Source organism: Actinomycetes bacterium (genome assembly GCA_036510875.1).
In the GTDB taxonomy this organism is placed as follows: Bacteria; Actinomycetota; Actinomycetes; order Prado026; family Prado026; genus DATCDE01.
In genome coordinates this window covers 1-44,364 of record DATCDE010000106.1, presented here as the reverse complement: position 1 = coordinate 44,364, position 44,364 = coordinate 1, and the positions used below count along the sequence as shown (strand labels likewise).

Sequence of the window (44,364 nt, the reverse complement as noted above, 5' to 3'; positions counted from 1 at the left end):
CTCGCGGCTGTTCGTGGCAGTGTCCGCGATGGCCTTCGGCGGTGGGGTGTTCGCCTACTTCTACCTGCGCTCACTGAACGGCAACGGGCTGTGGCGCGCGGCCGGGCAGACGCCGTCGGGCTTCATCTCGGTTCCGGTGCTCGTGCTGACCCTGGTCGGGGCCGTCCTGTATCTGCTGAGCACGCGGCGGCTGCTGCGCGAGCCGAGCACCGGGACCGACTGGCGGGTGGCTGCGGGGGTCGCGGCCGGCACCCTGGTGCTGGCGGCCGGCATCCAGCTGTGGGGGATGCGCCGGCTGCCGTTCTTTCCCGGTGCCTCCGGGTTCGCTTCGGTCTACGTCGCCGTGATGCCGCTGTTCGCCGTCTGGCTGCTCATCGGTGCGTACTGGGTGGAGACCCTGCTGGCCCGCTCGCTGCGGGTGCGCTGGGTGACCGCCCCGGTCGGGGAGAACGCGGACAGTGTCGAGGGGGTGGCGTTCAACGGCTCACTCGAGGGCTCCCGCCTGTTCGTCGGGTTCCTCGCCCTGCTGTCCATCGTCCTCTACGTGCTGTTCTCGGTGCTGAGCTGACCGCTCGCGATGATCTCGGAGGCTGTCCATGAACGTAATCGCAGCGGCCAATCCCACTGGGGACGTGCTGACCTGGGTGTTCCCGGTGGTGCTGTTCGTCGGGGTGCTGATCTGGGGGTTCTTTCAGCGGTCCCGCCGCTGACCGGCCGGCGTCAGCCGACCAGGACCCCCGGGCGTACCGCGTCCAGGCTGAGCGACTCCGACGGCGCACCCAGCGCGGTGGCCGCCTTGTCGAAGATGCCCTGGGCGGAGGCCGCCCGCTGCTGCATGTCCCCGAGCCGCTGCTTGAGGTCGGCCAGCCGGGCGGGATCCCCGGGGGAAAGGAGCAGCTGGTGAACGTCCTGCATCGCGTCGACCGCGTCGGAGGAGGCCCAGCCGTACAGCTGCGCGGCCCCGAGCTCGAGGTGGTAGCGCGCCACCGAGCGCGGCGGCTGGGCGGCGGCCAGGTCCAGGATCTTGGCGTTGCCGGCCGGCGTGCAGTCCAGAGCGGCCCGGTCCCCGATGCCGATCGCGGTGTTCCGGTCGGTGGAGACCCCGGCCATGATCTGGTTGTAGGCGCTCAGCGTCTCCTCGACCTCGACGCCGCAGGACAGGACGTCGCCGCGCAGCTGTGTCACATAGGACTGCAGGTCGCCCTGCAGCTGGCCCTGGGTGGCCTGGTGCGGCCAGTCGGCGACCGCGGCGGCGCCCAGCGCGACCACGGTCACCCCGGCGATGGCCCATCGGGGATGCGCCTTGGCCCAGGCGCTCAGCCGGGCCGTGCGCCCCGGTTCGGAGGGTGCGGGGGCAGCGGACTCAACGTCAGTGGTCGAACTCACGCAGCGGAGGGTACCCCCCGGCCGCGTGGTTGCGGCACTGTTCGCGGGGGTGGTCGCTGATGCCGACCGGTGGACAGCCGGGCGCGCTCGGCGGGGCGCTAGTGACGGCGCTGGCCGGCCAGGCTGCCGTGGTCCTCGCCTTTGCGGTGCTCGGCGCGCTCGCGTACGCCGTCGTCCAGCGGCGAAGGGCAGCGGATCCCTCCGGCCCGGCTCTGCCGACGGAGTCCGGGGCGCGCCGCTTCCTGCGCGTCGCCCTGGGGTCGCTGTGGGTGCTGGACGGGCTGCTGCAGGCCCAACCGGCGATGCCGTCCGGGTTCCTGCCCACGATGGTCGACCCGGCGATGGCCGGGCAGCCGTCCTGGCTCACCCAGCTGGTCGCCCCCCTGGTGCGCGCCTGGTCCCACCACCCGGTCGGCGCGGACGCCGTCACGGTCTGGGTGCAGGTCGGGCTGGGGGTGCTGGTCCTGGCCGGCGGCTCGGGGCGTTTCGCCAGGACGGCGCTGTGGGCTTCCTTGGGCTGGAGCGTGGTCGTCTGGGTGGCCGGCGAGGGGCTCGGTGGGCTCTTGGTCCCCGGGGCCAGCTGGCTGACCGGTGTGCCCGGCGCTGCGGTCTTCTATGCCGTCGCCTCGGGGCTGCTGCTGGCACCGTGGTCGTGGTGGTCGGGCCGCCGTCCGGCGGCGTCCCTGGCCCGCTGGGCCGTCGGCGTCACCATGCTGCTGGGGGCGGTGCTGCAGGCGCTGCCGTGGGAGGGAGCCTGGTCGGCCTCCGACGGCCTGTCCGCCATCTTCCGGGACGCCTCCACCACGCCGCAGCCGGCGCTGCTGCGGCGACCGCTGAGCGCCCTCGCCCTCGTCTCCGCCGCCCACCCGGTCGCGGTCGGTTCGGTGCTGCTCGTCGTTTTGGCGGTGGTCGGTGCCGGGCTGGTCTCGGGCCGGGCGGCCTGGCTGTTCGTCCCGTCCGGGCTGGCAGTCCTGCTGGCGACTTGGTGGTTCGGCCAGGACTTCGGCGTCCTCGGCGGGACCGGGACCGACCCCAACAGCGCCGTGCCGCTCGCGGCGATGCTGGTGGCCGCGTGGCCCGGCTGGGCGGAGGCCACGCACACCGAGCCGGAGCGCGCCCCGGTTGCCCCCCGTCGCCGGGTGCTGGGCGGGGCCGCCTGGGGCGCCGGGGTCGCGGCCGTGCTCGTCGTGCCCGCCGTGCTGGCCCTGGGCCTGTTCGGCCCGGCCGACGCGCAGGCGGCGGTGGCGGACGACGGCGGCGTCCGGCAGCTGGACGGTCGGGCCGCCCCCGACTTCACGCTCACCGACCAGAACGGGGCCCGGCTCACCCTGTCGAAGCTGCGCGGGAACCTGGTGCTGCTCACGTTCCTCGACCCGGTCTGCTCGGACAACTGCCCGCTCATCGCCAACCAGCTGGCGGCCGCGGTCCGGGCCGCGGGAGCTCGTGCCGAGCACGTCCAGGTCGTGGCGGTGGACGCCAACCCGGTCTTCCACGGCGTGCCCGACGTGCAGACCTTCACCCGCGAGCACGGGCTGTCGGCGATGCCGTCCTGGCACTTCGTCACCGGCTCGCTGGCCCAGCTGACGCCAGTGCTGCGCTCGTACGGCATCACCGTCAGCCTGCAGTCAGTCGGCATGGAGGCCCACTCGCAGGTGGTCTACTTCGTCGACGCGGCGGGCCGCGAGGTCAGCTCGATGGACGACAGCGCCCAGCCGGACCTGACGACGGGGTACGTCGACCTGATGACCCGAGCGATCGAGACGAGGGCCCCGTGACCAGCGGCCTGGTCCGGGCGGCGGGGGCGCTGACGGTGGCGACGGCGCTGGCCGGCTGCGGCGCCGGCACCGCGGCCAGCAGCACCTCGGTCGCCGCCTCGAGCCCGCCCCGCCTGCAGCCCCAGCTGGTCATGGCCGGTCCGGACAGCGGGCTGCTGGTGTGGCGCAGCGGCTCGGTGTCGGTGCTGCTGGCGACCACCGACGGCTTCCGCACGGTCACCAACGCCACCCCGCCGGCGGTGCCGACGGACGGCGGGCTGCTGCTGGCCCGGTCCGGGTCCCACCACGTGCTGGTCGGCGTCCTGCCCACCGGTGCGCTCAGTGTGTCCCCCGTCCTGCTCGGGGACGGGACCCCCACCGGGTGGTCCGGCGGCCAGCTGCCGGGCGTGCTCACCGACCGTCCGGAGGCGGTTGCATTCCAGGGGAAGGCCCTGTGGGCGCTGCTTGGCTCCGGTTCCTCGACCGAGCTGGTGACCGCCATGGCTGCCGAGGGCCCGTGGCAGGTCGCCGCGTCGGCGTCGAGCCTGGACCCCTCGCAGCGGCTGCGGCTCACCGGCGTGCGCTGGACGGACGCGACGCAAGGCTGGCTGTCCGGAACCGCTCCGGCGGGCCAGACCGTGCTGTTCCGGCAGGGGGCCGGCGGCTGGCGGCCGGTCCCGCTGGCGGCACCGCAGGGGACGGCGGCTGCGCTGCAGGAGGCGGCGTCCGCGCCCTGCGGGACGGGTGGTGACCTGGTCGACCTGGTCACGACCAGGCCGTCGTCCGGCGGCCCCGGCACGGCGGTCGTCGAGCGGACGGTGGACGGCGGCACCAGCTGGCGGACCGGCGCCCCCGTCGCGCTGCCCGCGGGCGACCCGGTCTGGGCCTGCTCCGCCGGCCGGGTCTGGCTGGCCGTGCCGGACGGGTCGGCGGCGCGGCTGCTCGCCTCCACCAACGGCGGGCAGGCCTGGCGGGACGAAGGAACGGCACCGGGTCCGGTGACGGACCTGGCGATCACCGGAGCGGACACCGGCTACGCCGTCACCGGGGAGGGGACGGCGGCCCGGCTGTGGTCGGTGTCCGCGTCCGGTCAGTCGTTCGCCCCGGTCACGTTGCCGGAGTGGGTTGCCCAGCTGGGCGTGGGAGGCGAGTCGTGAGCGTGCTGTTCGAGCACTGGTCTTTCGACCCGGTGGTCGTCGTCATGGCGGTCGTCGTCGGTATCCACCAGCGCGGGCTGCGGCTGAGGCTGCACGCCGTCCGGCGCGCCGGACGACCCACCAGGCCGTGGGTCGGGCAGGCCGCGCTGTTCTACCTGGGGCTGGCCGCGCTGCTGCTCGCCATCGTCTCGCCGATCGACTACTGGGCGGACGACTACCTGACCGCACACGTCGTCCAGCACATCCTGCTGTCGTTCGTCGCCGCCCCGCTCATCGTCCTCGGCGCCCCCTGGCTGCCGCTGCTGCGCGGGCTGCCCCGCCCGGTCCGCGGCGGGTTCGGCCGACTCGCCCAGCGGACGCGTCCGGGCCGCCCGGTCGGCCCGGTCGGCCGGGCGCTCGCGTGGGTCCGCCAGGTCCTGGCTCGCCCCTGGACCTCGATCGTGCTGTTCAACGCGGCGATGCTGTTCTGGCACTTCCCCGGGCCGTTCGACCTGGCGGCCCGGGTCAGCAGCGTGCACATCTGGCTCGAGCACGGCAGCTTCTTCGGCCTGGCGGTCGCGCTGTGGTTGCAGATCTTCGGTTCGTACCCGATGCGCCCGGTCCTGGACGGTCCGCGCCGGCTGGCCGCGCTGATCTCCACCAACGGCGTCATGGTCGTCGTTGCGATGACCCTGGTCATGTTCACCAAGGACCTCTACCCCTGGTACGCCGAGGGGCACACGCTGGCCCAGCAGGCGGCCGACCAGCAGATCGCGGGGGCGATCTTGTGGGTCTGCGGGGAGATCGCCTTCTTCCCGGCGATGCACCACACGGTCACCAGCTGGCTGCGCGAGCGCGAGCCAGACCCGATCCCGCTGCTGGCCCCCGTCGCCGGCTGACCGACGCCGATGTGCAGAGGTCCCGGGCCGTCGTCACCGACGGTCCCGGGACCTCGTCATGCCAGTCGGGGTGACAGGATTTGAACCTGCGACCTCTTCGTCCCGAACGAAGCGCGCTACCAAGCTGCGCCACACCCCGAAGTGCCCGAGCAGGATAGCCGAGCCGCGGCGGCACCCCAAACGGGCTACCCCTGCTCGCCCCGGGCGACCAGGGTGAGCAGCGCCGCCTCGGGCGGGCAGGCGAACCGGATCGGGGCCGTGGGGGAGGTGCCGAGCCCGGCGCAGACGTGCAGCAGGGTGCCCTCGGTGTGCTTCGAGAGCCCCTTGGCCCGCCGCGGCGACAGGTCGCAGTTGGAGACCAGAGCCCCGTAGAACGGCACGCACAGCTGCCCGCCGTGGGTGTGCCCGGCGATCACGAGCGGCAGCCCGTCGGCGGCCATGGCGTCGACCACGCGGTGGTAGGGCGCGTGGACGACGCCCAGGCTGAGGTCGGCGTCCGGCGCCGCCGGCCCGGCGACCTCGTCGTAGCGGTCCCGGTCGATGTGCGGGTCGTCCACGCCGACCAGCTCGATCTCGCGGCCGTCGTCCAGCTTGACCCGGGCCCTGGCGTTGGACAGGTCGGCCCACCCGGCCGAGCGGAGCGAGTCGGTCAGGTCGCGCCACGGCAGGTCCGGCCCGTGCCGGCGGGTGGCGTCGCTGGCCAGCAGGTACCGTGCCGGGTTCTTCAGGGTCGGTCCGTAGTAGTCGTTCGAGCCGAGCACGAACGCCCCCGGGCGCTCCAGCAGCGGGCCGAGCGCGTCGACCAGGGGTGCTACGGCGTCCGGATGGGCCAGGTTGTCCCCCGTGTCGATGACCAAGTCCGGCTCGAGTGCGGCGAGCGCGCGGACCCAGCGCTGCTTCTTGTGCTGGCCGGGGGTCAGGTGCAGGTCGGTGAGCTGCAGCACCCGGATGGGGGCCTGGCCCGGGGGCAGCACCGGGACGGCCTCCCGGCGCAGCCGGAAGGCACGGACCTCGTACCCGGCACCGTAGGCGATGCAGGCCAGCCCTGCGGCGGTCGCACCGGCGGCGACACGGGTGATCGGATGCATCGGGCCATGGTGGCATGGCACGGGCGGATCGGCCGCGACGGTCGACCTGTCATGCTCGGAGGGTGAGCGAGCTGAAGAACCGCCTGCACGCCGACCTGACCGACGCTATGCGGGCCCGGGACGAGCTGACCACCGCCACCCTGCGGATGGCGCTGACCGCCGTGACCAACGCCGAGGTCGCGGGCAACACCGCCAAAGAGCTGAGCGACGCCGAGGTGGTCGGCGCCCTGCAACGCGAGGCGAAGAAGCGCCGGGAGGCCGCCGAGGCCTACGACGGGGCCGGCCGGCCGGAGCTGGCGCAACGGGAGCGGGCCGAACTCGCGGTGGTCGAGGGGTACCTGCCCGCGGCGATGTCCGACGCCGAGCTGGAGGCGCTGGTGGCCGCCGCCGTCGCGGCGGTGGCCACAGCCGGTGCCACCGGGCCCAAGGCCATGGGCCAGGTCATGAAGGCGCTCCAGCCCCAGGTGGCCGGGCGCGCCGACGGCGCCGCGGTGGCCGCCCGGGTCCGGGCGGCGCTCGCCGCCGACTAGTGCTTCGTCGGCTTCGGGCTGGGCGTGGGGACGACGGGCGGTCCGGTGGACGGCGCCGGGCCTGCCGTGCCGCCGGATGGGCCCGCGGAAGCGGTCGGTGCGGTGGTTGGTGGTGGCGGCGACCCGTTGCTCAGGTAGAGCGAGATCGGGGTCCCCGGGGACACCGACCGGCCGGCTGCGGGGTCGGTGTGGTCGATCGTGCCGACCGGGTACGTCGAGTTGACCTGGGTGGGCACGACGACCGAGCTCAGCCCCCGTGCGCTGAGCTTGGCGGCCGCCTGGGTGGGGGTCAGCCCGGCCAGCGACGGAACGGTGACGGTGATCCCCCGGATGACCGTCGGGTCGAGCGCCGGGAACCGGATCACCGGCACGTCCTTGAGGGCGGCCTGCATCGTCTCGCGCCAGATCGGCCCGGGGATGGACTTGCCGTAGACCTGCGGGTAGAAGTGGCCGTTGATCGTGACGTTCTGCATCGGGTGGCCGAAGCCGCCGCGCGGGTCGCCGGCCCAGACCGCGGTGGACAGCTGCGGCACGAACCCGACGAACCACACGGCGGAGTTGCTGTCCGTCGTCCCGGTCTTGCCGGCGGCCGGCCGGCCCAGGCTCATCGGCTGGCCGGTCCGACCGCCGATCGGGCCGTCGATGACGCCCGCGAGGATCGAGGTGACGCCGTCGGCGATGGCCGGGTCGAGCACCTGGCTGCAGCGCACCGACGGGACCGCCAGCTGCTTGCCGTTGCGGTCGGTCACCGAGACGATCGCTCGGGACTCGCAGTGCTTGCCGTGGGCCGCGAAGGTGGCGTAGGCCTCGGCCATCGTCAGCGGCGTGACGTTGTCGACGCCGAGGGTGAACGAGGGCACCCGCTGCAGCGGCTTGCCGGCGCCCGAATGGACCCCGAGCGCCTCGGCGATCTCGACCGGCCGGCAGATGCCGGTGCGGCGCTCCACCTCGACGAAGAAGGTGTTGATGGACAGCGCCGTGCCGGTGCGCAGGTTGAACGTGCCGGCCCCGGTCGAGTTGCTCAGCGTGTAGGGGGCGAACTTGTTGCCGTTGCAGTCGGTGAACCCGGTGAACGTCTTGGTCTGGGGGGCAGCGATCGGCTCGTTGAGCGGGATGCCCTGCTCGAGGGCCGCCGCCAGCGTGAACGCCTTGAACGTCGACCCGGCCTGCATCCCCACGGTGCCGCCCTCGGCGCTGTCGACCGCGTAGTTGTACGTCGTGTAGCCGACCCCGCTGACCCCCCAGCGCCGGTTCTCGGCCATCGCCTTGATGTTGCCCGTGCCTGGCTCCACCATGGCCAGGGACGCGGCCTTGCCGCTCGGGTCGTTGTACGGGATGTACCTCTCGACCGAGGCCTGGGCAGCCGACTGGGCCTTGACGTCCAAGGCGGTCCGAATGGTCAGCCCGCCCTGCTCGATCAGCGCCTTGCGGTCGTCAGCCGTCTTGCCGAACGCCGGGTCGTTGAGCAGGACGTGCATGACGTAGTCGCAGAAGAACGGCGCCCCCGACGTGGAGCAGCCGTTGGCGACCTGCCGAGGCTTGAGCATCTTGGCCATCGGAATCGCGGCGGCGGCGTCGCGCTCCGCCTGGGTGATGTCGCCCAGCTGCAGCATGCGGTCCAGGACGACGTCACGGCGCTGCTGCGCGGCGGCCGGGTCCAGCAGTGGGTCGAAGGCGACCGGCTGCTGCACGATGCCGGCCAGCGTGGCCGCCTCCGACAGGGTGAGCTTGTCCGCGGACGTGGAGAAGTAGCGGCGGGCGGCCGCCTCCGTGCCGTAGGCGCCGGCGCCGAAGTAGGCGATGTTGAGGTAGCCCTCGAGGATCTGCGCCTTGCTCCACTTCTTCTCCAGGCCGATCGCCAGCCGCATCTCACGCAGCTTGCGGCCGGTGTTCACGGCCCTGGCGGCGGCCCGCTCGGCGTCGGTCTGGGCCGAGACCACGAGCACGTTGCGGACGTACTGCATGGTCAGCGTGGAGGCGCCCTCCTGGACCGAGCCGGACTGCAGGTTCGCGGCCAGCGCGCGCAGCGCCCCGTGAATGTCCACGCCGCCGTGCTCGTAGAACCGGGAGTCCTCGATGGCCACGATGGCCTTCTGCATGACCGGGGCGATCGACGAGAGCGGGACGACGATCCGGTTCTCGCTGTAGATGCGCGCGATCACCGAGCCGTCGGCGGCCAGGATCGTCGAGGTCTGCGGCAGCGGCGGGGTCTGCAGGTCGCTGGGCAAGGTGTCGAACGACTGTGCGGAGTTGCGGGCGATCGCTCCGGCGGCCCCCACGACTGGCAGCGCCAGTCCGGCCGCGAGCACGCCAGCAACGAGGCTGACGACCAGGAGCATCGCCAACGGGGTGACCACGCCGCTGTCGTCGGCCGGCCGCGGACGGACCATGCCCACCAGAGTACGTGCTGACGTCGGTTGCGCCGGCCGTCGGCGTGTGACGGGAGATAACAGATGGGGCACGAGCGGCGATGTCCATAGTCCTGACGGACCACCTCAGATTGGGCCATTCGGACCTGTCGCCCCATCCGTCCGATTCCGTACCTTCCGACTCATGGCCTGGACCACTGACTGGACGTCCCGCGCGGCATGCCGCGGCACCGATCCCGACACCCTGTTCGTCCAAGGGGCCGCGCAGAACCGGGCCAAAGCGGTCTGCCTGGGCTGCCCGGTGCGCACCGAGTGCCTCGCCGACTCCCTGGACAACCGGATCGAGTTCGGCGTCTGGGGCGGCATGACCGAGCGGGAGCGCCGGGCGCTGCTGCGACGGCGTCCGAACGTGACGTCGTGGCGGGAGCTGCTGGAGACCGCGCGGAACTCCTACGAGGGCCAGCCGGGGCTGCTGTCGGACGGGGCTCGCGCCGCCGGCTGACCGCTCAGCGCGCGCCGGCGAGGTCGGCGCCGACCAGGCGCAGCCCGTCCAGGTCATGGACGTCGGCGGCCTGTGCTCGCGCCGTGGCCACCGGCACCTTGGGGAACGCCGCGGTGAACCGCTCGACCAGACGCCGCTCGCGCGCGATGCGCTGCATGCGGTCCGCGTGCACCCGCAGCAGGCCCGCGGTGAGCGTGTGCGTCTTGTCCCCGGCCAGCTCCTCGGCCGCGGCCAGGGCGTGCTCGGCGGACAGCCCGGGCGCCGGGGTCTCGTGCACCCGGTTGAGCACCAGCCCGGACAGCGGCATGGCGTCCTGCTCGAGCCGCTCGACGAAGAACGCGGCCTCCCGCAGGGCGTCCGGCTCGGGTGCCGCGACCACCAGGAACGCCGTCCCCGGCTGCTGCAGCAGCGCGTAGGTGCGCTCAGCCCGCTCCCGGAAGCCGCCGAACACGGTGTCCATGGCGTTGACGAACGTCGACGCGTCGGCCAGCAGCTGGGTGCCGAGCACCTTGGTGAGCGCCCCGGCCAGCGCGGTGACGCCCGCGCTGAGCATCTTCAGGTAGGCGCGGCCGCCGGCCCGGGCCGGCGCCATGAAGACCTTGATGAACCGGCCGTCGAGGAAGGACGCCATCCGCTTGGGGGCGTCCAGGAAGTCCAGCGCCGAGCGGGACGGCGGTGTGTCGACGACGATGAGGTCCCAGGGCGCGTCCCCCTCCTCGGCCTGCGCCCGCAGCTGGCCCAGCTTCTCCATGGCCATGTACTCCTGTGTGCCGGCGAAGGAGGAGGAGACGGTCTGGTAGAAGGGGTTGTCCAGGATCACCCGCGCGCGCTCGGGGTCGGTGTGCAGCTCGATGATCTCGTCGAACGTGCGCTTCATGTCCAGCATCATCGCGAACAGCGCACCGCCGTTCCCGGTGTCGATGTTGCGGACCGGGCGGGGGACGTTGTCCAGCTCGGTGAGCCCCATGGCCTGCGCCAGCCGGCGGGCCGGGTCGATGGTGAGCACGCACACGGTGCGGCCCGCCTCGGCCCCCCGCAGCGCCAGCGCGGCCGCCGTGGTGGTCTTGCCGACGCCGCCGGAGCCGCAACACACGACGATCTTGGTGCTGCTGTCGCCCAGCAGCGCGTCGACGTCCAGGGGCGCGGTCATTCGACTCCCTGCCGGTGCAGCTCCTCGGCGAGCTCGTAGAGGCCGCCAAGGTCGATCCCGTCGGTGAGCCAGGGCAGCTCCAGCACCGGCCGACCCAGCGCGGTGATCGTCTTGCGCTCCTGGACCTCGAGGGCCACCCGTTCGGCCAGGTCCGCGGCCTCCCGGCTCAGCGGGCCGATCAGGTCGGCCGCGCTGCCGGCCAGGCCGGCGACGGCCAGGCCGGCCTCGATCTGCGCGGCGTCCAGCCTGCCCTTGCCGGCGGCGGCCAGGTCGGCGACCCGCAGGATCGGCCGACGGACCATGTTGACGATCACGGCGCCGACCGGGAGCCCCTGGGCCGCCAGGTCGTGCACGCCGTCGGCGGTCTCCTGGGTGGGCATCTCCTCGAGCAGGGTGACGAAGTGGACGGCGGTCCGCGGTGACTTGAGCAGGCCCATGATCGAGTCGGCCTGGTGCCGGATCGGGCCGACCCGGGCCAGCCCGGCCATCTCGGAGTTCACGTTGAGGAACCGGGTGATCCGCCCGGTGGGCGGTGCATCCATCACCACGGCGTCGTACTCGGTGCGTCCGGCGCGCCGGCGTCCGACCGCCTCGTAGGCCTTGCCGGTGAGCAGCACGTCGCGCAGCCCCGGGGCGATGGTCGTGACGAAGTCGATCGCCCCGAGCTTCTTCAGCACCCGCCCGGCCCGGCCCAACTTGTAGAACAGGTCCAGGTACTCCAGCAGGGCCTCCTCGGCGTCCACCGCGAGGGCGTAGACGTCCCCCCCGCGGGGGGCGACCGCGATGCGCCGCTCCTCGTAGGGCAGCGGCGGGCTGTCGAACAGCTGGGCGATGCCCTGCCGGCCCTCCAGCTCCATCAGCAGCACCCGGTGGCCCTCGGCGGCCAGCGCGAGGGCCAGCGCAGCGGACACCGTGGTCTTGCCGGTGCCCCCCTTGCCGGTGACCACGTGCAGCCGGACGCCTTCCCACATGGGTATGACCCTAGAACGCCGCTAGGGTGCCGACATGACGAAGTGGGAGTACGCCACCGTGCCGCTGCTCGTGCACGCGACCAAGCAGATCCTCGACACCTGGGGCCAGGACGGCTGGGAGCTGGTCCAGGTCGTGCCCGGGCCGAACAGTGACCAGCTGGTGGCCTACTTGAAGCGGAGCACGTCGTGAGCGGATCGACCCCTGAGGAGCGGCTGGCCGAGCTCGGGCTGAGCATCCCGGCGGTGGCCACGCCGGTGGCCGCATACGTGCCAGCGGTGCGCACCGGCTCCTACGTGTACACCTCCGGGCAGCTGCCCATGGTGGCCGGCCAGCTGGCCGGGACCGGCAAGGTCGGCGCCGAGGTGACCCCGGAGCGGGCCAAGGAGCTGGCCCAGATCTGCGCGCTCAACGCGCTGGCCGCGGTCAAGGCCGAGGTCGGCGACCTGTCGATGGTCACCCGGGTGGTCAAGGTCGTCGGGTTCGTCGCCTCGGCACCGGACTTCACCGGCCAGCCGGGCGTGGTCAACGGGGCCAGCGAGCTGCTCGGCACCGTCTTCGGCGACGCCGGCGTGCACGCCCGGTCGGCGGTCGGGGTGGCCGTGCTGCCGCTGGACGCTCCCGTCGAGGTGGAGATCGTCGTCGAGGTGGCCTGACCCGCGCTGCCGGTCAGGGCCGCTGTGGTGCCTACCATCGGTGCGTGACCGACATCGAGCCGCCTGTCGCCGTGCGGGACGCCGCCACCGTGGTCCTGTTGCGTGACACCGGGTCCGGTCCCGAGGTGTTCCTGCAGCGGCGCGTGGCCACCATGGTGTTCGCCGCCGGGATGATGGTCTTCCCCGGCGGGGCGCACGACCCCGAGGACCCCGACCTGCTGGCCACGGCGGTGCGCGAGGTCGAGGAGGAGACCGGCGTCCTGTTGGACCGGGCCGCGCTGGTGCCCTGGGCCCGGTGGATCACCCCGGTCGGGGAGGTCCGGCGCTACGACACCTGGTTCTTCGTCGCCCCATGCCCGGCCGACCAGGAGCCGCGTCCCCGCGGCGGCGAGATGGACCAGGTCGTCTGGCTGCGGCCGGCGGAGGCGCTGGAGCGGTTCGGGCGCAGGGAGCTGCAGCTGCTGCCGCCCACGTCGGTGACACTGCGCGAGATCGCCGCGCTGGCGTCGGTCGCGGACGTGCTGCGGGCCGCCGAGTCGCGGCAGATCACCCCGATCCAGCCGACGATCGTCAGGGACGCGGCCGGCATCGGGGTCGTGCTGCCGAACGGCGAGGTGTTCCGGCCGTGACCCAGCCGGCACCGCCCAGCCGGCCCTGGACCGGGGGACCGGTGGGCGAGCGGGCCCGCTGCGTGCTGGCGCCCAACCCGGGGCCGATGACGCTGGACGGCACCAACACCTGGCTGCTGGCCGAGCCGGGGGCCGACCGGGCCGTCGTGGTCGACCCCGGGCCGGACGACGAGGGTCACCTGCGCGCCGTGCTCGCCGCTGCGGAGCAGGCCGGCCGCACCGTCGCGCTGGTGCTGCTCACCCACGGGCACCCCGACCACTCGGCCGGTGCCCGGCGGCTCGCCGAGCTGGCCAGGGTCGGCGTGCGGGCCCTCGACCCGGCGCACCGGCTGGGCGAGGAGGGGCTGCGCGACGGGGAGGTCGTGCAGCTGGGCGGGCTGGAGCTGCGGGTGGTGGCGACGCCGGGCCACACCGGCGACTCGCTGTCCTTCCTGCTGACCGCCGAGGGGGGCCTGCTGACGGGCGACACCGTGCTGGGCCGGGGGACGTCCGTGGTGGCCCACCCGGACGGCCGGCTCGACGCCTACCTCGACTCGCTGGACCGGCTGGGCCGGCTGGCGGCCGACGGCGTCGTCCGCACCCTGCTCCCGGGGCACGGTCCGGTGCTGCCGAACGCCGCCGAGGTGATCAACTACTACGCCGAGCACCGCCGGGAGCGGCTGGCCCAGGTCGCCACGGCGGTCGCGTCCGGTGCGGCCAGCGCCGCCGAGGTGGTGGCCGCCGTGTACGCCGACGTCGACCGGGCGCTGTGGCCGGCCGCCGAGCTGTCCGTGCGGGCCCAGCTGGACTACCTGCGCGGCCCCGACGGGCCCGAGGTCACTGCGCCCGGCGGCTGAGCCGCTCCTCGTCCAGCAGGTAGACCCCGCGCGGCTCGAGCCGGATCCAGCCACGGTTCTGGAAGTCGGCCAGCGCCTTGTTCACAGTCTCCCGGGACGCCCCGACGAGCTGCGCGAGCTCCTCCTGGGTGAGGTCGTGGACGACGTAGACGGACCCGTCGTCGCCGGCCACCCCGAACCTGTTGGCCAGGTCCAGCAGTGCCTTGGCCACCCGCCCGGGGACGTCACTGAACACCAGGTCGGCCATCGCCTCGTTGGTGCGCCGTAGCCGCCGGGCCAGCGCTCGCAGCAGGGCCGGCCCGACGCCGGGCCGGCCGGTGAGCCACTGCTGCAGGTCGTCGTGGCCCAGCCCCAGCACGGTCGCGTCGGTCAGTGCGGTGGCCGTGGCGGTCCGCGGGCCTGGGTCGAACAGGGACAGCTCGCCGAACATGTCGCCGGGGCCAAGGATGGCCAGCAGGGTCTCCCGGCCGTCCGCGGAGGTCGCCCCCAGCTTGATCTTGCCGTCGACGATCACGTAGAGCCGGTCACCCGGCTCGCCCTCGGTGAACAGCACCTCGCCCTTCGGGAGGTCGACCTCGGTCATCGAGTGGCGCAGCGCGGCTGCCGCCTCTGCGTCCAGCGCGGCGAACAGCGGTGCGCTGGACAGCACGTCGTCGCTCAACAGTCCCTCCCGTGCCAGTCGGGACGTGGTCCCGGTCACACCGTCAGGGCACAGTGTGCCGTGCCCGGGCGGCCCGTGGGGCCCAACGGGGCCGGCTCGGTCCTGTCGGGGCCCGCCTCCAGGGCCCTGGTCCTTCCGGCTCAGACCGTGGCGGGCTGAGCCGGCAGCGCGGTTAGCGCGAGCGCTGGGTTCTCGTGGTAGCGGGCGATCAGCTCGCCCGTCGCGTCGGCCAGCCGGCGGTGCAGCGCGGCCCGGTAGGCGGACAGCTGAAGCTCGGCGAAGCCCAGGTCCCGGCGCAGCGCCTCGGCGGCCGCGGTGTCCCCGTGCGGCACCTCGCGGGCCCACAGCCCCTCCAGGTCAGGCAGCGGCGGGACGTCGTCCACCGGTACGATCTGCACCAGCGCCGTCCGGCCCGGGCTGCGCACCTCGGCGAGCAGGCCGCGGACGCGGTCCAGCGCGTGCCCGTCCTCCGGACCCATGGAGTCGGCCAACAGGTCCATCCGGGCCTGGATGAGCCGGCGCCAGTACGAGACCCGGCCCTCCTCGGTGGTCAGCGCCCGCCGGTAGGTCCGCAGCTGGGGCAGCGTGAGGTGAGCGAACTCGGGGCGGCGCTGAGGAGTCGGACGATCCGCGGCCGTGCGGCTGCGCTCGCCCGTACGGGTCCCCATCCGGCTCACCTGCCCCCTCGTGTCCCTCACGCAACGGTTCTCCCGGTCATCAGCGGATCGGTGCCTTTGGGGTGATGGTTGAGGACAGGTCACCCGTCCGGTCGAAGCCGCAGCGGGACCTCCACCGCACGTACCCTTGCTCGGTGACATCGAGCGAGGGCGTCGAAGGGACGCCGACCGGGGAGTCCCGGCTGGCCCTAGTGCGCCGGGCCCGGCGGATCAACCGGGAGCTCGCCGCGCTGTATCCCGAGGCGCGCTGCGAGCTCGACTTCGCCAACCCCCTCCAGCTGGCTGTCGCCACGATCCTGTCGGCGCAGTGCACGGACAAGCGGGTCAACCAGGTGACGCCGGTGCTGTTCGCGCGCTACCCCGACGCGGAGTCGCTGGCCGCGGCGGACCGCACCGAGCTGGAGGAGGTCATCCGCTCGACCGGCTTCTACCGCAACAAGGCCAACTCGCTGATCGGGCTCGGCCAGGCGCTGTGCGACCGGTTCGGGGGTGACGTCCCGGGCCGGATGGGCCAGCTGGTCACCCTGCCCGGGGTGGGCCGCAAGACCGCGAACGTGCTCCTGGGCAACGCGTTCGACGTCCCCGGGATCACGGTCGACACGCACATGCTGCGGTTGTCCCGGCGGTTCGGTTGGACGTCGGCGAGTGACCCTGTCGAGGTCGAGCAGGACCTGTGCGCCCTGTTCCCCCGTAGCGACTGGACCATGCTGAGCCACCGGGTGATCTTCCACGGCCGCCGCCGCTGCCACGCCCGCAAGCCCGCCTGCGGGGCCTGCCCGGTGGCGCAGTGGTGCCCGGCCTACGGGGAGGGGCCCACGGACCCGGTGGTGGCGGCGGCACTGGTCAAGGACATCCCGTGACCCGACCCGCCCCGCTGCTCGCTGCGGTGGGTCTGGCGGCGCTGCTGCTGGCCGGCTGTGGCAGCACGGACGCCTCCTCGGCCGGGTCGCCGGTCGCCCAGGGGACGGCGTCCGGGTCGTCGTCCGGGTCGGCGGCGGCCGGGCCCGTGCCGACGGCCGACGTCCCGGCCTGCCCGCAGCCGACCGGCTCGGGGTCGTTGGCCGGAGGGCTGCCCCGGCAGTCGCTGCCGTGCCTGGACGGGTCCGGTGACGTCGACCTGGCCGCGCTGCGCGGCCCGCTGGTGCTCAACGTGTGGGCGTCCTGGTGCCCGCCGTGCCGGGCGGAGCTGCCGGCCCTGGCCGAGGTGGCCCGGTCCGCCGGTGACCGGGTCGCGTTCCTGGGCATCGACGTGGTCGACGACGCCGCCGCGGCCACCGCCCTGATGCAGCAGCTGAAGGTGCCGTACCCTTCGGTGGCCGACGAGCAGGGTGCCACGAGGGGCCCGCTGCGGTGGGTCGGGCCGCCGGTCACCTACTTCGTGGCGGCCGACGGCCGGATCGCCGGGGAGCACCGCGGGCAGATCACCAGCGCTGCGGTGCTCCGGGGCCTGATCGAGAAGTACCTCGGGGTGACCGTGTGACCGGGCGGCCGGCCCCCGTGCTGCCGGACTGGCTGCGGCCACTGGCGGACGCCGTCTCGACGGTGCGGCCCGAGCACCTGTCATCCCTGCTCCCGCCGGAGACCGGCGGCCGGGAGTCCGCCGTCCTCGTGCTGGTCGGGGAGGCCGACCACGGACCCGACGTGCTGCTCATCGAGCGGTCGCACACGATGCGCTCGCACCCCGGCCAGCCGGCGTTCCCCGGGGGCGCGCTGGACCCGCTGGACGACGGCCCGGTGGCGGCGGCCCTGCGGGAGGCGCAGGAGGAGACCGGGCTGCGCCCCGACGGCGTCGAGGTGTTCGCCACCCTGCCCCAGCTGTGGCTGCCGCCGAGCGGGTTCGTGGTCACCCCCGTGCTGGGCTGGTGGCGGCAGCCGTCGCCGGTGCACGCGGCCGTGGCCGACGAGGTGGCCGCGGTGCACCGGGTGCCGGTCGACGAGCTCACCGACCCGGCCAACCGACTACGGGTCAGGCACCCCAGCGGCATGGTGGGTCCGGCGTTCGGGGTCCGCGGGCTGCTGGTGTGGGGCTTCACCGCGGGCCTGCTGGACCGGCTGCTGGACCTGGCTGGCTGGGCGAGGCCGTGGGACGCCAGCCGGGTCGAGGACCTGCCGGCGTCGGCGCGGCCGCGGCCGGCGGGCGCCCCGTGAACGGGTTCGACCTGCTGATCCTCGCCCTCGCGGCGCTGTTCGGGATCGCCGGGCTTCGGCAGGGCTTCGTCGTCTCGGTGATCTCGCTGGCCGGGTTCGTCGTGGGCGGCCTGGTCGGGCTGACCGTGATCCCGCTGGTCCTCGGCAACCAGCAGCAGGGCACGCTGCGCTCGGTGCTCGCCGTCTTGGCTCTCCTGGTCACGGCCAGCCTCGGGCAGGCGATCGCGGGGGTGGGGGCGGCCCGGCTCAAGCAGCACATCACCTGGCGCCCGGCCCGCGCGGTCGACGCGGTCGGCGGCGCCCTGGTCAGCATCGTCGCCGTCCTGGTCGCGGCCTGGCTGGTCGGCACGGCGCTGGTCCGCGCCGACGGGACGATCCCGTTCGCCGCCGACGCACGCAGCTCGAAGGTGCTGAGCACGGTGGACTCGCTGGCCCCCACCAGCCCGGACCAGGTGTTCTCGGCCTTCGGCAACCTGCTCGACTCCACCGGCTTCCCGCGGATCTACGACCGGCAGGTGCTCAACCAGCTGACCCCCGTGCCGGCCCCCACCAGCGGCATCGCCAGCGCAGCCGGGGTGCGGGCCGCCGAACGGGTCGTGGTGAAGGTCATCGGCTCGGCGCTCAGCTGCAGCCGGCGGATCGAGGGCTCCGGCTTCGTCTACGCGCCGCAACGGGTCATGACCAACGCGCACGTCGTCGCGGGGGTCACCCGTCCGCGCGTGTACGTCAACCGCTCCGGGGACGGCTACGCCGCCCGGGTCGTGGTCTTCGACCCCAAGACCGACGTGGCCGTGCTGGATGTGCCCGGGCTGCCGCTGTCCGCGCTGAGCTTCGGCGCGGTGCCCGACCGCGGCGGGGACGTCGTGGCCCTCGGGTACCCCAACGACGGGCCGCTGACCGCGTCACCCGGCCGGGTGCGCGGCATCATCAACGCGGCCGGCGAGGACATCTACGGCAACGCCACGGTGACCCGCCAGGTGATCGCGGTGCGGGCCGTCGTCCGGCCCGGCAACTCCGGCGGCCCCCTCGTCGACATCGACGGCCGGGTGGTGGGGGTGGTCTTCGCTGCCTCCGTCGACGACCCCGAGACCGGCTACGCGCTGACCGTGCAGGAGGTGTCGGCCGCGGCGGCCGCCGGCCGCAACCGGACCGCGGCGGTGTCGACCGGGCCCTGCGCCTAGCGCCGGTCGTCGACGGCGAGCGCGGCGGCCACCAGGTCGGCGGACCCGGTCGCGGCCTCGACGATCCGGGGGACGTCCAGGCCGTGCGGCGCGGACTCCCGGTAGGGCAGCAGCGCCGCGGCACCGCGGCGCAGCAGCCGCTCGCCCCCCACCAGGTTGCCGCGCTGCAGGTGGGTCATCCCGACGGCGATCTGCGCGAGCCCCCGCCACAGCTCCCGCTCCGGCTCGGGGGCGGCCTTCCAGGCGCCCTCCAGAACCTCGTGCGCGGCGAACGGCCGGTCCTCGTGGATGAGCTGGTCGGCCTCGGCCAGCGCCTCGGTCGGGGTGCGCGGCCGGTCCTCGACCGGCTCCACCCCCGGCGACCCTGGCGGCAGCGGGCGGCCGGCTGCGTCACGAGGCCGCTGGGGCACGGCGGCTCAGTCCTTGAGCCACTCGAGTAGCAGGGCAGCGGTCTCCTCGGGCCGCTCCTCGTGCACGAAGTGGCCGGTGTCCAGCAGCCCGCGGCGGTACGGGCCGACCACGAACGCCTCCGAGCCGATGCTGGTGGCCGGCAGCATGACCGGGTCCCGCTCGCCGAGGAGGTGCAGCACCGGCACGCCGACCGGCACCCGCATCCGGCTGGCGAACCGCAGCCCGTCCGGCCGGCCCACCGAGCGGACCGCCCAGCGGAAGTACTCCAGCGCCGAGAACGGCACATGGGGGAGCAGGAACGTCGCCTGGTAGGTGGCCACGACGTCGTCGTCCGGCCAGCCGGGGGTCCCGGACCAGGCTCGCAGCAGCCGGCCCACTGCGGCGCCGTCGTCCGCGACCAGCTGCCGCTCCGGCAGCCACGGCCGCTGGTAGCCGAGAGCGAAGCCGACCGCGCGCAGCTGGCCGGGGTCGCCTCCGACGGCCGCTCGCAGCCGACGCGGGTGCGGGGCCGCGATCGGCGCGATGCCGCGGACCAGCGCCGGGTGCAGGACGGCGGTGGCCCAGGCGAGCGCACCGCCCCAGCCGTGCCCGACGAGGCACGCGTCCCGCTCGCCGAGCGCCCGCACCACGCTGGCGACGTCGCCCGACAGGGTCACCTGGTCGTACCCGCGCGGCGTCTTGTCGGTGCCCCCGTAGCCGCGCAGGTCCATGGCTACGGCCCGGTATCCGGCGTCCGCGAGCACCGGGAGCAGGTGCCGCCAGGTCCACCAGAAGGTGGGGAACCCGTGCAGCAGCAGCACGAGCGGCCCGGTCCCGGACTCGACGACGTGGAACCGGGCGCCGTTGGAGGCGACCATGCGGTGCTCCCAGGGACCGGGAGCGTTCACCGTGGCCGACCCGTGGGTCACGGGCGCACTGCCGGGAGGAGCCCCGCCAAGCTCAAGCGCTGGCGGTGGGGTCGGCGCGGTGGCCGACCCGGTCGGTGAGGTAGGCCTTGGTCTTCTCCAGCTCCGCGGTGGTGCGCTCGGGGCCCTTCACCTGCTGCAGGTGGCGGATCCCGACGAAGGCCAGCAGGCCGCCGACGATCAGGTAGACGGCGGCCACGATCAGGAAGCCGGCCCAGTCGGGCAGCACCGTCGCGATGCCCAGCGCGGCCGCGACCGACAGCATCAGGAAGGCGACGGCGGCCAGCGCGATCGCGGCGACGGCCAGCGCGGCACCCGTGCCGCCCTGCTTCACCGAGGTGCGGATCTCGCTCTTGGCCAGCTCGAGCTCGAGTCGGACCAGCGAGGACACGTTGGCCGTGGCCGTGGACACCAGTGTGCCGAGGGACTGGTCCGGCGACGGTCGGCTGTCGACACTCATGATGTCCTCCTTGCGGGAGTGCTGCGGGGGCGCTGGCCACGATCATGCCTGACTTGGCCCGGTTGGTTCAGCCGGGTGGCCAAGCCGGGGCCTCCGCCCGGTGGTGGCGGCTGCGTCGCCGCAGCTGGACGGCGGCCAGGGCGGACGCCGCCAGGGAGGCGATGAGCACCGCCAGCTTGACGTGCCCGAGCCGACCCGGGTCGTCGCCGAAGGCCAGCTCAGCGATCAGCAGTGACACGGTGAAGCCGATGCCGGACAGCGTCGCCACAGCCGCGATGTCGGCCCACCTCAGCTCGTGGCTCAGCTCGGCCCTGGTCAGCCGGGCGGTGAGCCAGGTCCCGCCGAAGACGCCGACGAACTTGCCGAGCACCAGCCCGGCGACGACTCCGACCGCCGCCACGTCGGCGGACAGCCCGCTGATCGCTTCGCCGGACAGGCTCACCCCGGCCGCGAACAGGGCGAACACGGGGACGGCGAACCCGGCGGACAGCGGACGCAGCCGGTGCTCGAGCCGCTCGGCAGGGGAGTGCTGCTCGTCGTCGTCCGGCCGGACGCGGGTCAGCAGACCGAGCACCACGCCGGCGACCGTGGCGTGCACCCCGCTGGCGTGCACCAGGGTCCAGAACGCCAGGGCCAGCGGGACGTACACCCACGGCGAGCGGACCCGGCGGCGCTGCAGCACGGCGTAGAGCACCGCGAGGGCGACCGCGGCGGCCAGCGACCCGAGGGCCAGCCGGTCGGTGTAGAACACCGCGATGATCGTGATTGCGCCGATGTCGTCGACGATCGCCAGGGTGAGCAGGAACGCCCGCAGCGACGGGGGCAGCTGGCTGCCCACCACGGCGAGCACCGCGAGCGCGAAGGCGATGTCCGTCGCCATGGGGACCGCCCAGCCGCGGACCGCGGAGCTGTCCCCATGCGCGACGGCGAGGAAGACGAGGGCCGGCACGGCCATGCCGCTCAGGGCGGCGACGATGGGCAGCACGGCGGCCGACGGCTTGCGCAGGGTGCCGCAGACCAGCTCTCGCTTCAGCTCGAGCCCGGCGATGAAGAAGAAGACGGCCAGCAGCCCGTCGGCGGCCCACTGCTCGACGGTGAGGTCCAGGTGCAGGGCCGCCGGGCCGAAGGTCAGCCCCTTGACCGTGGTGTAGGCGTCGGCCCAGGGGCTGTTGGCCCACAGCATCCCGACGAGGGCGGCGCCCAGCAGCAGCGCACCGCCGACCGTCTCCTGGCGCAGCGCCTCCTGCAGGAAGCTGCTCTCGGGCACCGGCAGCCGCCCCAACAGCGCCTGCCGCCGGCTGACCACCGTCCCAACCTATCCAGGCCCTATCCGGCCGCAGGTTGACCAGGCTCGGTGACCCGGCCGCGCCCGTGGCCCGGTCAACCTGGGACAGGGTCAGCCTTCGGGGCTCCCGATGGTGAGCTGGCCGGAGATGGAGTCCATCACGGAGCTGTCGGTCAAGGTGGTGACGTCGCCCATCTCTCGGTTCTCGGCGACGTCGCGGAGCAGCCGGCGCATGATCTTGCCGGACCGGGTCTTGGGCAGCTCCGGCACGATGAAGATCTGCCGGGGCTTGGCGATCGGGCCGATCTCGTGGGCCACGTGGTTGCGCAGCTCCGCGACCAACGGCGCGTGGTCGGTCACCTCGGCGCCGGCGCCGCGCGGGATCACGAAGGCCACGATGGCCTGGCCGGTCGTGGCATCGGAGGCGCCTACCACGGCGGCCTCGGCGACCGACGGGTGGGACACCAGCGCCGACTCGATCTCGGTGGTCGAGATCCGGTGCCCGGACACGTTCATCACGTCGTCCACCCGGCCGAGCAGCCACAGGTCGCCGTCGGCGTCCTTCTTCGACCCGTCGCCGGCGAAGTAGTAGCCGTCGAACCGGGACCAGTAGGTCTGCTTGTACCGCTCCGGGTCGCCCCAGATGCCACGCAGCATCCCCGGCCACGGCTCGCGGATCACCAGGTACCCGCCGGAGCCGTTCGGCACCACCGCGGCCTGGTCGTCGACGACGTTCGCCTCGATGCCGGGCAGCGGCCGCATGGCCGAGCCCGGTTTGGTGGTGGCCACGCCGGGCAACGGGCTGATCATGATGCCGCCGGTCTCGGTCTGCCACCAGGTGTCCACGATCGGGCAGCGGTCGCCGCCGATGACCCGGCGGTACCACATCCAGGCCTCGGGGTTGATCGGCTCACCGACCGAGCCGAGCAGGCGCAGCGAGGACAGGTCGAACTTCCCGGGGAACTCCTCGCCCCACTTCATGAAGGTGCGGATCGTCGTGGGCGCGGTGTACAGGATGCTGACCTTGTACTTCTCGACCAGCTCCCAGAACCGCCCCTTGTGGGGGGTATCCGGGGTGCCCTCGTACATCACCTGGGTCGCCCCGTTGGCCATCGGCCCGTAGACGATGTAGCTGTGTCCCGTCACCCAGCCGACGTCGGCGGTGCACCAGAACACGTCGGTCTCGGGCTTGAGGTCGAACACCACCGAGTGTGTGTAGGACGCCTGGGTGAGGTAGCCACCGGTGGTGTGCAGGATGCCCTTGGGCTTCGCGGTGGTGCCAGAGGTGTACAGCACGAACAGCGGGTGCTCGGCGTCGAACGCGTCCGCCTCGTGAGTGTCCGGCTGCCGCTCGAGGATCTCGTGCCACCACACATCCTTGTCGGTCCAGGCGACGTCCTGCCCGGTCCGCCGGACGACGAGCACCTTCTCCACGGACGGAGACAAGGTGACGGCCTCGTCGACGGCGGCCTTGAGGCCGGTCGCGGTGCCGCGCCGGTAGCCGCCGTCCGCGGTGATGACAAACCGGGCGCCGACGTCGTCGATGCGAGAGTGCAGCGCCTCGGCGGAGAACCCGCCGAAGACAACCGAGTGGGGTGCCCCCAGACGGGCGCAGGCGAGCATCGCGACCGCAGCTTCGGGGATCATGGGCAGGTAGATCGCGACTCGGTCGCCGGAGCGGACCCCGAGCTCGGTGAGCGCGTTCGCTGCCCGGCAGACCTCACGGTGCAGGTCGGCGTAGGTGATCGTGCGGGTGTCGCCCGGCTCGCCCTCCCACTGGATCGCCACCCGGTCGCCCCGACCGGCCTCGACGTGCCGGTCGACGCAGTTGACCGCGACGTTGATCTTCCCGCCGACGAACCAGCGGGCGAACGGCGCGTCCGACCAGTCGAGTACCTGGTCCCACGGCTTGGCCCAGGTCAGCCGGTTGGCCTGCTCGGCCCAGAAGGCCAGCCGGTCGGCGGCGGCCCGCTCGTAGATCTCGGTCTTGGCGTTGGCCTGCGCGGCGAACGCGTCGGAGGGCGGGAACCGCCGGTCCTCCTGCAGCAAGTTCTCCAGGGCTTCGTTGCTCACCAGTGCTCTCCTCGGCGTCGGTTCGGGATCTGGGGCCAACCTGCCAGCACGGGGGCCAGCCGACAAGGGATCGGCCGAACCCCCGCGCTCGCAGACCTAGGCGCGGGGCCAGGTCGGGAAGACGGTGCGCTTCCAGGTGGCGTTGGTTACGCCGGCGGCCGAGGCGTACCAGGCGGCGATGGCCGTGAGGAGCCCCAGGTAGCCACCGACCTTGGTCATCGACGTGTTCGGCCCCAGCTCGCCGATCGTCAGGAAGATGAAGGTCAGCGACAAGATGACGAACACGGCGAACACGGCGCCGCTGGTCCGGGCCGAGGCGATCGTCATGTACAGCGTGAAGATCGTCCAGGCCAGCAGGTACAGGCCGACGGCCTGGTGCGCGGTGGCCGGCGGCAGGCCGGCGGCGATGAACTTGACCAGGGCCGCGAACGACAGCCAGAAGGCGCCGTACGAGGTGAACGCCAGTGCGCCGAAGGTGTTGTTCTTCTTGAACTCCCACATGCCGGCGAGCAGCTGGGCCAGGCCGCCGTAGAACAGCGCGACCGGCAGGACGACGGCCTCGAGGCTGGCATCGAGGATGTGCGCGTTGAAGACGCTGAGGATGAACGTGGTCATCGCGAAGCCCGCGAGTCCAAGTGGGCCCGGGTCGGCGATGAAGGCCCCCGGGTTGGCCTCGACCACGGCGGGACGGTCGAGGCCGGGGGCGTTAGTGCTCTCGTTGACCTGCGTGGACATCGCACCTCTCCTTTGGGTGTGGTCCCGGACCCGGGGGCTGGGTCGGGTGTGACGCACGTCACTTACGGCTCGAAGTGTGCGGCGTCCGGACGTCGACGGGAGGGAAACGGGTCGTCCGCGCGACGAGAGGCAAGATCCTTGCGGCATACGGGGGAACGGTCGGGGATGAACGGTGGTGAAGCTGCGCCGAGCGGCTGGCCGGGCCTAGACGCAATACCGTTCAAATAGAGTTACATGGATGTAGTTTGTAGGTGTGCCTCGTTCTGGTTGGAGGAAGTCCGAGTCGGACCGGCGGTTGCCGGATCTGGTGTCGGTGGGTCTGCTGATGAAGGTGTTCCCCGCGGAGATCGTCGACGGCGTGATCGCGGAGTGCGGTCGACTGAGCAGCGTCGGCGGTCGTTGCCGGCCCGGTCGATGGCGTACTCGCGATGGGGATGGCGTTGCACTGTGAGGGTTCCTATGAGGACGTGCTGGCGTTGATCTCCGAGGGTCTGGCGTGGGCGGAACGGGACGAGGCGTCGCCGAAGCTGGCGAACAAGGCGGCTATCTCTCATGCGCGTGACCGCCTTGGGTCCGAGCCGATGGCGTTGCTGTTCTCGCGGGTCGCGAAGCCGCTGGCCAGCGAGGTCACGCCCGAGTGTTGGCTGGCCGGCCGGCGTCTGGTTGCGATCGACGGGACCTGCCTGGACCTACCCGACACGGTGGCTAACGATGAGTTCTTCGGCCGTCCCGGAGTGAACAAGGGGGAACGCTCTGCGTTCCCGCAAGCCCGGGTCGTCGCGTTGGCCGAGTGCGGCACGCATGCGATGTTCGAGGCCGAGATCGGTCCCTACACAACGTCTGAGGCTGCCTTGTCCGTGCAGCTGCTCGGGCGGCTGCGCCCGGGGATGCTGTGCCTGGCCGATCGGGGTCTCTACAGTTCCGCGGCAGGGGAGAAGGCTTGTGGGACAGGGGCTGACCTGCTCTGGAGGGTGAAGGACAACCTGATTCTGGAGGCCGTGAAGAACCTGCCTGACGGGTCCTGGCTGGCCGATGTCTTTCACTCCACTGCCGACCGTCGACGTCAGCACCCGGCCCGGGTCCGGGTCATCGGCTACTCGATCGAGGCCGGCCGTGACCCTACCGATGAGTTCCGGCTGGTCACGACGCTGCTCGATCACCGCGAGGCCCCCGCCAAGCAGCTGGCCGCTGCCTACGCGCAGCGCTGGGAGATCGAGACCGCCTTCGATGAGCTCAAGACCCACCAGCGCGGCGCACGGGTCGTCTTGCGCTCGAAGTCCCCCGAACTAGTCACCCAGGAGATCTGGGGACACCTGTGCTGCCACTATGCGATCCGCACGCTGATGTTCGACGCCGCAGCACACGCTGGCCGTGACCCGGACGCAGTGTCGTTCGTGGCCGCGCTCCGCATCTCCCGCAGGTCCATCGCCCAGCAGGGCGCCTTTCCCCCTGAGGAGAACGACAAGGCTGGCCGGCTCGGCGCCATGCCATCGGTGAACTCATCGGCCGGCTGTTGCCGCGTCGACGACCTCGAGCCAACCTTCGCGTCGTCAAACGCAAGTACACCAAGTGGTGCGTCAAACGGGCGCGCCACCGCGACTGGCCTCAACCCAACCGAACACCCGACCAGGCCGTGGTGATCTAATTGAACGGTATTGGGCCTAGACGGGACTCTCCACGGCCAGCAGCCCCTCCGGGGCGTGCAGGCGCAGCATCAGCTGCGGGGTGTGTCCCGGGATCCGGCGCGGCGACAGCAGCGACACGGTGATGGCGGACAGGAACGCCAGCGGCACCGTCCAGGCGGCCGGCTGGGCGAGCAGCGCGGCCGGCCACCCCCGCTCGGCGATGTTCAGGTAGGTCGCGGCCACGGCGGCCAGCGCCAGGGTTGCCCCGACCGCCAGCCCGGCGACGGCGCCGGGCACGGTCAGCCGCGACCACCAGATGCCCAGGATGAGCAGGGGGCAGATCGTTGACGCCGCCACCGCAAAGGCCAGACCCACGGCGCTGGCCAGGTCCAACGACCGCAGCCCGAGGGTCAGGCCCAGCGGCACCAGCACGGCGACCACGGTGGCCAGCCGGAAGGACCGCACCCCTCCCTTGAGCAGGTCCTGGGTCAGGACGCCGGCGACCGACACGGTCAGCCCGCTCGCCGTGGACAGGAACGCGGCGAAGGCCCCGGCCGCCACCAGGGCGCCGAGCAGCTCGCCGCCGAGCCCGCCGACCATCCGCTGCGGCAGCACGAGCACGACGGTGTCCGCGGCGGTGGCGCTGTTGGCCAGGTCCGGCGTGTAGACCCGACCGAGCGCGGCGTAGACCGGCGGCCACAGGTAGAACAGCCCGAGCAAGGCGAGCACGGCCACGGTGGTCCGCCGGGCGGCCCGGCCGTCCGGGTTCGTGTAGAAGCGCACCAGCACGTGCGGCAGCCCCATGGTGCCGAGGAAGGTGGCCAGCACCAGCGAATAGGTGGTGTACAGCGGGTGCGAACGGCCCTGGCGGGGAGCCAGCGGCTCGGCCCACGCGCCGTGGAACGGGTCGGGGGTGCCGTGGCCCCGCCACACCGCGATGAGCACGATCGCCGGCACCGAGATGGCGACCAGCTTGATGGCGTACTGGAACGCCTGGGTGAAGGTGATCGAGCGCATGCCGCCGGCGGTCACGACGACCACGACCACGACGGCGACGAGGGTGGCCCCCGCCCATCGGGGCGCCCCGGTCACCGTGGCCAGGGTCAGGCTGGCCCCCTCCAGCTGCGGCAGCAGGTACAGCCAGCCGATGACGACGACGAGCACGGCCGTGATGATGCGGACCTGCGGGGACCGCAGCCGCTCCTCGGCGAAGTCCGGCAGCGTGTAGGCGCCGGACCGGCGCAGCGGCGCCGCGACGAGGACGAGCAGGACCAGGTACCCGGCGGTGTACCCGATCGGGAACCACAAGGCGTCGATGCCGTTGAGCAGCACCAGCCCGGCGACCCCCAGGAAGGACGCCGCGGACAGGTACTCGCCGCAGATGGCCGAGGCGTTCAGCGCGGGCGGGACGCTGCGGGAGGCCACCATGAAGTCCGAGGTGGTCCGCGAGACCCGCAGCCCGTACACGCCGATGAGGACCGTGGCCACGACGACCAGGCTGATCGCTGCCAGCCCGGCGCCAGTGTTCACTGGTGCTCCACCAGGTCGACGAACTGCCGTTCGGTGCGCTCCACCGCCCGTACGTACCAGGCGGCGGCCCCGACCATCGCGGGGAACACGAGGACGCCCAGCACCAGCCACGGGAGCGGGAGCCCCAGGACCCGCACGTTGACCAGCCGGGGCGAGACGACGGCCAGCACCGGCAGCAGCCCGATCGCCAGCCCGAGCCCGGCCAGCACGACGAAGGAAAGCCGCAGCTGGGACCGGATCAGCGAGCGCAGGTAGAGCGCCCCGATCGGGGTCATGGCCCGTAGCTCGCCCCGCGGCACGTAGCCGCCGCTGCGCCGGGCAGCCCTGGTGCGGGGGTGGGAGACGGCGACCCGCCGGGGGCGCCCGGTCGGCTCGGTCACGGCCCACCGCCGGCCGGCCGGCTACGGTCCGGCCGGCTGGCCCGGAGCAGCCGTTCCCGGACGTCCCGCGCGTGCCGCCGGGCCACCGGCAGCTCGACGTCGCCGTTGAGCACCACGCTGGCGCGGCCCGAGTCGCTGCGCAGCTCCACGATCTCGCGGGTCGCGACGAGGTACCGCCGGTGGATGCGGACGAACCCGGCCGGCAGCCAGCGTTCCTCGAGGGCGGCCAGCGACACCCGGACCAGGTGGCTCTCGGTGGCCGTGTGCAGCCGGGCGTAGTCGCCGTGCGCCTCCACGAACCGCACGGCGGAGCGGCGCACGAACCGGGTCACCCCGCCCAGCTCGACCGCGATGGTCTCGTCGGGCTCCGCGGCCGTCTCGCCCGTGGCCGGACCGGTGGCCGCGGCCACCCGGCGGATGGCCTCGGCGAGACGTTCCTGGCGCACCGGCTTGAGCACGTAGTCGACCGCGCTGAGCTCGAACGCGTCGATCGCGAAGTCCTCGTAGGCGGTGACGAAGACGACCGGGACCGGCTCGGCGAACCGGCTGAGCACCCGGGTGACGTCCAAGCCGTCAAGGCTGGGCATCCGGATGTCCAGGAAGACCGCGTCGAAGGTCTCCTCCTGCAGCGCCTTCAGCGCGGTCGGCCCGTCGTCGGCGCTGCGCAGGCTGCCCACCCGCGGGTCCTGGCTGAGCATCCAGGCCAGGTCGGCCAGCGCGGCCGGTTCGTCGTCTACGGCGAGCAGCCGCAGCCGGCGCTCCGCTGGGCGGCCGGCCTCGGCGTCCTCGGTCACGTGGCGTGCACCCCCGAACGGAACTTGGGTATGCGGAGCGAGACCTTGGTCCCGGCCTCCGGGGCGGTCTCGATCAGCAGACCGTAGGCGTCGCCGTAGACCGACCGCAGCCGTTCGTCGACGTTCGCCAGGCCGATGCTGTCGTTCGTGGTCTCCCGGGTCAGGACGCGCTGCAGCTCGGCCGGGTCCATGCCGATGCCGTCGTCCTCCACCGTAATGAGGCACTCCGGTCCGGCGTCCTCGGCGACGACCTGCACGTTGCCCGGCCCTGGCTTCGGGGCCAGGCCGTGCTGGACGGCGTTCTCCACGAGCGGCTGCAGGCACAGGAACGGCAGCGCCACCGAGAGCACCTCGGGGGCTACCCGCACAGTGACCGACAGCCGGTCGCCGAACCGGGCCCGCTCCAGCGCCAGATAGCGGTCGATCGACTCCAGCTCGGCGGACAGCGTGGTGAAGTCGCCGTGCTTGCGAAACGAGTAGCGGGTGTAGTCGGCGAACTCCAGCAGCAGCTCGCGGGCCCGCTCCGGGTCGGTGCGCACGAACGACGCGATCGCGGACAGCGCGTTGTAGACGAAGTGCGGGCTGATCTGCGCGCGCAGCGCCCGCACCTCCGCCTCCATGGTGCGCTCGCGCGAGCGGTCCAGCTCGCCCAGCTCGAGCTGGGTCGAGGCGAACCGCGCAACCTCGTCGACCGCCCGCAGAAGGCCGGCCGAGTCGACCGGCGCGTAGGCCACGAGCGCGCCCACCACCACCTCGTCGAGGACCAGCGGTGCCACCACGGCGTGCTGCAGTGACTCGTGCAGCGCTGCCCCCGGCCGGTCCGGCCCGAGCGGCACGGTGCGACCGGTCTCCAGCGTGGTGCGGGCGTCGGTGAGGGCGTGGGCTCGGTACTCCTCGCCGATGCCGTCCCAGGCCAGGACGGCGTCGGTGGACACCAGGGCCAGCGCCGGGGCGGCGAGCAGGTTGCGCAGCGGCCGCACGGCCCGGCGGGCGCCGTCCGCCGTCAGCCCCCCACGCAGGTGCGGCGAGGCCTGGGACGCCGTGTGCAGGGTGGCGTACGTCGTCCGATCGGCGGCCGAGCCCAGCGAGCGGTCGCCGGAGCGCAGCCGCCACAGCAGCAGCGCCAGTCCGGCCGCGGCGATCCCCACCAGGGCACCGGCGACCTCGGACGACACGGCAGGACGCTAGCGCCGAACAGGTACCTCGCGAAGCCGTTGTCCTCGATGACGCAGCGCGGGAGGGGCTAGCCGCCAGTGGGCCGCGGGTGCATCGCGTCCATGCCCGACTGCAGGGTCGCGCGAGACACCTCGCCGGGTGGCACCGGCACCACGCGGTAGCTGAAGACGGCCCCGAGGTCGATGGACAGCACCGGACTGCCCGCCGCGTCGGTCTCGGTGAACAAGCCGGTGCCACCCCAGGCGATCGCGAACCCGCCGGACGCTACCGGCCGGGCGCTGCCGCAGCAGGGAGAGGAGGTCTCCCGCGCGTCCCGGACCGTGCGCACCACCGATGCGGTGAGTGTCACCGGATCGACGGCCATCTCCAGCACGCGAGGGACGCGCAGCCCCTCGGTGCCGTTGTCGAACACCGTGACATGACCGTTCGGCAGCCGGCGCGCGTCATGCTGGGAGTTGAGGAGGGGATACCTGTCCGCGCCCGGGACGGCCAAGCTCCTCGGCGTTGGGGTGCCACCCAGCTTCCAGTCGATCGAGCCGTCAGACTTGTTGATCCGGTAGACGGCGTCGAGGTTGCGCGAGGAGATGATGAGGCCGTCGCCGTCGTCCTCCACCGAGTTGAGGTGGATGATGTCCCAGTAGTCGTTGCCGTTGATCACCGCATGGGCCTGCTCGATGTGCGAGGTGGGAACCAGATCGGCCCACTCGGCGAACGCGAGGTGGTCACGGGTCTTCCAGGTCCAGACCACAGAGCCTGCGGCGTCCAGCTTGACGATCTCGCAGTCGATGATGGTCGCGGCCGTCGAGCCGCCGAACGCCGTCATGTCCGTGCAGTCGGTGCCAGTCCCCACGCAGTCGCGCGGCAGGTAACGGATCGCGTACCACCCGCCCCCCTGGGCAGGAACTAGGTCGTGCTGGTCCAGTTGGGCTCCCGCACCGACGACCCCCTGGGCGGTGCCGTCCCAGCCGACCTGGTGGTACACCGAGGCCAGTGAGTAGAAGATGCCCGCCTCGGCCCATATCAGCCCCCCACCGGGAGACAGTTTGGCGTCGACGGGTCGATAGTTCGTCACCGACTGCCACCACACCGGGGTGCCGTAGTCGTCCGCGACGACGACGTACAACGGGTTCCCGATGGCGGGAGCAGCAGTCCCGGACGTCGGAGCGAGCACGTACCACTGGCTCGCCGGAGTCCCCGTTCGGGTGGCCTGCCACGCCGGGAAGTCCGCGGGGAGGCAGCGCGCCTGCTGCTCCACGGCGGCTCGGCCCGGCCAGGCCAGCGTCCAGCGCACCGCCTGGCCCGGGGCCAGCGGAACCGTGACGCTCTCCGACGCTGTGAGCGCCGGATGGCCGTCGAGCACCACGGAGCCGCCGGCCTGAGCGGTGACGGTGGCCGTGGCCGTCCCCGAGGGGCAGGCCACCACGAAGTCGGTCACGGACGGATCGGGCCGGGGTGACATGGTGGGACCGAGGTCGACGGACGCTGCCGGGCTGACCGGCGCGACAGGGACGGGGACGAGGACTAGGGCCTCCGCAGCGAGTCGGGTGGGCTCGTCCACGGCGCCGGGGCCGCCGAGCAGGACTCCGCCCGTGATCGTGGCCGTGTGCGCGGTCAGGTAGGAGGCGGTTGCGGAGGACAGGGTCGTCGGCAGGGTGAGCAGCATGGGGACGCCGACGGTGGCCGCCCAGGCGCCGCCGCTAAGCGCATCGGGGAAGCTCACGCCGCTGGCCAGGGCGAACCTCGCCGGAGGGGCGGGCTGAGTGAAGAACTCGTTGGCCACCAGGGTCGCGGTGGCGTACCGGTCAGCGCCGACGAGGGTGCGGTCAGCGGTGGGGTAGGCCGCGGCGGCCGGCCCGCCGACCGCCGCGACGACCGACGCGGAGGTCTTGTGCGCAGTGATCCATTTCGTCACGCCTGCGGGCATCGTGCTGCCCTGCGTGAGGAGGACGACGCCGTGTTTGGCGCCGGCGGCGGCCCCGGCGGCGAGGGCGTCCGGGAAGTTCAGGCCGGTCGTGAGCAGCACCAGGTCGCTGCTTGCAGGTTGGGCGTCGGCGATGGCGAGGGCGGTGTCGATCCGGGTGGCACCGCCCAGGCGCACCGGGACGAACCCGTCGGCGGTCACCCTGTCCGCGACTGCCTGGCTCAGCGCCCCGATGCCTCCGAGCAGGTACACGGTCGCGCCGGGAGGCAGGATGCGCTTGATCTCGGCCTCGGTGCTCGGGTGCAGCGTGGCAGTCGGCGTGAGCAGCAGCGGTCCGCCCCTGTCGGCCGCCAGCGGCACCCCCGCAAGCGCGTCAGTGAAGTCGTCCGAGCGCGCGAGCACGACCGCGCCAGCCTGGGCCGTGGGGTCGGCCCCGTGGTCCGCCCACAGTGACTGGGACACAGAGATCGCGGTGGCGAACCGGTCGACCCCGAAGACCCGCTCCACGGAGTCGGCGGCCCCCGCGGCCACCACGGCCTGGACCGGCACCGCAGAGACCGCCGCCACCATGGCCGATGCGGCCGCGAGCACGCCCAGACAGGTGCCGACCCGCCGTCGGTTTCGCGTCACGTCAGCCCCTCGTCCCGTCAACAGCGCGGTGGCGCACGCCCTTCCGGGTGCGGCCGCCCCGCGGGCGCGGGCACTCTGTGACGCGGTGGGCAGCCTATCGGGTAGGTCTGCAGGTCCGCGGCCGAACTGAGCGCACAGCCGAGGCGCAGCGGCACCCCGCGGAACGTCCGCCAGGGGCGCGGCTGCGAGCATCGGGGCCGTGACTGCGCCGCTGGACGCCCTAGCCGCTCTCCCCGGGGTGTTCGAGGCGGTGGAGGCCGCACGGGGTGCCACCGATGGGCTGCTGCGCGACCTGATGCGCCCGGAGCTGCGCAGCCGGGTCGCGGAGGTCGGGGCCGAGGGGCTGCGCCGCGGGGCCTGGGCCTCGGCCGTGCTGGAGGGCGCGCCTGGGGAACAGGACGCGTTCCACCCGGCGTTCCCGGACGACGCCCATGCGGCGCTGCGGCACGCGGCGCTGCGAGTGACCACTGAGGTCGCCGGGCTGGCCGCGGTGTGGCAGCGGGCGCCGCTGCAGGCGATGGCCCGGCTGGCCAGCCTGGCCGGCGCCGGGCTGGCCCCCGACGCCGAGCTGGGCCGGCCGCGTCCCGACCCGCAGGTGAGCTCCCGGCTCGCCGCGCTGGCGGAGACCGTCACCGCCCCGGGGCGGACCCCGGCCGTCGTCGTCGCGGCCGTCGTCCACGGCGAGCTGCTCGCGTTGGCGCCGTTCGTCGTGGCCAACGGGCTGGTGGCCCGGGCATCGTCGCGGCTGGCGCTGCTCGCCGGCGGGCTGGACCCGAAGGGGGTCACCATCCCCGAGGTCGGCCATCTGGAGCTGGGAGCGGACGCCTACGCGCAGGCGCTGGACGGCTACCGCAGCGGGGACCCGGACGGGCTGGCCGCCTGGGTGGGGCACTGCGCCCAGGCGACGGCGCTGGGCGCCAGGGCCGCGCGGCGGGTGGCCGCCGAGCTGACGGCGTCAGACTGAGCGGTGGCCCATCCGGCGTCCGGCGTACCAGACGATGCCGGCCGCGGTGGCCGCGCCGACGGTGGCCAGGGTGACCCTGCGGTTCGGCAGCTGCGGCGTCCGGCGGCGCAGACCCACCGGGGTGGCGAAGTCCAGCACCGGCCAGCCCCGCTCGGCCGCAGCCGCCCGCAGCGCCTTGTCCGGGTTGACCGCGAACGGGTGGCCGACCTCGTCCAGCATCGGCAGGTCGGTGGCCGAGTCGGAGTACGCTGAGCAGGCGGCCAGGTCGTAGCCGCGCTCGGCCGCGAGCTCGCGGATCGCCTCGGCCTTGTGCTCGCCGTAGGCGTAGAACGCGATCTCCCCGCTGTACTTGCCGTCCTCGACCACCATCCGGGTCGCGATGACATGGTCGGCGCCGAGCATCTCGCCGATCGGCTCGACCACCTCCGCGCCGGACGAGCTGACGATGACTACGTCCTCGCCGGCGGCGTGGTGCTGCTCGACCAGGTCGACGGCCTCGGCGTAGATCAGCGGGTCGATCAGGTCGTGCACGGTCTCGGCCACGATGGCCTGCACCTGCTCGACCGGCCAGCCCTCGCACATCTCCTGCAGGTAGGCCCGCATCCGCTCCATCTGGTCGTGGTCGGCACCGCCGAGCAGGTACACGAACTGCGCGTAGGCGCTGCGCAGCACCGCGCCCCGGTTGATCAGGCCCCCGCGGTAGAACGGGCGCGAGAAGGCGAGCGAGCTGGACTTCGCGATGATCGTCTTGTCCAGGTCGAAGAACGCGGCAGCGCGCGGACCGGTGGTCGGGGGGGACACCTGTCGAGGATAGGCCAACCGGGCGAATCTGGACGTTCCGGTCGGGCTGGGGGTTTGCCTGGGGCGGCGCCCGGGTACACCATGAAAACGGTCAGGGGGAACCTCTAGGCGGCGAACCCTTACCAGCTCGATCCGGACCCCTCCCCCCCGGGCATGGACCGAGCGGACGGCCCCCGCTCTCCCCCCCAGCGGGGGCCGTCCCCTGTCCACAGCCGATTCGTCGCTGGTGGCCTTCCACAGGTGCGGACCGCGACCGGTCCGGGACATGCGCGGGGGACCAGGCTGGCCTGGTCCGCCTCTCTCGTCGTCCAGGAGACCCCGGTGTCCCTCGGCCCGTCATCCCCCGATTTCCTCGACGAGAACGCCGTGGACCGTGCCGCCCGGCCGTTGCTGGCCACCGCCGACCCCGGGCTGGTCGACGACCTGCTGCGGCTGGCCGCTGCGGCCGGCGTGGAGGTCGAGGTGGCGGCCGACGCCGGCGCGGCCCGGCGGGCGTGGCCACGAGCCCCGCTCGTGCTGCTGGGCGACGACCTCGCGGACCAGGTGGCCGCGGCCGGCCCGACCCGGCGCCCCGGCGTGGTGCTCGTGGGCCTCGACCTGGACGACGCGCAGGTGTGTCAGCGCGGGGTGGCGGTCGGGGCCGGGCACGTGGCCTTCCTGCCGGACGCCGAGCCGTGGCTCGCCGAGCGGCTGGCCGACGCGGTCGAGTCCGGGTCCGCGGCGCCGCTGGTGTGCGTCGTGGGCGGCCGAGGCGGGGCGGGCGCCTCGACCCTGGCCGCCGCGCTGGCCGTGACCGCCGTCCGCCGGAGCCTGGCCACCGTGCTCGTCGATGCGGACCCGTTGGGCGGCGGGCTCGACCTCGTGGTGGGCGGTGAGGACCTCCAGGGCGTGCGCTGGCCCGACCTGGCCGGGGCCCGCGGCCGGGTCGCCACTGCGGCGCTGGATGACGCGCTGCCCCGGATCGACGGCCTGACCCTGCTCTCTTGGGACCGCGGCGACGTCCTCGCGGTGCCCCCCAGGCCATGGCCGCGGCGGTCAGCGCGGCCCGGCGCGGCCGCCACCTCATGGTGGTCGACCTGCCCCGCCGGCCGGACCCCGCGGCCGAGGTCGCCCTCGCCACGGCCCGGACCACCTACCTGCTCGTGCCGGCCGAGGCCCGCTGGCCCGGCTGTCCGGCCAGCTGCTCGACGACTTGGGGCTGCTCGGTGGGCGTCGTCGGCGCCGCGCTGCCTGACCGCTCGGCCCCGGCCGCCGTGCCTCCGGAGCTGGTCGACCGGGTGCGCAGCCGACTGGCTGCCGCGGTCGCGGCCGGTGCGGCGCCCGCCGGGCCGCCGAGCGCGGCCGCCGTGGCCGTGGCGCTGCGGGCCGAGGGTCGGGTCCTGGGCGACGCCGAGCTGCTGGCCGTGGTGGACCGGCTGCAGAACGAGATCGTCGGGCTCGGGTCGCTGGCGCCGCTGGTCGCCGACCCGGCCGTGACCGACGTGCTGGTCAACGCGGCGGACGAGGTGTGGGTCGACCGGGGGCGCGGGCTGAAGCGGGTCCGGGTGCGGTTCCCGGACGAGGCCGCCGCGCGTCGCTTCGCGCAGCGGCTGGCCGCCGCCGGGGGACGTCGGCTCGACGACGCCGCGCCGTACGCCGACGTCCGGCTGCAAGCGGTGCGGTCCCCGGTCGCGCCGCAGGGGACGTGCGTCTCGTCGCGGGTGCCGCGCCGGTCGGCGTTCACCCTCGACGAGCTGGTCGCGGCCGGCAGCCTCTCGGCCGACAGCGCCCGGCTGCTCGATGCGCTGATGACCAGCAAGGCCGCGTTCCTGGGGCCGAGGTGGCCCGGCTGGCCCAATCGGTGGCCCCCACCGGGGCCCAGGTGAGTGTGGCCGGGGAGTCCGGCCTGGTCCGGGTCGCGGTGACGGCGACGGTCCGACTCCCGGGGCCGCTGCTGTCCCGCTTGCCGGCCTTCGTCGTCGCCGGCCGGGCGGTCGCCGCTGACGAGGCGACCGGCCGGACGACCGACCATGCGGAGGCGCCGCCGTGAGCCGCCGGCCGCGGCAAAGGGCGTCGCGGGACACGGGTGCGGCGACCGTGTCGGTGCTGGGTCTCGCGGTGCGGCCGACCCCGACCCGTGCGGGGCGGCCGGGCGGGTGAGCGGCGGCGCGGCGCTCGTGGTTGCACCGTGCGGGTTGACGGCGTCGTCGACGTGACGGTCCGGCTCCCCCGGGTGCTGCCGTGGCCCGGCACGGACCTGCAGGTCCGTGCCCGGGCCGGTCCGTCCGGCTAGCTGGGGACGCCGGCGAGCAGCCGGTCCAACAGGCTAACGGCGCCGGCCTTGTCCAGCGGGTCGTTGCCGTTGCCGCACTTGGGCGACTGCACGCACGAGGGGCAGCCCGACTCGCACCCGCAGGACGCGATCGCCTCGCGGGTGGCGAGCAGCCACTCGGCGGCGTCCTCGTACCCGCGCTCGGCGAACCCGGCCCCGCCCGGGTGGCCGTCGTACACGAACACGCTGGGCAGCCCGGTGTCCGGGTGCAGTGCGGTCGAGACTCCGCCGATGTCCCAGCGGTCGCAGGTCGCGAACAGCGGCAGCAGGCCGATCGAAGCGTGCTCCGCGGCGTGCGCCGCTCCCGGCAGGTCGGCCGGGTCGAGGCCGGCGGCGGCCACCTCCTCCGGCGGCAGGGTCCACCACACCGCCCGGGTGCGCAGCGTGCGGGCTGGCAGGTCGAGCGGCTCCTCCCCGAGCACCTCACCGGTGCCCAAGCGCCGCCGCAGGAACGACACGACCTGCGCGGTCACCTCGACCTCACCAAAGGACAGGGTGGCCGGTCCCCAGGCCACGCTGCGCTCCATCGCCAGCACCCGCAGGTCGGTCACCTCGCGCGCGTAGGTGCTGAAGTCGGGCTCCGCCGGGGTGGCGAGGGCAACCGCTGCGTCCAGGTCGAGCTCCTCGACCAGGAACGTCACGCCCTGGTGCACGTACACCGCGCCCGGGTGCACGGTCCGGTCGGCCGAGCCCGGGTCCACCGTGCCGAGCAGCCGTCCGGTCCCGGCCTCGACCACCCGCACCGGAGAGCCGCCGATGCCGCGCAGGTCGGCCAGGTCGCTGGCCCGCTCGGGGCTGGTCCAGAACCAGCCGGTCGGACGCCGGCGCAGCAGCCCGCGCGCCACCAGGTCCGCCAGGAGCGGCAGCGCTGCCGGCCCGAACAGGGGCAGGTCGTCGTCGGTGAGCGGGATCTCCGCGGCGGCGGCGCACAGGTGCGGTCCCAGCACGTAAGGGTTGTCCGGGTCGAGGACGGTGGCCTCGACCGGACGGCCGAACAGCGCCTCCGGGTGGTGCACCAGGTAGGTGTCCAGCGGGTCGTCGCGGGCCACCAGAACGGCCAGGGCCTCCTGCTGCTGCCGGCCGGCCCGGCCGGCCTGCTGCCACATCGACGCGCGGGTGCCCGGCCAGCCGGCCAGCAGCACGGCGTCCAGCCCGGAGACATCGATGCCCAGCTCCAGCGCCGAGGTGGTGGCGACCCCGGTGAGCCGTCCGTCGACCAGCCGCGCCTCGAGCTCGCGCCGCTCCTCCGGCAGGTAGCCCGCGCGGTAGGCGGCCACCCGGTCGGACAGCGAGGGGTCCACCTCGGCCACGTGCTCGCGGGCCAGCTGCGCCACGGTCTCGGCGCCCCGACGGGAGCGGACGAAGGCCAGCGTCCGCCGCCCCTCGACCACCAGGTCGGCCAGCAGGTCGGCGGTCTCGGCCACGGCCGAGCGCCGCACCGGAGCGCCCCGCTCGCCGACCCGCTCGGTGAGCGGCGGCTCCCACAGGGCGAAGGTCGCGGCCGCCCTGGGGGAGGCGTCGTCGGTGACGGCGGTCACCGGCCGGCCGATCAGCCGCGCGGCCGACACGGCGGGGTCCGAGACGGTCGCGGACGCGAGCACGAACACCGGGTCGGCACCGTAGTGGGCGGCCACCCGGCTCAGCCGCCGCAGCACCGCTGCGACATGCGAGCCGAACACGCCGCGGTAGGTGTGGCACTCGTCGACGACGACGAACCGCAGCGTCCGCAGGAACCGGGCCCACCGGGCGTGCCCCGGCAGCAGCGAGCGGTGCAGCATGTCCGGGTTGCTCAGCACGTAGGCGGCGTGCGCCCGCACCCACTCGCGCTCCTCGGTGGGCGTGTCACCGTCGTAGGACGCCGCTCGCACCCCCTCGAGCCCGAGCGCTCCCACCGACCGCAGCTGGTCGGCGGCCAGCGCCTTGGTGGGGGCCAGGTACAGGGCCGTGGCGCCGCGTCCGTCGGGCGCGGCCAACCCGTCCCGGACGGCGGTCAGCGTGGGCAGCAGGTAGGCCAGTGACTTGCCGGACGCCGTCCCGGTGGACAGCACGACCGACTCGCCGTGCCACGCCGCGTCGGCCGCCTCGACCTGGTGGCGCCACGGCGCAGCCACCCCCAGCCGGGTGAACGCGGCGACCACGGCCGGGTCGGCCCACTGCGGCCACGGCGTCGTGACACCGGGTCGCGCCGGGACGTGCTCGACGTGGGTGAGGCGCTCGGAGCGGCCGTGCGGGACCACCAGCCGCTCGAGCAGCTGGCCGGTGGCGGTCGGTGCGGGGGTCACGGTGCTCACGACCCGTCCAGTTTCGCACCGTGCGGTGACCGGGGTCGTCGGCCTGCTGCGTGGTTAGATCGGGCGTTGAACGCCGCGCACCGTAGCCCGGTGCCCGTCCCGACGCCATCGCCTGGAGGATCTGTGGACCTCTCCCTCGCCCACCGCTTTGAGGGGGCTGCGACCGTCGTCGAGGTCGGCGGCGAGATCGACGTGTACACCGCACCCAAGCTGCGGGAGGAGATCATCTCCCTGGTCGAGTCCGGCCACTACCGGCTGGTCCTCGACATGGAGAACGTCGAGTTCCTGGACTCCACGGGCCTCGGCGTGCTCGTCGGGGGGCTCAAGCGGGTGCGCGCCCATGACGGCGCGCTGCACCTCGTGTGCACCCAGGAGCGGATCCTGAAGATCTTCCGCATCACCGGGCTCACCAAGGTCTTCCCGATCCATGCCACGGTGGCCGACGCGGTCCAGGCGATGGAGTAGGTGGACGGCAGCGGGAGCACGGGGGTGTCGACCGTCGAGCTCCGGTTCACGGCGGTGCCGGCGCACGTGCGCACTGCGCGGCTGGTCGTGGTGTCGCTCGGCCGCCGGCTCGGAGTGGACGAGGAGCTGCTGGACGAGGTCCGGCTGGCCGTCGGTGAGGCCGCTGCGCGCGCGGTGCGGCGGCACCAGGCGAGCTGCCCCACGGCCTCCGTGCTGGTGCGGATGATCGCCTCCGAGGACCGGTTCGTCGTCGAGGTGGCGGACTGCGCGGCGGTCCCGGGCGGGTCGTCGTCCGAGGCCGACCCGCTCGACGAGCTGGCCGAGCACGCCAGCCAGGGTTACGAGGGCGACGACGCGCTGCCCGCCGGTCTCGACCTCGTCGTCATCGGGGGCCTCGTCGACGACCTGTCGGTGCACGAGGCGCCGGACGGCTCGACGGTGATCATGGGCTGGCCGCTGTCGGGCAACCGCCCCCCGGTCGTTGGCGCCGCCCAGGCTTCTGGCTAGACTCCGGCCCCGCCGGGCGATCACGGGCGCTGTGCGCTGCTGTCGATCGCCCTCCGAGGCCTAAACGATCCGTCCGACCACCACCGACCGGTGGCTGGATGGCACGCACCTGTCGACGAGGAGGACGCATGCCCGGGACGCAGCTCGCCGCCGTCAGCGGTGGGACGGTCACCCTCTCCGGGGGCAACCAGACGTGGGTCATCGTGGTTGCTCTCGTCGCGCTCGGCGCCCTGGGGGTCGCCGCGCTGCTCGTGCGCGAGGTGCTCGCCGCGGACGAGGGAACCGAGAAAATGAAGGAGATCGCGGCCGCGGTGCAGGAGGGGGCGGCGGCCTACCTGGCCCGCCAGTTCCGCACCCTCGGCGTCTTCGCCGTCGTGGTCTTCTTCGTGCTCTTCCTGCTCCCGGCCGACACCACGTCCGAACGGATCGGCCGGTCGATCTTCTTCCTGGTCGGCGCAGTGTTCTCTGCGACCACCGGGTACATGGGCATGTGGCTCGCCGTGCGGGGCAACGTCCGGGTGGCCGCGGCCGCCCAGGCGACGGGTGAGCAGCAGGCCATGAAGATCGCGTTCCGGACCGGCGGGGTCGCCGGCATGTTCACCGTGGGTCTGGGCCTGTTCGGCGCAGCGGTCGTGGTGCTGATCTACAAGGAGAACGCACCGAAGGTGCTCGAGGGCTTCGGCTTCGGTGCGGCCATGCTCGCCATGTTCATGCGAGTCGGCGGCGGCATCTTCACTAAGGCGGCGGACGTCGGCGCCGACCTGGTCGGCAAGGTCGAGCAGGGCATCCCCGAGGACGACCCCCGCAACGCCGCCACGATCGCGGACAACGTGGGCGACAACGTCGGCGACTGCGCCGGCATGGCCGCGGACCTGTTCGAGTCCTACGCGGTGACTCTGGTCGCCGCGCTGATCCTGGGTAAGGCGGCCTTCGGCGACATCGGCCTCGTCATCCCGCTGGTGATCCCGGCCATCGGCGTCCTCACCGCCGTCATCGGCATCTTCGCGGTGTCGCCGCGTCCGGGTGACCGCTCGGGCATGAGCGCCATCAACCGCGGCTTCTTCATCTCGGCGGGAGTGTCCGCCGTGCTCGTGGCCATCATGGCGTTCACCTTCCTGCCGTCGCAGATCACCCAGCTCAAGGGGCTGGTGGTCGGCAACCTCGGCCTGGTCAGCGCCACCACGTTCAACCCGCGCCTGCTCGTCATCGGCGCGGTGCTCATCGGCATCGTGCTGGCGGCGGCGATCCAGCAGCTGACCGGCTACTTCACCGAGACCAACCGGCGACCCGTCGACGACGTGTCCAAGTCGTCGCTCACCGGCCCGGCCACGGTGATCCTCGCTGGCATCAGCCTCGGTCTCGAGTCGGCCGTGTACTCGGCGCTGCTCATCGCGGCTGCCGTCTTCGGCGCGTACCTTCTGGGCGCGGGCTCGGTCACCCTGTCGCTGTTCGCCATCGCGCTGGCCGGCACCGGGCTGCTGACCACGGTCGGCGTCATCGTCTCGATGGACACCTTCGGGCCGGTCTCCGACAACGCGCAGGGCATCGCCGAGATGTCCGGCGACGTGCACGGGGAGGGCGCCCTGGTCCTGACCCGGCTGGACGCGGTCGGCAACACCACCAAGGCGATCACCAAGGGCATCGCTATCGCGACCGCCGTGCTCGCGGCGACCGCTCTGTTCGGCTCGTTCCGCGACGCCGTGGTCACCGCCGCGGACGGGAACGCCGGCGCGTTGAAGGGCCTGACGGTCCAGGACGCGCTGCAGTACACCGGCGTCCTCAACATCGCCAACCCGCGCAACCTGGTCGGGCTGATCATCGGGGCGGCCGTGGTGTTCCTGTTCTCCGGGCTGGCCATCAGCGCCGTGTCCCGGGCGGCCGGGGCGGTCATCTTCGAGGTGCGGCGGCAGTTCCGCGAGCACCCCGGGATCATGGACTACACGGAGAAGCCCGAGTACGGCAAGGTCGTCGACATCGTCACCCGCGACTCGCTGCGCGAGCTGGCCACCCCCGGCCTGCTGGCGGTGCTCACCCCGATCGCGGTCGGCTTCGGCCTCGGTATCGGCGCGCTGGGCTCCTACCTCGCGGGCACGATCGCGACGGGCACCCTGATGGCTGTCTTCCTGTCCAACTCCGGTGGGGCCTGGGACAACGCCAAGAAGTTCGTCGAGGACGGCAACTTCGGCGGCAAGGGCTCCGAGGCGCACGCCGCCACGGTCATCGGCGACACCGTGGGCGACCCGTTCAAGGACACGGCGGGCCCGGCGATCAACCCGCTCATCAAGGTGATGAACCTGGTCGCGCTGCTGATCGCCCCGGCCGTCGTCTCGCTCGCCCTGGACGGCAACGCGCTGCGCTACGGCATCGCGCTGGTCGCGGTCCTCGTGGTCGTGGGCGCCGTGGTGGTCTCCAAGCGGCGCCCGGTCGCCGTGGGTGAGCTCCCGGCGGACGCCAAGGCCTGAGATGACCGGCCCGCGGCTGCCCGCAGAGGGCGTGGCGGGGCTGCGGTCGGCGCTGGTCGCAGCCGGCTACACGGTGGACGGCGTGCTCGACCTGCTGGGCCCGCACGCCTACGCGGCCCTGGGGCGCGGCGAGACCGTGCCCGCGCTGCGGACCACGACGGGCGGCTCGCCGCGGGAGACGCTGACCCGGCTGTTCGTGCTGCAGGCGCCGGTTCGGCTGGACGCCGTCCGCGCCGCCCTGCCCGACCTGGACGGACTGGTGGACGGCGGGCTGGTCGCCGTCGACGGTGCCGAGGTGCACGCTCTCGTCGACGTCCGGCCGTACGCGGCGGACACCCTCGACGCCTACGTGGTGTCCGACCTGGGCACCGGCATCGGTGGGGTGTCCGGTCCGGTGACCCGGGGGCACGTGCTCGGCATCGGCGGGACCTCCACCACACTCGCCCAGATCACCGTGCGGCCGACCGTCGGGCGGGCGCTCGACATCGGCACCGGCTGCGGCGTGCAGGCGCTGCACCTGGCCGGCCACGCCGACCGGGTCGTGGCCACCGACCGCAACCCCAGGGCGCTGGCCATGGCTGGGCTGACCGCGGGCCTGTCGGGGATGGCGTTCGACCTGCGCGAGGGCAGCCTGTACCAGCCGGTGGAGGGGGAGCGGTTCGAGCTCATCGTGTCGAACCCGCCGTTCGTGGTCGCGCCAGAGGCGCGGTTCACCTACCGCGACTCCGGGCTGCCCGGCGACGAGGTGGGCCGCCGGCTGGTCACCCAGGCACCGGCGTACCTCGCCGACGGCGGCTGGCTCCAGGTGCTGGCCAACTGGCTGCACGTGGAGGGCGAGGACTGGCGGGAGCGGCTGGCCGGCTGGGTGGTGCCCACCGGTTGCGACGCGTGGGTCGTGCAGCGCGAGGTCCAGGACCCGGCCGAGTACGCCGAGCTGTGGCTGCGGGACGCCGGCGACCACACCGGCCCCGACTACGCGCGACGCTACGACCAGTGGCTGCAGGCCCTCGCCGACGACCGGGTCGAGGGCATCGGCTTCGGCTGGATCACGCTGCACGCCTCCGGAGCCGAGCACCCGGTCACCCGGATCGAGGAGATCCGGCACCCGGTGCAGCAGCCGCTCGGTGAGCCGATCCGGGCCTGGTTCGACCGCCAGGACCGGCTGCGCTCCGTCGGCGACGACGACCTGCTGGCCACCGCACTGGTCGTCGACCCCCAGGTGCGGCTGGACCAGGAGTGGGTGCCGTCGTCCGACGGGTTGGCGCTGCTGACCCAGCGGCTGCGGCAGGCCGACGGGCTGCGGCGGAGCGGCGAGGTCGACGAGGTCGGGGCCGAGGTCGTGGCCGGCTGCAACGGCCGGCCGCTTCGGGCCGTGCTGGCCGACGTCGCCGACCGGCTCGGCGTGGACGAGGCGGAGCTGCGCGCGGGAGCGGTCCCGGCCGTCCGGACCCTCCTCGAGGAGGGCTTCCTCACCTTCCCGACGTAGGTTGCCAGGGACGCGGGTTTGTCCGCGGTTTGACAAAGGGCGCCTGTGTACCGTCACACTCCGCCCGGCGGGGCGCCACAGTGCCTCACCACCACCCACTGTCACGAGGAGTCGCGTGTCCGACAACGAGCAGCCGACGGCCGGGGGCCGGCGGCTCGTGATCGTGGAGTCGCCGGCCAAGGCGAAGACGATCAAGGGCTACCTCGGGCCGGGGTACGACGTGGAGGCCAGCGTCGGCCACATCCGCGACCTGCCGGACAAGAAGTCGCCGGCTCCTGCGGAGTACAAGGGCACCGAGGTCGGACGCCTGGGCATCGACGTCGAGCACGACTTCACGCCCCTCTACGTCGTCAACACCGACAAGAAGACGAAGGTCGCCGAGCTCAAGCGCAAGCTGAAGGACGCCGACGAGCTGCTGCTCGCCACGGACGAGGACCGCGAGGGCGAGGCCATCGCCTGGCACCTGCTCGAGGTGCTCAAGCCCAAGGTGCCGGTCCGCCGCATGGTGTTCCACGAGATCACCAGGGACGCCATCCGGGCGGCCGTGGAGAACACCCGCGACCTCGACGAGCGGCTGGTCG

43 protein-coding genes, 1 tRNA gene and 1 pseudogene are annotated in these 44,364 nt (G+C 73.4%); 23 read left to right on the top strand and 22 right to left on the bottom strand.

All coding sequences use genetic code 11. The features are described from left to right. Window positions 1–568, top strand: a 568-nt coding sequence (locus VIM19_06170; GenBank protein HEY5184483.1) for a hypothetical protein, incomplete at its 5' end; no start/stop codon positions are given. Window positions 569–720: 152 nt separating this feature from the next. On the opposite strand, the gene VIM19_06165 is transcribed toward VIM19_06170, so the two are convergent. Beyond that, complete coding sequence (locus VIM19_06165) at window positions 721–1,386, bottom strand: hypothetical protein (protein ID HEY5184482.1); 666 nt, start codon at window positions 1,384–1,386, stop codon at window positions 721–723. Between the two features lie 59 nt (window positions 1,387–1,445). On the opposite strand from VIM19_06165, the gene VIM19_06160 reads away from it, so the two are divergent. The 3 genes from VIM19_06160 to VIM19_06150 are packed head-to-tail and all read left to right on the top strand — an operon-like array spanning window position 1,446 to window position 5,175. After that, window positions 1,446–3,161, top strand: coding sequence for an SCO family protein (locus VIM19_06160; protein ID HEY5184481.1), 1,716 nt, complete (start codon window positions 1,446–1,448; stop codon window positions 3,159–3,161). Beyond that, the gene (locus VIM19_06155; protein ID HEY5184480.1) at window positions 3,158–4,297 is read left to right on the top strand and encodes a hypothetical protein; all 1,140 of its coding nucleotides are present in this window, start codon (window positions 3,158–3,160) and stop codon (window positions 4,295–4,297) included. Before VIM19_06160 ends, VIM19_06155 begins: the two co-directional genes overlap by 4 nt. Beyond that, window positions 4,294–5,175 carry a cytochrome c oxidase assembly protein gene (locus VIM19_06150; protein HEY5184479.1) on the top strand — a complete coding sequence of 294 codons (882 nt, stop codon included), beginning with the start codon at window positions 4,294–4,296 and terminating at the stop codon, window positions 5,173–5,175. The genes VIM19_06155 and VIM19_06150 overlap by 4 nt, the downstream gene beginning before the upstream one ends. A 65-nt stretch (window positions 5,176–5,240) precedes the next feature. On the opposite strand, the gene VIM19_06145 is transcribed toward VIM19_06150, so the two are convergent. Next, window positions 5,241–5,314 (bottom strand) — tRNA-Pro (locus tag VIM19_06145). A gap of 46 nt (window positions 5,315–5,360) precedes the next feature. Further along, window positions 5,361–6,263, bottom strand: coding sequence for a metallophosphoesterase (locus VIM19_06140; GenBank protein ID HEY5184478.1), 903 nt, complete (start codon window positions 6,261–6,263; stop codon window positions 5,361–5,363). Window positions 6,264–6,325: 62 nt separating this feature from the next. Between VIM19_06140 and VIM19_06135 the strand changes: the two genes are divergently transcribed. Further along, on the top strand, window positions 6,326–6,793 hold the full coding sequence (locus VIM19_06135; protein HEY5184477.1) for a GatB/YqeY domain-containing protein: 468 nt from the start codon (window positions 6,326–6,328) through the stop codon (window positions 6,791–6,793). On the opposite strand, the gene VIM19_06130 is transcribed toward VIM19_06135, so the two are convergent. After that, on the bottom strand, window positions 6,790–9,183 hold the full coding sequence (locus VIM19_06130; protein HEY5184476.1) for a penicillin-binding protein: 2,394 nt from the start codon (window positions 9,181–9,183) through the stop codon (window positions 6,790–6,792). The genes VIM19_06135 and VIM19_06130 overlap by 4 nt on opposite strands. 163 nt (window positions 9,184–9,346) lie before the next feature. Between VIM19_06130 and VIM19_06125 the strand changes: the two genes are divergently transcribed. Then, entirely contained in the window at window positions 9,347–9,664 is a 318-nt protein-coding gene (locus VIM19_06125) for a WhiB family transcriptional regulator (protein ID HEY5184475.1), read from the top strand. Window positions 9,665–9,668: 4 nt separating this feature from the next. On the opposite strand, the gene VIM19_06120 is transcribed toward VIM19_06125, so the two are convergent. Together VIM19_06120 and VIM19_06115 are read right to left on the bottom strand one after the other, a co-directional pair. Continuing rightward, entirely contained in the window at window positions 9,669–10,814 is a 1,146-nt protein-coding gene (locus VIM19_06120) for an ArsA family ATPase (protein HEY5184474.1), read from the bottom strand. Continuing rightward, a complete protein-coding gene (locus tag VIM19_06115) occupies window positions 10,811–11,785 on the bottom strand; it encodes an ArsA-related P-loop ATPase (protein ID HEY5184473.1) in 975 nt (324 codons plus the stop codon). The genes VIM19_06120 and VIM19_06115 overlap by 4 nt, the downstream gene beginning before the upstream one ends. 34 nt (window positions 11,786–11,819) lie before the next feature. Here VIM19_06115 and VIM19_06110 point away from each other — a divergent pair, with 34 nt between their 5' ends. From VIM19_06110 to VIM19_06095, 4 genes are read left to right on the top strand one after another with little or no spacing between them, the layout of a single operon-like run. Next, window positions 11,820–11,975, top strand: coding sequence for a hypothetical protein (locus VIM19_06110; GenBank protein HEY5184472.1), 156 nt, complete (start codon window positions 11,820–11,822; stop codon window positions 11,973–11,975). Next, window positions 11,972–12,439, top strand: coding sequence for a RidA family protein (locus tag VIM19_06105; GenBank protein ID HEY5184471.1), 468 nt, complete (start codon window positions 11,972–11,974; stop codon window positions 12,437–12,439). Before VIM19_06110 ends, VIM19_06105 begins: the two co-directional genes overlap by 4 nt. A 44-nt stretch (window positions 12,440–12,483) precedes the next feature. Next, window positions 12,484–13,068, top strand: a complete 585-nt coding sequence (locus tag VIM19_06100; GenBank protein ID HEY5184470.1) for an NUDIX domain-containing protein — start codon at window positions 12,484–12,486, stop codon at window positions 13,066–13,068. Beyond that, window positions 13,065–13,904 carry an MBL fold metallo-hydrolase gene (locus VIM19_06095; GenBank protein ID HEY5184469.1) on the top strand — a complete coding sequence of 280 codons (840 nt, stop codon included), beginning with the start codon at window positions 13,065–13,067 and terminating at the stop codon, window positions 13,902–13,904. Before VIM19_06100 ends, VIM19_06095 begins: the two co-directional genes overlap by 4 nt. Here VIM19_06095 and VIM19_06090 read toward each other — a convergent pair. Next, a complete protein-coding gene (locus tag VIM19_06090) occupies window positions 13,885–14,565 on the bottom strand; it encodes a Crp/Fnr family transcriptional regulator (GenBank protein HEY5184468.1) in 681 nt (226 codons plus the stop codon). The two genes, VIM19_06095 and VIM19_06090, sit on opposite strands and share 20 nt — an antisense overlap. A 140-nt stretch (window positions 14,566–14,705) precedes the next feature. Beyond that, complete coding sequence (locus tag VIM19_06085; protein HEY5184467.1) at window positions 14,706–15,233, bottom strand: hypothetical protein; 528 nt, start codon at window positions 15,231–15,233, stop codon at window positions 14,706–14,708. A gap of 143 nt (window positions 15,234–15,376) precedes the next feature. On the opposite strand from VIM19_06085, the gene nth reads away from it, so the two are divergent. From nth to VIM19_06065, 4 genes are read left to right on the top strand one after another with little or no spacing between them, the layout of a single operon-like run. Next, window positions 15,377–16,102 (top strand): endonuclease III, encoded by a 726-nt coding sequence (nth, locus tag VIM19_06080; GenBank protein HEY5184466.1) that lies wholly within the window; start codon window positions 15,377–15,379, stop codon window positions 16,100–16,102. After that, entirely contained in the window at window positions 16,099–16,722 is a 624-nt protein-coding gene (locus VIM19_06075) for a TlpA disulfide reductase family protein (GenBank protein ID HEY5184465.1), read from the top strand. The genes nth and VIM19_06075 overlap by 4 nt, the downstream gene beginning before the upstream one ends. Further along, a complete protein-coding gene (locus VIM19_06070) occupies window positions 16,719–17,390 on the top strand; it encodes a CoA pyrophosphatase (GenBank protein HEY5184464.1) in 672 nt (223 codons plus the stop codon). Before VIM19_06075 ends, VIM19_06070 begins: the two co-directional genes overlap by 4 nt. After that, on the top strand, window positions 17,387–18,571 hold the full coding sequence (locus VIM19_06065) for a MarP family serine protease (protein HEY5184463.1): 1,185 nt from the start codon (window positions 17,387–17,389) through the stop codon (window positions 18,569–18,571). Before VIM19_06070 ends, VIM19_06065 begins: the two co-directional genes overlap by 4 nt. Here VIM19_06065 and VIM19_06060 read toward each other — a convergent pair. From VIM19_06060 to VIM19_06035, 6 genes are all read right to left on the bottom strand, one after another. Next, window positions 18,568–18,981, bottom strand: a complete 414-nt coding sequence (locus VIM19_06060) for a DUF309 domain-containing protein (GenBank protein ID HEY5184462.1) — start codon at window positions 18,979–18,981, stop codon at window positions 18,568–18,570. The two genes, VIM19_06065 and VIM19_06060, sit on opposite strands and share 4 nt — an antisense overlap. 6 nt (window positions 18,982–18,987) lie before the next feature. Continuing rightward, window positions 18,988–19,839, bottom strand: a complete 852-nt coding sequence (locus VIM19_06055; GenBank protein ID HEY5184461.1) for an alpha/beta hydrolase — start codon at window positions 19,837–19,839, stop codon at window positions 18,988–18,990. Between the two features lie 82 nt (window positions 19,840–19,921). Continuing rightward, entirely contained in the window at window positions 19,922–20,347 is a 426-nt protein-coding gene (locus VIM19_06050; GenBank protein HEY5184460.1) for a phage holin family protein, read from the bottom strand. A 67-nt stretch (window positions 20,348–20,414) separates the two neighbouring features. After that, complete coding sequence (gene nhaA / locus VIM19_06045) at window positions 20,415–21,653, bottom strand: Na+/H+ antiporter NhaA (GenBank protein HEY5184459.1); 1,239 nt, start codon at window positions 21,651–21,653, stop codon at window positions 20,415–20,417. 90 nt (window positions 21,654–21,743) lie between these two features. Continuing rightward, a complete protein-coding gene (gene acs / locus VIM19_06040) occupies window positions 21,744–23,705 on the bottom strand; it encodes an acetate--CoA ligase (protein HEY5184458.1) in 1,962 nt (653 codons plus the stop codon). 96 nt (window positions 23,706–23,801) lie between these two features. Further along, on the bottom strand, window positions 23,802–24,440 hold the full coding sequence (locus VIM19_06035; GenBank protein ID HEY5184457.1) for an acetate uptake transporter: 639 nt from the start codon (window positions 24,438–24,440) through the stop codon (window positions 23,802–23,804). 253 nt (window positions 24,441–24,693) lie between these two features. Here VIM19_06035 and VIM19_06030 point away from each other — a divergent pair. Continuing rightward, window positions 24,694–25,891: pseudogene (locus VIM19_06030) on the top strand (IS4 family transposase). Between the two features lie 210 nt (window positions 25,892–26,101). On the opposite strand, the gene VIM19_06025 reads toward VIM19_06030, so the two are convergent. From VIM19_06025 to VIM19_06005, 5 genes are all read right to left on the bottom strand, one after another. Continuing rightward, window positions 26,102–27,595 (bottom strand): cation acetate symporter, encoded by a 1,494-nt coding sequence (locus tag VIM19_06025; protein HEY5184456.1) that lies wholly within the window; start codon window positions 27,593–27,595, stop codon window positions 26,102–26,104. Then, window positions 27,592–27,975 (bottom strand): hypothetical protein, encoded by a 384-nt coding sequence (locus VIM19_06020; GenBank protein HEY5184455.1) that lies wholly within the window; start codon window positions 27,973–27,975, stop codon window positions 27,592–27,594. The genes VIM19_06025 and VIM19_06020 overlap by 4 nt, the downstream gene beginning before the upstream one ends. Further along, a complete protein-coding gene (locus VIM19_06015; GenBank protein HEY5184454.1) occupies window positions 27,972–28,769 on the bottom strand; it encodes a LytTR family DNA-binding domain-containing protein in 798 nt (265 codons plus the stop codon). Before VIM19_06015 ends, VIM19_06020 begins: the two co-directional genes overlap by 4 nt. Continuing rightward, the gene (locus tag VIM19_06010; GenBank protein ID HEY5184453.1) at window positions 28,766–29,944 is read right to left on the bottom strand and encodes a histidine kinase; all 1,179 of its coding nucleotides are present in this window, start codon (window positions 29,942–29,944) and stop codon (window positions 28,766–28,768) included. The genes VIM19_06015 and VIM19_06010 overlap by 4 nt, the downstream gene beginning before the upstream one ends. 68 nt (window positions 29,945–30,012) lie before the next feature. Next, a complete protein-coding gene (locus VIM19_06005) occupies window positions 30,013–32,496 on the bottom strand; it encodes a cell wall-binding repeat-containing protein (protein HEY5184452.1) in 2,484 nt (827 codons plus the stop codon). 199 nt (window positions 32,497–32,695) lie between these two features. Here VIM19_06005 and VIM19_06000 point away from each other — a divergent pair, with 199 nt between their 5' ends. Next, window positions 32,696–33,460, top strand: a complete 765-nt coding sequence (locus VIM19_06000; protein ID HEY5184451.1) for an oxidoreductase — start codon at window positions 32,696–32,698, stop codon at window positions 33,458–33,460. Here VIM19_06000 and VIM19_05995 read toward each other — a convergent pair. Together VIM19_05995 and VIM19_05990 are read right to left on the bottom strand one after the other, a co-directional pair. Then, window positions 33,452–34,261, bottom strand: coding sequence for an HAD-IB family hydrolase (locus tag VIM19_05995; protein HEY5184450.1), 810 nt, complete (start codon window positions 34,259–34,261; stop codon window positions 33,452–33,454). The genes VIM19_06000 and VIM19_05995 overlap by 9 nt on opposite strands. Window positions 34,262–34,597: 336 nt before the next feature. Then, window positions 34,598–34,909 (bottom strand): hypothetical protein, encoded by a 312-nt coding sequence (locus tag VIM19_05990; GenBank protein ID HEY5184449.1) that lies wholly within the window; start codon window positions 34,907–34,909, stop codon window positions 34,598–34,600. Window positions 34,910–35,283: 374 nt separating this feature from the next. Here VIM19_05990 and VIM19_05985 point away from each other — a divergent pair, with 374 nt between their 5' ends. Together VIM19_05985 and VIM19_05980 are read left to right on the top strand one after the other, a co-directional pair. Next, on the top strand, window positions 35,284–36,126 hold the full coding sequence (locus tag VIM19_05985; GenBank protein ID HEY5184448.1) for an ATPase, T2SS/T4P/T4SS family: 843 nt from the start codon (window positions 35,284–35,286) through the stop codon (window positions 36,124–36,126). Continuing rightward, window positions 36,123–36,290, top strand: coding sequence for a hypothetical protein (locus tag VIM19_05980; protein HEY5184447.1), 168 nt, complete (start codon window positions 36,123–36,125; stop codon window positions 36,288–36,290). Before VIM19_05985 ends, VIM19_05980 begins: the two co-directional genes overlap by 4 nt. A gap of 239 nt (window positions 36,291–36,529) precedes the next feature. On the opposite strand, the gene VIM19_05975 is transcribed toward VIM19_05980, so the two are convergent. Beyond that, window positions 36,530–38,863, bottom strand: coding sequence for a DEAD/DEAH box helicase (locus VIM19_05975; protein ID HEY5184446.1), 2,334 nt, complete (start codon window positions 38,861–38,863; stop codon window positions 36,530–36,532). Between the two features lie 123 nt (window positions 38,864–38,986). Here VIM19_05975 and VIM19_05970 point away from each other — a divergent pair, with 123 nt between their 5' ends. The 5 genes from VIM19_05970 to VIM19_05950 form a co-directional block, all read left to right on the top strand. Further along, complete coding sequence (locus tag VIM19_05970; protein HEY5184445.1) at window positions 38,987–39,328, top strand: STAS domain-containing protein; 342 nt, start codon at window positions 38,987–38,989, stop codon at window positions 39,326–39,328. A 24-nt stretch (window positions 39,329–39,352) separates the two neighbouring features. Further along, on the top strand, window positions 39,353–39,835 hold the full coding sequence (locus tag VIM19_05965; protein ID HEY5184444.1) for an ATP-binding protein: 483 nt from the start codon (window positions 39,353–39,355) through the stop codon (window positions 39,833–39,835). A gap of 128 nt (window positions 39,836–39,963) precedes the next feature. Beyond that, window positions 39,964–42,297: a sodium-translocating pyrophosphatase gene (locus tag VIM19_05960; GenBank protein HEY5184443.1), complete on the top strand. Its 2,334-nt coding sequence runs from the start codon at window positions 39,964–39,966 to the stop codon at window positions 42,295–42,297. 1 nt (window position 42,298) lies between these two features. Continuing rightward, window positions 42,299–43,783 (top strand): class I SAM-dependent methyltransferase, encoded by a 1,485-nt coding sequence (locus VIM19_05955; protein HEY5184442.1) that lies wholly within the window; start codon window positions 42,299–42,301, stop codon window positions 43,781–43,783. A gap of 115 nt (window positions 43,784–43,898) precedes the next feature. Then, a partial coding sequence (locus VIM19_05950; protein ID HEY5184441.1) for a toprim domain-containing protein occupies window positions 43,899–44,364 on the top strand: 466 nt, incomplete at its 3' end.

Coding starts and splice junctions, on each gene's coding strand:
- VIM19_06160 (HEY5184481.1), top strand. CDS start 1,446: ATGCCGACCGGTGGACAGCCGGGCGCGCTCGGCGGGGCGCTAGTGACG.
- VIM19_06140 (HEY5184478.1), bottom strand. CDS start 6,263: ATGCATCCGATCACCCGTGTCGCCGCCGGTGCGACCGCCGCAGGGCTG.
- VIM19_06130 (HEY5184476.1), bottom strand. CDS start 9,183: ATGGTCCGTCCGCGGCCGGCCGACGACAGCGGCGTGGTCACCCCGTTG.
- VIM19_06125 (HEY5184475.1), top strand. CDS start 9,347: ATGGCCTGGACCACTGACTGGACGTCCCGCGCGGCATGCCGCGGCACC.
- VIM19_06120 (HEY5184474.1), bottom strand. CDS start 10,814: ATGACCGCGCCCCTGGACGTCGACGCGCTGCTGGGCGACAGCAGCACC.
- VIM19_06115 (HEY5184473.1), bottom strand. CDS start 11,785: ATGTGGGAAGGCGTCCGGCTGCACGTGGTCACCGGCAAGGGGGGCACC.
- VIM19_06110 (HEY5184472.1), top strand. CDS start 11,820: ATGACGAAGTGGGAGTACGCCACCGTGCCGCTGCTCGTGCACGCGACC.
- VIM19_06085 (HEY5184467.1), bottom strand. CDS start 15,233: ATGGGGACCCGTACGGGCGAGCGCAGCCGCACGGCCGCGGATCGTCCG.
- VIM19_06055 (HEY5184461.1), bottom strand. CDS start 19,839: ATGGTCGCCTCCAACGGCGCCCGGTTCCACGTCGTCGAGTCCGGGACC.
- VIM19_06050 (HEY5184460.1), bottom strand. CDS start 20,347: ATGAGTGTCGACAGCCGACCGTCGCCGGACCAGTCCCTCGGCACACTG.
- VIM19_06035 (HEY5184457.1), bottom strand. CDS start 24,440: ATGTCCACGCAGGTCAACGAGAGCACTAACGCCCCCGGCCTCGACCGT.
- VIM19_05985 (HEY5184448.1), top strand. CDS start 35,284: ATGGCCGCGGCGGTCAGCGCGGCCCGGCGCGGCCGCCACCTCATGGTG.
- VIM19_05960 (HEY5184443.1), top strand. CDS start 39,964: ATGCCCGGGACGCAGCTCGCCGCCGTCAGCGGTGGGACGGTCACCCTC.
- VIM19_05955 (HEY5184442.1), top strand. CDS start 42,299: ATGACCGGCCCGCGGCTGCCCGCAGAGGGCGTGGCGGGGCTGCGGTCG.